This window comes from Streptococcus sp. Marseille-Q6488, from assembly GCF_946902925.1.
Lineage (GTDB): Bacteria > Bacillota > Bacilli > Lactobacillales > Streptococcaceae > Streptococcus.
Genome location: NZ_CAMPPZ010000001.1, coordinates 1 through 57,671, shown reverse-complemented (window position 1 = coordinate 57,671; position 57,671 = coordinate 1). Strand labels below are relative to the sequence as shown.

Here is a 57,671-nt window from a genome sequence, read left to right as displayed (position 1 = left end):
TTGCTGGATTATTTAGATAAACTGTAAAAAGTGGTTTAGAAAGCCACTTTTTGCTATAATAGAGGCAGTAAAAATGAAGGAGTCGGCTATGGGACACTCATCTTGGCATGCTTTGATTAAGGAGCAATTACCTGAGGGTTATTTCGGGAAAATCAATCAGTTTATGGAGCAGGTCTATTCTCAAGGGACTATTTATCCACCCAAGGAAAAGGTTTTTCAGGCTCTCTTGACCACACCCCTAGAAGACGTTAAGGTGGTGATTCTAGGGCAAGATCCCTATCACGGGCCAGGTCAAGCGCAGGGCTTGAGTTTTTCTGTACCTGACTCTATCCCAGCTCCGCCATCCTTGCAAAATATCTTGAAAGAATTGTCAGATGATATCGGGATCAAGAAATCTCATGATTTGACAGCTTGGGCTGAGCAAGGAGTACTCCTTTTAAATGCTTGCTTGACAGTTCCAGCTGGACAGGCCAATGGTCATGCTGGTCAGATATGGGAGCCTTTTACGGATGCTGTGATTCAGGTGGTCAATCATCTAGATAGACCAGTCGTTTTTGTACTCTGGGGAGCTTATGCACGTAAGAAGAAGGCCTTAGTTACCAATCCTCATCACTTGATTATCGAATCAGCCCATCCCAGTCCGTTATCTGTTTACAGAGGATTTTGGGGTTCCAAGCCTTTTTCCAAGGCCAATACATTCTTAAAAGAGACAGGACAAGAGCCAATCGATTGGCTTAGATAAGGAGAAAATATGCCTCAGTTAGCGACGATTTGCTACATTGATAACGGAAAAGAACTGCTCATGCTCCATCGTAATAAGAAGCCTAATGATGTCCATGAAGGAAAATGGATTGGTGTGGGTGGTAAGCTAGAGCGAGGAGAGACACCTCAGGAATGCGCGGCGCGGGAAATTTTTGAAGAAACAGGGCTCAAAGCTAAGCCAGTTCTAAAAGGTGTTATCACTTTTCCTGAATTTACACCTGATTTAGACTGGTACACCTATGTTTTTAAGGTGACAGAGTTCGAGGGGGACTTGATTGAATGCAACGAGGGAACACTAGAATGGGTTCCCTATGATGAGGTTTTGAGCAAGCCTACTTGGGAAGGTGACCATACCTTTGTTGAGTGGCTTTTAGAGGACAAACCCTTCTTTTCAGCCAAGTTTGTTTATAATGGGGATAAATTGTTGGATACCCAAGTTGATTTCTATGAATAAAGGAGAAAGCAGATGCTAGTAATCAAAAACGGTCGTGTAATGGATCCCAAGTCTGGTTTGGATCAAGTGTGTGATGTTCTAGTCCAAGATGGGGAAATTATCAAAATTGCACCTGAGATTAAAGAAGAAGGAGCAGAAATCTTAGATGCTACAGGTCTAGTCGTTGCTCCTGGTTTGGTCGATATTCATGTGCATTTCCGTGAACCTGGTCAAACGCACAAGGAGGATATCCATACTGGTGCCTTAGCAGCCGCTGCAGGTGGTTTTACAACGGTTGTCATGATGGCTAATACTAGTCCAACCATTTCGGACGTGGAGACTTTGCAAGAAGTTCTCCAGTCAGCTGCCAAAGAGAAGATTCATGTTAAGACGGTTGCGACCATTACTAAAAATTTTAATGGGCAAGATTTGACTGACTTTAAGGCACTTTTAGAAGCTGGAGCCGTTGGTTTTTCTGATGACGGTATTCCGCTTGAGAGCAGTAAGGTTGTCAAGGAAGCCATGGAGGAAGCCAAAAAGCTTAATACCTTTATCAGTCTCCATGAGGAAGAACCAGGTTTGAATGGGATTCTTGGTTTTAACGAAAATATTGCTAAAGAACATTTCCATATCTGCGGTGCGACTGGGGTGGCTGAGTATGCTATGATGGCGCGTGATGTCATGATTGCCTATGCGACCAAGGCTCATGTTCACATTCAGCATTTGTCGAAGGAAGAGAGTGTCAAAGTAGTTGAGTTTGCTCAGGGGCTGGGTGCGCAAGTAACAGCAGAAGTAGCGCCACAGCATTTCTCTAAGACAGAAGCTCTTCTTTTGACACAAGGTAGCAATGCTAAGATGAATCCGCCGCTTCGTTTGGAATCAGACCGTCGTGCTGTTATCGAAGGTCTTAAATCAGGTGTCATCACAGTTATCGCGACTGACCACGCGCCTCACCATGCGGATGAAAAAAATGTTGAGGATATTACCAAAGCACCATCTGGCATGACAGGTTTGGAAACCTCTCTTTCACTCGGTTTGACTTATTTGGTGGAAGCTGGAGAGTTGAGCTTGATGGAATTACTAGAAAAAATGACCTACAACCCAGCCAAGCTTTATAACTTTGAAGCAGGTTACTTGGCTGAGAATGGTCCAGCGGATATCACTATCTTTGACGCTAAGGTTGACCGCCTTGTGGACTCCCATTTTGCTTCGAAAGCAGCTAATTCACCATTCATCGGTGAAACCTTAAAAGGGCAGGTTAAATTTACCATTTGTAAGGGACAAATCGTCTATCAAGCTTGATAGGAGTTGGAATATGAATTATTTTCGAAAACGTAGGGAGAGACAAGCAAAATCTAATAGCGGAATTTACTGTCCCGCAGCCAATCGTTCTAAAATTCAATATGAAACTAAAGAAAAAGCCGATCATGCAGTTCAATATGATAATGGAGGTTTAGTTAGAAGCTATTATTGTCGTACATGTGCGTGTTGGCATACTACTTCAAAATCTAATAATCCTCCGCTAAGTTTGAAGAAATATGGTCTGAAACTCTTTGGTTTAGATAAATCAGAAGAATAGAAAGAGAAGTATGTATAAGACAAAGTGTTTACAAGAGAAGTTAGTATTATTTTTAAAAATTTTCTTCCCTATCCTGATTTATCAATTTGCCAATTATTCTGCCTCCTTTGTTGACACTGCAATGACAGGTCAATACAATACTATGGACTTGGCTGGTGTGTCTATGGCAACCAGTATCTGGAATCCTTTCTTTACCTTCCTGACAGGGATTGTGTCAGCCTTGGTGCCCATCATTGGTCACCATCTTGGTCGAGGCAAAAAGGAAGAAGTTGCGTCTGATTTTTACCAGTTCATCTATCTATCCCTGGGTCTATCTGTGTTCTTACTGGGGATGGTACTTTTCTTGGCACCACCTGTCTTGAATCATATTGGACTAGAAGCACCAGTGGCAGCAGTAGCGGTTCGTTATCTTTGGTTTTTATCTATCGGAATTATCCCCTTGTTACTTTTTAGCGTTATTCGTTCCTTGCTGGACTCGCTGGGGTTGACCAAACTGTCCATGTATCTTATGCTTTTATTACTGCCTCTCAATAGCGGATTTAACTATCTCTTGATTTACGGTGCCTTTGGTGTTCCAGAGCTGGGAGGTGCTGGGGCTGGTTTAGGTACTTCCTTGGCGTACTGGGTCTTGCTGGGAATTTCTGTTCTGGTTTTATTTAAACAGGAGAAGCTCAAAGCCCTACACCTTGAGAAACGAATTCCGCTTAATATGGATAAAATCAAGGAAGGAGTTCGTTTAGGTCTGCCTATTGGGGGGACTGTCTTCGCGGAAGTAGCCATCTTTTCCGTGGTTGGCTTGATTATGGCGAAGTTCTCGTCCTTGATTATCGCTAGTCACCAGTCAGCTATGAACTTTTCAAGTCTCATGTACGCCTTTCCTATGAGTATCTCATCGGCTATGGCCATTGTCGTGTCTTATGAAGTGGGAGCTAAGCGATTTGATGATGCGAAAACCTATATTGGTTTAGGAAGATGGACAGCCCTCATTTTTGCGGCCTTCACCTTAACCTTCCTTTACATTTTTAGGGGAAATGTGGCCAGTCTTTATGGTAACGACCCAAAATTTATCGATTTGACAGCGCGTTTTTTAACTTATAGTCTTTTCTTCCAGTTAGCAGATACCTTTGCGGCACCGCTTCAGGGAATTTTGCGGGGGTATAAGGATACAGTTATTCCTTTTTACCTTGGTTTGGTTGGTTATTGGGGCGTAGCAATCCCTGTGGCTACGCTATTTGATTCCCTAACAGATTTTGGAGCTTATTCTTACTGGATCGGCTTGATTATTAGTTTGATTGTGAGTGGGGCGCTCTACCGTTGGCGTCTAACTGTGATTATGAAGAGATTTGAATCCAGAAAAGCTTGATTTTTAGAATTCCTACAAGCAAAAATATCCTTCCTTATCTGCATTATTTTTGCTATAGTTACATTAGTAGTAGGTAGACGAGAACTTCAAAAATATAGAAACAATTGATATTCCACGCTACTTTGCTGGTATCAGACAGAAAGAAAAAGAAGTTGCTTATTTTTAGCAGCTTCTTTTTATGAGCTATATTTTACATAATTTATTTTATGTATTTTATAAACTATCCAGAGCATTCTTTTGTTCATCATTGACGATATGGGTATAGAGGTCAGTGACTTGTGTACTGGCATGTCCTAGCTGATGGCTAACCAAAACTTGCGATTTGGTTGCATCATAGAGCCTAGTTGCTAGGGTATGGCGCAGTTTATGGGGTGTTACACGGACTTTGAAGTCCTCTGAGTATTTAGCAACCATTTTTTCAACGCTGGAAGCATCGATACGATTTGGTACACCTCGGTATAAGGTCAGAAAGAGCGCTGTGTCTGTCTTTTCCGTCTTATAGCGTTGATTTCGAATGGCTAGATAATTCTCTAAATAAGGCTTAGCAAAAGCAGCGACATTGACCGAGTCACGTTTGCCACCTTTTCGAGTGACATCAATAACCATCATCTTGAGATTGAGATCTCTTAGATCCAGATTAACAGCTTCAGATAAGCGAACACCAGACGCCAAGAGAAGGGCAATAATGGCCAAATCACGTTCTTTATTTTTGTTGAATGATGAGAGAGCGCGATTTGAAAGTTGTTGTGGATACTCTTGGTCAATATAAGTTAGAAAACCTTCTGTTTCATCACCTAAAAAGAGTTTTTGCTTGATGTTTTCAGCTCTGGCAGCAAGCGTTTCTTTCTTTTTTTTGGTTGAAACTTTCTTCATTACATTACGATAAAAATAAGGTTCCCCCTGATCGTTTTCAACCTCCTCGGTCAGATACTTGTAAAGACTAGAAAGTGCTGACAAAGTCCGATTGATGGTTGTCTGAGAAACTCCTTGCTTGGTTGTATTAGCATTCAGCAAAGGACGTTCTCGAAGATAAAGGATAAAAGCCTCCATATCTTTCTTTGACATGTTTTCCAAGACAGATAAAGGAATATTAGACATTTTATCAGCGTTTGAGATACCAGACTCTAAAACCCAGCTGAAAAATCGATCATATTCCTTGAGATATTCGTACAAGGTTGTAAAACTGTAAGGAACAGCAAGCTTAGATTGGTAGTATTCCAGAACATACCAGGGCATGATTTGTTTTAGTTTGTCGATTCGTTCTAGTAAAATCTCACGTTTCATGTATTTTCTCCATAAATAAGTCTACTAGTAGTATAGCATAGACCTATATATTTTTCAAGAAAATTATAGTTTTTCGGAAAGATGTTGTAGAGATTTTTAAAAAAGACTTAGATCTTTTTTACTCAGGTCTAAATCTTTGGAGTTATTATTGTGAATAATTATCTAGTGCTTTTTCTAGCTTCCAAATACTAAACCAGAATGAAATAGTCAACAGAATAAGGAAAATAAAAAAGAGATTATCAGTAACGATACTTCTGTTCATTCTACATAACTGAAGAGCTATATAAGGAGCTATGAGATACAAAATACATTGTATAATCGCTATCGTTTTCTTTTTCATGATTTTAATCTTACTGTACAGATTTGATACAGTAAACTCCTTTCTAGCTTTATGCTTTATCGTTCAATTATTTGTATGAGAAATATCTGTAAAAAATAACCGATCTCATTGCTGAGAATCGGTTATTTAAATAAATTAAGTTGATATTTACATAACATAAATTATGTAACAATTATACTATAACAACAAATCTTTGACTTTCCCAATTTCGCTTTTTGGAATAACTAGATGAATCATATCACCCAGATACATTCTGGTTGAGCCGTTAACTGTTTGGCTCTTGCCATTATGGACTTGGGTAGTGATGAGGACGTTGTGTGGTAAGTTGAGTTCATGAACTTGTTTCCCAGCAATTTTATCAGAAACTGGTATTTCGATAAGTGTAACTTCTCCTTCGCTGGATACTTCTTCTGGAAGCATTTTTTCCAGCATGGCTTCATAGACTGGTGCACCCTTGAGCAAATCCATGATAATATAAGAGACAAGAGTGACAAGACCAAGTGGCATGAGGTTGCGAATATCTCCTACCATCTCAGTTACGAGTATCATAGCAGTTAAGGGAGCCTTGGATATTGCTCCAAAATAACCACTCATTCCTAGAATAACAAATATAGGGAATTGATCTTGACTGACAAGTCCAAGATTGACACAAATGACACCAACTAGGGCACCAAGTAAGGAACCGAGAGCCAAAATAGGTAGGAAAATTCCTCCTGGAAGACCACTTCCATAACTAATCATGCTCCAGATAAAGCGAATTAAAAAGTAAGCTAATAGAACTTGAAAACTAAAATCTTGCTCAGTTAAGGAAAGAACCAGCTGATTTCCACCACCAAGGATTTGGGGTAAGAAGATTCCGACTGGTATGATGAGAATGAAGGCCAGAATTGGATAATAAGCTCTATCCAAATGGATTTTTTGACCAATCAAGTCGTAAACTCTTCCGACGTTTAATACAGCTTTCTCATAGAGAAAACCTGAAAATCCAAGGAAAATTCCCATGACGAGATATATCCAATACTGATCTAGGGTCATGAGTGGGATATTGTCTGGCATATCCAGTACGGGTGTTAGGCCAAATATGAGCAGAGAGACAAAGTTTGCTACGAGACTAGCTGCTAGAGTAGATACCCAGAAAAAGCGAGAAAAGTGATGATAGACTTCTTCTACGACAAAGAGAAGACCCGCTATTGGAGCATTAAAGGCAGCAGCTAATCCTGCTGCTGCCCCACTTGCAATCAGGGAACGTTCCTCTACTGGACTGGATTTGAGCCACTTGGCGATACCTTTACCACCAACAGCTCCCAGTTGGATACTTGGCCCTTCTCGACCTAACATAAGTCCACTAGCAATAGCAAGAATTCCTAGAATATATTTTTTCCAAAGAACTCCCCACCAATTGAGGGTCATGAGACCTTTCAGTTCGGCTTCGACTTGCGGAATTCCTGAGCCTTTAATATCTTTTTCAGAGCGTGTCAGTTTGGCACTGAGCCAGCAGATGATTAGATAAAACAGGGCGATAATAAATAAATTAACAAATAAGTACCCTTGATCTTGATAAAGTCCTTGTATCAGGTGGAAGCCCTTTTCAATTAAGAAACGAAAGGATCCGACGATAATTCCAACGACGAGGCCGACAATGATTCCTCGACCAACTTGGGATAGTATAGTGCTGGATGCAAAGGCGAATTCTTTCTTAGAACGGACTATTTCCGACTGTTCCTCCATGGTATCTCCTTTCAATTAACTTTCTTTTTTATCTAAAACCAGTGATTTAATTGGTTCAAAGCTGGTTCGGTGAATTGGGGCAACTCCTAATTTTTCGAGTCCTTCTAGGTGTTTAGCAGTTCCATATCCTGCATTTGCAGCGAAATCATAGCCAGGGAACTGCTGATCGTAGTCTTTCATCAATTCATCACGGGTCACCTTGGCTACTATGGAAGCTGCTGCAATCGAGAGGGAATTAGCATCACCTTTGATGATGGAGGTTTGTGAAATGGGCAACTCCAGTTTCATGGCATCTATCAAAAGGTGCTCAGGTTGAGGACTGAGCTGAGAGATTGCTTCCTTCATAGCTAGTTTGGTCGCTTCATAGATATTGACTTGGTCGATGACTTGATTATTCATGATACCAATTCCGATTGACAGGGCTTGGTTTTGAACGGCTTTGAAAATCTCCAGATGTTTCTTTTTAGGAATTTTCTTGCTATCGTTGAGACCTCTAATTTTACAATTTTTAGGTAAAATAACGGCAGCAGCGACTACTGGCCCAGCCAGAGGACCTCGGCCGACCTCATCGATACCAGCAATTAAGGTCAGTCCTTGCTTGTAAAGTTCTTTTTCATAGGAAAGCATGGATTCCAAACGAAGATCCTCATCCAATTCTGCCTGAATAGCTTTTTTACGCTTGCTGATTTCCTTTTGAACTCCAGAGCGATTATCCTTTTCAAAATCTAAAAAAATAGGGCTTTCTAATTCCTTGACCGTAGCAAGGAGTTCTTTGATTTCTTTAATCGTCGCCATCGAGGTCTTCCAATGTATCTAAGGTATAGTTACCGAGTTTGCCATCACGGACTTCCTTCACGAAGAGACTGTAAAAACGGTCATAGTCGTCACGGAAACCGAGGGCGCGGGTCATGTCCATGATGATGGCCGGTGCTTCTTCTTCAATTTTCATTTGTTTGAAGCGTTCGGCTAGCTTTTCTGGATAATGTTCTTTGAAATAATTGAGGCCAAAAATAGTTACCTCATCCATAGGAAGCAACTGGTCTTTAATAGCTCCAGTCAAGGCCAACTTAAGCGCAACAGTTTCATCCTCAAACTTAGGCCAGAGAATCCCTGGTGTGTCTAGGATTTCAAGGTCCTTATTAGTTTTGAGCCATTGTTGTCCCTTGGTAACCCCTGGTTTATTGCCGACAACTGCAATCTTTTTACCAGCCAAACGGTTCATGAGAGTTGATTTCCCAGCGTTTGGAATCCCGATAATCATGGTACGCAAGGTTTCAATCTTGATACCACGTTCTCTCTGGCGAGCAATCTTATCAGCCATGAGTTTCTTAGCAGCATCCGTCACAACTTTTACGGTTACTTGCTCTTTAGAGTTGATAGCTAGCGTCTGGATTCCTTGTGATTCAAAATATTGACGCCATTCCTTGGTTATTGCTGGATCAGCCAAGTCTGCCTTGTTTAAAATCAAAAGTTTTGGTTTGTCACCAACAATTTTGGTCAACATAGGATTTTGACTAGATAAAGGTAAGCGTGCATCCACCAAAATCGTCACAAAATCAACAAATTTTAAATTTTCCTGCACCTGTCGACGCGCTTTAGACATGTGACCAGGAAACCATTGAATAGTAGCCATTGAGTTTTTTTCCTTTCGTAGCAAGGGGTTAGAGCCCTTATTTTATTTTACTATCGCTTGAACATAGAGAGTTTTCAAATGAATGATGTCCAAACAGTTCTTGTTTTATGATATAGAAATCTACTTTATATTATATCATGACTTCTTTCTTTTGTCCGATGATAGCCTTTCAAGCACTCTATATAGAAAAAAGCCATCAAATGATGACTTTTCAGAGGGAGCAAAAAACTGCCCTCTTTATATTTTAAACATTTAAATGTCTTCTTTAAACAGTTGGTTAAAGAAACCGTCTGTATTTTTAAGAAGGGCTTTGAAGACCTTAGATTTCAAGTCCACTGTATTTTTGAAATGATCTTTAATTTTCGGATCTGACATACCATCAAGATCTTTTTGAACAGCTTCATCAAATAAAGTTTTCAACTGAGCATAATTTGTAATTTGACGACCATCAATTTCAATAGTTTCAAATCCTTTTTCTGCTTTTGACTTAACATCTTTGAAGTATTGTTTCTTCCACTCTTCAAGAGTATTAAATACACCTTTAGATACCTTCTTAATAATGAAATCATCACCTAATAGCTTGTTGTTCTCTCTATTAGCTTCACCTTGGTATTTACTAGATACATATCCGATAAATCCATTTTCATAGCCAAAGTAACCCCACATACGGAAGGCATTATGCTTGAATGATAATGAACCTGGGGCACCTTTACTTGTATTACCACCATAAATACCAGCCATCATATTGACATTGACATAAGCCGTACCAAAATCTTCTGGGTGGAAGACCTTATTGCCTGGATTTCCGTGAATGGTCATGAAATTATTATTTACCAAATCATCAATGGTTTCAAGCTTGGTCATTTTCTCAGCGTCTGTCAAGTCACGCACTTTGTCCCATTGGTGAGGACCACTTAGTTTATTTCTATCCATTGGTCGACGTATTTCACGGTCAATTTTCTTGAACCACTTACCATTATCGCCTTTAACCTTAGGAAGAACAGCTTCAGCTTCAGCATAATCAAGCATCATCATAGCTTCATTGTAGTTCTTCATGTAATGGTCGATTTGGTTACGTGTTTGAAGTTTGTCAGGGTCGGGATTATACCATTGATTTCCATCATTTGGACGATGATAGGCCATGTTAAGACCTAACGCACCATATTCACCATTTGTTGTTGACTTATCAGGAGTTTGCAACATACCTTGAGCAAAGGCTTCTAAATCTGTACCTTGACGATGGTTATGTCCTCCAAAGTAAGCTACACGGTCATTAATGTGTGTGGTTTCATGTGTGAAGGCAGAGATACCAAACGGGTCAAGCATATTGGTTACCATGAAGAATACTTGCTCATCTTTCCACGGTTTATCGTAGATTTTCGCCATCGCTCCCATAGCTCCATTAACTTGATGCCAACGGTTAGTCGGGCCGAATAGTTCACGAATAGGAGATACCACGGTTCCACCTTTTCCATAACCTTGACGATTTGCATCCTTAATTCCTTCATAAGTTTGATTATCCCAAACAGGTGTTGGTACCATATACTCGCTCTTCAAGAGTTTATTACGAACACTTGGAAGAGCTAAACGAGACCAGAAATCAAGATAAGTTTGTTGTGCTTTAGCGACTTCATCAATACGTTTCTTCAATTCCTTACGTTCTTCTTCAGTGTTTTTACCATATCTCTCAAATGAACTATAAGCTAAAGTGTTATAGGTTGAAATCATAAAGATATGAGCTTTCTTTAAGTTGAGCAATGGTAAAATCATACGACCGTGAATATCATTGTTTAAACCATCAAATACACGGTGACGCTTATCTTTAAAGGCTTCTGTACTTGTTTCAGGTTCTACTACATAAACGTTTTTCGCAGAATGAATAAACCAGTCATTCAAATCTTTATCTTCTGTAAATAAACGCATATTATAGTCTAAGAAGCTACGTAAATCACCTTTACCAGTTGCACCAGCAATCACTTCTTTGTAGGCATCTTGTGTACGGTCACCTTTCAAGAAATGTTCTCTTGAACCAATTTGAATCAAACGGTCTAGTACACTTGGTGTCTTACCATAGAAGTCCGGTTTGAACATCATGATATCCTTGATACTCAAATCACCATATTTGATATCATAGTAACGATTAAGATAAGTCAGTCCCATTATAATCTTAGCTTTATTATCTTCTACTTTCTTGAGTAGCGATTTCATCGCGGCAGCATCAACGTTTAATTGATGGTCTTCATTTTCGACCAAGGCTTTGACGAACTTATCTAGATTTTGCTTCACTTCGGCAAAACTTTCTTCTAAGTATAGATTACGAATATATCCATCTTTACGAGCATTTGTATTTTCTTCTGACTTCTTACGTATATCCATTAATGCGCGTACTTCAGCTGAAATTAGGTCAACACTTGAAAGTCTTTCTTTAACATCAGCAATCAATTTATCACGATTTTTAACAACCATATTTGGTGTGTAAACCACATCATCTAAACCATCAATACTATACTCACGAACTTGTTTCACCTTAGAATCAGCAACTGCTGTCACGTTCATTTCTTCTTTGGTGCCATCCGCATAGTGAAGCATAATCTTATCAATATCTGATAAGTCCGTCACAAACTGACCATTCTTCATACCTGTAACAGATAACACTTCTTTAGTCATTAGGTTTGAACTTGTAGCCAATCTGTTACCTTGGTTTACAATCCATTCCTTATTGTAGAAGGGTTGTAGTTTCTCGATGTTGTGGTATGCCTGCTCACGCGTTGCGTCATAATCTTGAGTTGTTTTATACTCATTATCACGAGTTGTTAGGTTGTTAAGTGTATTCACAAGTGGGTCTGTGATTTCATACTTATCAGCAGTGATATTGAAGGTGGCAATACGTTTATCAGCTTCAGCTTGGTCTACACTCTGAATTTGTTTTGAACGTTTATATGAAACATTGCCTGACGCAATATCTCTCACATATACATTGTTCTTGAAGTAATAGAATCCAAAGTCTGGGTCGCCCGAATCCACTAAACCAGAACCGTACATGATTTCACCATTGTTTACTTTCATCATGCTGACGTTGTTTTCAACCCATCCCCAATTGTAGTTGTCGTGAATGAGCCCACCACTTTGGTTATTTGTTTTGAGAGTCATGGATCCTTTAACAACGGATTTAGTCAAGTGACCTTTTTGTTTTACATCCATAGGGTTTACACCGTGGTCGATTTTCGCAATCAGTCCACCGAATTTAGCGTTGTTTGCCTTAATATTCGCATCTACATAAGAGCTATCAACATTACTTCGCCAACTTTCGCTGACAAGTCCACCAGCCCACCAACCTTTGTTACCCACACTTTCGATTTTACCAATGAAAGCAACATTGCGCATGCTGGATTCATCAAGTTTGTTTACCATACCCGTCACGTCATTGTTACCAACAACTTGGCCAGTCACTTTGATATTTTCAATTGTTGAATTCTTAAAGTTTTCACCGAGTGGTGCGGTTCGGTCTGCCCAAGGCATGTTTATGTTTACATTCCCCAGATTAATGTCATGAATGTGAGCATTTTCAGCTCTTGCAAATAATGGCCGTGCCAGATTATGGATAGTGAAGTGATTGCTTCCATCACTCAATAATTTTCCTTTGAAAACATTCGTCACATATGATTTGTTCGGGGTTGGTGTATTAGTTGCATTTAAGTCAGCCCCAAGTTTAAACTCACCATCAGGTTTTTTCTGCATATCTTCAATGAGTTCTTTGAAGTTGTAATATACATTTCCAACCTTTGGTCGTGGTTTTTCCATGTAATAAACGTACTCATTACGTATCTTGCTTGGGTCAGTATGCTGAATAAGGTCAACAGCTCTTGCGGTTACTTTGTAGAGAATTTGACCAACCTGATTAATCTCTTCGATTTGATCAACTGCTAAACGAGTCACTTTGTTATCCCGAGACGTCACTTTGAGATAGTATTTTTCAGTCTCTGTTGGTGTCTCAGTCAGGAAGTCCTTCAATGTTTCTGTTCCATCTTCTTCGACTTTTACAAGATTTGTTGAGGTAATATTTTTCAACTCAATTTTTTTCAAATCCAAGCGAAGTGGTTTCTCTTCTAATGTTGCAGTTTCTTCTCCCTTACCACGGTCATAGGTCATAGTGGTTTCTATCTTATAGTCCTTGTAGAATTTTAAATCTTCTACCTGCTTATCTAATTGCTCTGAAGTTAAATCTACTGTTTTGACAATTTCATTTCCATCTTTAATTGTCGCAGTAATTTTATTGATCTTGACTCCATCTGTATTAACCAAATGATAAAAAAGATTTGCGGAGCGGTCTAATACATTTGTATCTGTTCGCTCCAAAGTCAAAACAGGAGCCGTTTTTTCTTTAGGCTTTTCTTTTGTACCTTTTACAAGAATTTCAGGCTTCATTTCTTTCAAGATAGTTACTGTTTCAACTGGTTCACTAATTTTTTTGCCATGTAACTCTTCATAGCTAGTAACAATTTGACGTTCGCCATCCTCACCAACTTGTTTAACAGAATCATCGCCTATAAATTTGCTAGGATCAGATTCTTCTGTGATAGTTTTAGGAATAGTCTCTTTACGAATATCGGTATGTAAAGAAGGCAACTCTTCTCTTTCTGATGCAACTTCTGAAACTGTAGATACTGGTTCAGTGTATTCTGTCTTCTTGCTAATAGGTGGTTCAAGTAAGTTTCCTTTTTCATCCACTCCTATTGTACCTACTGGTTCCGTGTATGCTGGTTTTTCGCTAACAGGTGGTTCAATCAAGTTTCCTTTTTCATCCACTCCTGTTGTACCTACTGGCTCAGTATATTCTGGCTTTTCGCTAACAGGTGGCTCAAGTAAGTTTCCTTTTTCATCCACTCCTGTTGCACCTACAGGTTCAGTATATTCTGGTTGCTCAGTTTTAGGCACTTCATCTGGACCTGTACCTACAGGAGCTGTGTACTCAGTTTTCTCTACTTTAGGAGCCTCGTCTGGAACAGTACCTATAGGTTTAGTGTATGCTGGTTTTTCATGAACTTTTGGTTCAACTAAATTACCGCCAATTGGAGCTGCATATTCTGGTTGCTCATGAACTTCAGATTCTACCAGATTACCACTAGCTGGTGCTGTATGTTCTGGCTTCTCAGCTTTAGGCGCCTCGTCAGGGACTGTGCCTACCGGTGCAGTGTACTCTGGCTTCTCTGATTTAGTTGTCTCGTTTGGAACGGTGCTTACAGACTCTGGATTTTTAGGTTTTTCTGCTTTAGGCGCTTCATTATGAACACTTTGAATTTCAGACTTTTCTGACTGAGTAAATGATGTGTTTATTTCGCTTTGAATAGAACGAATCATCGTTTTATCTGGCGCTAGAATATCCTTTGTCCCCTCATCCTTATGTTGAATTTCTGAAATTGCATCATCATTAAGGGGTAGGTATCCAATATAACGATATCCAGCAATTTGAACTACTCCTTCATTACTTGGAGCTTTCAAAGGATTGCTTATATCGAGTGCTTGTATGCTAGAAAGACCGATTAGTCCAATCGTAGTAACTAAGAACAGACTAGCAACTTTTTTCTTTTTATGAACTAAAAGAACTAAACTACCAATAGCTAATAGACCTAAAGCTGTAAGCACAGAAGTCGATGAACCTGTTGCAGGAAGAGTTTCCTGCTGATAAATAAGAGCATAAATTTTCTCATTATCAGTAGGAATTCCTGCCTGAATCTTTGTTTGTTCTTCTTGTGTAAGAGAGCTTTTTTCAATGTAATGATAGGTAGAAGCATGAATGATTGACGGTGCAACCAAGATACTTCCGAGTAATACCGAACCAACAATCCCACAGATTTTTCGGATCGAAAATCGTTCTTTTTTAAATAATGACAAGCGTAATCACCTTCTTTAATTTTATTTCCTAATAGTAAACACTATTTTTTATTCTCAAAAATTGAACTTCTAAAATCACCGGTTTGGTCAAGATAAGCTTTAAAGATCGCTTTTTTCAGTTTAAGAACTCTACTATATTCAGGATAAATATTTACACGTTCATCCTCTGCATCAGCTTTGACAGCAGCAGTTATCATACTTTGAAGCTCTTCTATATTTTTTATTGTCACTCTATCTTTTCTGAACCAATTTCCATTTGGGTTATCGAAGCTAATGCTCATTAATTTATTAAATTTAGCTTTTCGCTCTTCATACATTGCTTTTTTAAAGTCTACCCAAGATGAGTAACTATTATTAAATATTTTTTGAAGTACTAACTCATCAGTTACATTACCAACTTCCTTACCATATGACTTAATCACTTTACCTTTAGCTTTCGCTTCTTCTGCGTATTGATTAGAAATATATGGTACCATTCCATCTTTAAATCCTTTTGCAGCTAACAATTCAAACGCCATACGACGTCCCATTAAATCACCCGGCGTTCCTTCATTATTACTTAAAGCTGAATATATTGGTGAAAATAGTTTAATTGTATAATAGCCATTTCGTTTAAAGGTATTATCATTGTCATTTTCATATCCTCTTCTTGTAATAACATCATTTTCAATTAGACTATTAAATGTCGTTAATTTGCTAAGTTCACTTTCATTTAAGTAACGAATAGTATTAGTTGCATATACTTTACTTCCGTCTGGATCCGGTTCAAATTTATTTTCTATTTTTCTCAACAACTCATTTTTCTTAGAAATATCTAAGTTAACAACAGCATTACCTTCTAGATATTCTAGCATATAAATTACATCAAACATATTATGCATATATTTTTGCAAATCTTCTGCATTATTAAATCGTTTTGTAGGATCTTTCACCTGAAGTCTAGTTGGATCTTCTGATTCTTCATACTTCAATATAGAGTTAATCGTAATAGTAGGATCATTTGGATGATCCGGAGCTTGTAATAATCCTTTTGCATAAAATTCTGGTCCAAGTCCATTTCTTCTTCCATAGCCTCCAAGATAAATTTCTCTATCTGAGTTATGTGTCATTTCATGTGTATAAGTTACCGCACCATCTTTATCAAGCATACGATAAGCCATATAATAGAATGCATCCCCTGTAGCGTATGCTCCATTAGAATTATGAACAACATTATTTCCTGCCGGACCGAAGAAATGTTTTATTGCTGGATGATTAGTTTCAAAAGTTGCTTGGTATGTATCTTTTTCGCCTTTATCATCTGTACCAAATCTAAATGCATCATAAACTAGAACACTTCTATATAATTTTTCTTTATTTTCATTATCTAGAATTTTATACCAATAATCATAGTGATCTCTAAATCTAGCAGCCGCTTCTCTTGCTTTTGTTTCAACATAGTCATTTAAATTAGTTCCTGCTGGATGTTCTTTACTTCTATATCTATCATAAGCACCGAAACCTATAGTCGAAATGTTCGCTATGATAAACACAGATTTTTCAGGTAATGTTAATAGCGGCAATACCATACTTGGATATTTCCATGATGGGCTAGTTAATCTGTCATATACTCCAATTGAATATGGACTACCAGCTATTGATTGCTTATCACTTACCTCTTTAATTGCAGATTTTTCTTCTACTATATAAGCTTTAGTTTGTTCTTTAAACCACTCATTATTTGTTTTATCTGGTACAAAAGCTTTTCTATATTTTTCTAATGCATCAAATAAATTATTAGTTTTATAATTTTTCGCTAATAAAACGTTATAAGTTATAACATTATTTTTCGCTAGTAAATTATTATATCCAGATTTACCTAATTCGATAACATTATCTAACGCTGAACTATTTGATTTACCGAAGAAATCCAAGTGGTACATGACTAAATCTTTCGCTTTTGTTTCACCATATTTGAAATTATACCAACGCTCTAAGTATGTTAATCCTAGAAGTAGAGCTTCTTTATTATTTTTAATTTTTTCGATTACATAATTATCTATTATCTTATTATTATTTTCAGCTATTGCAGCATCTGAAGTAAGAAGTTTTGTCAAACTATCTTTCAAATTAGTTTTTGTGGTATTGAATTGTTCTTCTAAATATAACTCCGTTAAACTAACATCCTTAGAAACATCTAATACTTTTCTAATTGCCTCTGATTTATATTCTACACTATTTAATGCTGGTAAAACTTCTCCTAAAATATTATTATAATTGCGAAGTAATGTATTCGGTGTGTAAATTAAATTTGTACCGCCTATTCTATACTCTGCTACACTTGAAAAATCACTTTGATATTCTATATTTTTTGTCTCTGATGTATTGTCCGCGTAATATAGTAACAGTTTATTTATACTTTCTTTGTTTTTGTTAATATCACTAAGTACTTCATTATCTTTCATAGGAACTACTGACAATAATTCCTTATTATAAAGGTTACTACTTGCCTCTACTAAATTTCCGTACTTAACTATTGTTTCTCTATTATAGAATGGTAATAGTTTTTCTATATTTTTATATACTTTTTCTTTTGATGAATCAGCATTCTCAAGACTTCTATAGTCAGTTACATATCTAGAAGAGAAGTTAAAATCTTCTGTTTTAGTAGTATTTTTAGATACAAAAGCAGCTTTTTTCTCTCTAATTTGTGCGTCTTCTAATACTTCTCCTCTTTGAACATCAGAATCCTTAGTTAAGATTTCATCATCTTCTTGTACTACGTTTACAACCTTATTATTTTTGTTGCTATACACATGATTTGCTTTCATGTTAGTGAAATCTTTTCCAGTTATAGCATTACCGTTTGTAACATTAACGTCGCTTAGTACATTAGAAAGTCGACCAGATTTTTCTAATCCTCCAGCTGGATCCCAAAGATTACCAACTACTCCACCAACGTTTGCAAAACGTTGCACATTATTAAGATTTCCTTCAGCATAACTATTACTAATTAGTGCACTATCTTCTACTGCACCAACAATTCCACCAATAGATTGATCCCCTTTAGTTGCGTTTGATGCTAAATCAATTGATGCGAACGACTTATCTATTAATCCCCTCGAACCAGAAAGTTTACCTACTAAACCTCCGATTTGATAACTAGCAACTGTTTTATATGTATTAGTTATTCTACCTGTATAGCTACTGTTAGAAATAGTAGAATTATTAACTTGTGATACTAATCCTCCAATTCCATGTTCCCCAGCTATTGCTCCATCAGCATGAACATTATCAATATGGGTATTGCTATTCGCTTCTTTTGCAAGTGTTGCAGCATCTTCTTTTGCTGAAATATTGACATCTTTTAGTGAAAGTTTTTCTACTGTAGCACCATTTAATCCTCCAAATAATGGTTTTTTCAAATTATAAATAGCGTAATATTTCTCATTATTTGTTCCTACTAATGTTCCATGGAATACATTATTCACATAACTTTCTTGACCATCTGGAAGTTCAACTTCACGAGCATCCATAGTTGCACCTAAACGGAATGTGCCATTAGGATTGCTATTCATTGCATCTACTAAATTTTTAAATGATGTATAGACACCAGTTTCACTTTGCTGAGTTTTTGGTAAATAGTAAGTATAATTTTCTAGTACATTATTATTTTCATGATGTATCAGATTATTTGCACTCGCTACTATCTTATAAACATCTCTATTATCTTTAGTATCATTAGTAATGCTTGTAACTGGTAGCATCACATCTTTAAAGTTCTCTGATTTAACTTTCATAAAGTAATTTTCTGCATTACTTGGTAAAGAAGCAAGTGAAGTTACATGTCGATACTTATTACCATCTTTTGAATATAGTTCTACAGAAGATATATTTCTAAGTTCTAATTTCTTAATAACTTCTTTTTCATCTTTAGCGTCATCTTTTTTCTCATCTTTATGACGATAAAGTTTATCGTATACTGGGGTAATTTCATTACCTGCTATAATGCTCTTAATCCAAGCTAATTGTGTAGGAGATAAAATCAATCCGCCTGAGCGATTTTGTGCTCCATTTTGGTGGACACCAATGACTTCACCATTAGCATTAAATATTCCTCCACCACTCATACCAGGATTTCCACCTTGATATTGAACACCGTAGGTGTTATTCGCGTATTCTTGTTCCATTTCTACCGTAGCATCTTTTAAGTGCGTATATTTCCCAGCTGGATATCCATGAACATTTAGTTTGTCATTAAGATTTACTTTAGTATAATTTTTAACTAATTCTACATGTTCTCTGCCAGTTGTTTCAGGTAGCTTAATCACTGCTAAATCATAGATAAATCCTTTTGGATAATCTTTTTTATTATAAAAATGAATATTGTTAGCAGTAAATGTTCCTTTTTGTCCATCAGGAGTCACCCACTCATATACGTTTTTAGATTTATCACCTCTAAATTCGCCCGTAGTATTATCAGTAGAATTATTAATGAAATTATGTGCTACTGTTAAAAGTACATTTGGTGCAATAAAAGTAGCTGATCCTACTCCAGTAACCTTCGACGAATCTGTAATAAAGTTCATATTAATTAATGCACTAGATTTTTTCTGAATACTCATTTCTTCTGGTGTATTAGTATTTTCATTATTTGGTTTAGTATCTTCTGCACTAGGTTGTTCGATTTTACCAGTATATTCTTTCGGTGCTTCTACTTTCTCTGGCTCGACTATCGCTCCAGACTGTGGACCTGTGTATTCTGGTAGTGGTGCTACCTGCTCTGGTTCAACAATAGCTCCGGCTTGTGGTTCTTTATATTCTGGAAGCGGTGCCACCCGTTCAGGTTCTCCTTTATCACTTACCACAGTATCTGGCAACTCTGGTTGGACTTCTGGTACGCCTTTATCACTTACTACAGCTTCTGGCAATTCTGGTTGGACTTCCGGTTCTCCTTTTTCAGCCACAACAGCTTCGGGTAACTCTGGTTGAACTGCTGAGTCACCTTTGGCGCTTACAACTGCTTCTGGCAACTCTGGTTGGACTTCGGGCTCACCTTTGTCGGCTACAACAGCTTCTGGTAACGCTGGCTGGATTGCAGGTTCACCTTTGTCGGTTACTACAGCTGCTGGTAGTTCAGGCTGAATTGCGGGTTCAACAATAGCTCCAGACTGTACGTCCTTATGTTCTACACCAGTCTCAGGTTGTTCCGTTATAACTTGAGTTTTTTTAGTACCTTTTTCGACTATTCTTGAAACAGGCGCAGTCGTTGAAGTTGAAACAATTTCTCGCGAAACTTCTTCCTTGTTTACAGAGAATATTCTGATGACTTCAACTTTTTTACCTAATGTACCTTCTTGTTTTACTCTTACAGTTCCTTCAGCTAAATCAGGATTCTCCTGAACTTCTTCTTGAAAATCTATTTTTTTCTCTATAGTTTCATCACGATATAAGAGTTCAGGTTTGTTCAATTGACCTGATAAAACTTCATCCTGTGGATTTAATGTATTTACCCCAGTCTTTTCTTTTGGAGAATTCTTCTCCTCTTTCTTCGTTTCTAGATTCTTATGTTCTGCTAATTGTGCTTGAGAATCTGAAGATTGTTTCTCTTCTTTTCTTGGATTCGTTAATTCTGTAGAAAGAGGTTTTTCAACTACTTGAACTTCTGTCGGCTTAGTTGAAGAAGCTGTTTTTTCTTCCTGAATATCTTGTACTTTGGGATGGTCTACAAAATTCGGTGTAACACTATAATCCACCTTTTGTTGTTTTGTAGGAGTGGCTGCTGATTTTTCTTGATTATTTACTTTAGACTCAGAAGTTATGTTTCCCTCTTTGATATATCCAACATATCTGTAACCTGAAATATCTTTAGGAAGAGGTAATTTTTCTCCAGAGGTCAATTCATAGTCCGTATTGTAATTCAGTAAAAGATTATTTTCTAAAGCATGAGCTGAAATTAGGACACCATTTCCTATCCCTGCAACCAATACTAAATGTAGTACCGTTTTGTTCTTAACTTTTTTCTTGGAAACAGCAAAAATTAAAATCCCCAGAGCTGCTAAGCTAGTACCAGCAACTAAGGCTTGCATCTCATTCTTACTTCCGGTATTTGGCAATTCCGCCAGTTGATTTTGGGAATTTAACTTATAAACAAGATAATAAGTCTCATCATCATTCTCCACGTATGTCGGAATATCATAAACGAGCTGATTCTTTTCTTCTGATGATAGCTCTGACTCTGTCACATATTTATAGTGAACTCCCGCAGTTTCCTGAGCATCCACAGATGAACTAGCTAATACAGACATAAAAAATAAACTTGAAATCGTTGCAGATACAAGTCCTACTGATAATTTTCTAAATGAAAAACGTTCTTGTTTTTCACCAAAATACTTTTCCATGATTCCTCCTTGAAATACAATTTATAAATGTTACAGAGACCTTTATTATATTAGTGTATTATCTATAAAAAAGGCAATATACCTTAATTATACTCTTTATTTACCGAAATGTCTTAAAATTGCGTAGCGTTTTCATACTTTGTTTTATATTATTTTGGGGATACAATAACACCTACCATGGCATTTCCACGGCAGGTGTTACTCATATCACTAATCGTTCTAAAAATGGTTTGAGGCAGTTGAGGAGAATACCTTCTATCCAGCTTTCTTGTGCTGAGGATAGATGTTCTGTCTGGAGGCTTTCTTTTAAAAAGTCTCGGACTTGTTCTGGTGCGATTTCAAACTCAAAGGCTTTCATTTTATAGAAAAAGTCTAGCAGATGGTCTGATAAGTATTCAGTTGAAAAAGGCACTTCTCCACTTTTTCGATATTCTAATAAGAGCCGAGCAAATCGGGCTTTTTCTTCAGGAAGCTCACGAAAATAGGAATTGAGGAGCCAGGTCTGCTTCTGCTTTCTTTCAATTGGATCCTGACTAGCAATTCGTTGGTCTTTTTCCAGCTCTTTTTGGTATTGTTTGGCCTTGATAGCCCGTTCTGTCCGATTTTTACCAAAAAGAATTTTCTCCCACTTGCGTTCTTCTTGAGTCAGTGTCTCTGTAAAGCCAAAGTAATCTTGATAGGCACGCTCTGCTGGACCCATGGCTAGAACCAGATTGTCTGCATATTGCTTGGCGATTTTATCCCTCTTCTTGCGCTCTTTCTCTGCCTGAATACGGAGTTCTTGTTCGTAGTCAATTTTCTCCTTACCTAGTTTGACAAGGTAGAGTTGGTCATCCGATTTCCCAAGTAAAAAGGGTTTGATACACTTTTCAAGGACTTCTTCCATCCGAGCCTTTTTCTTGGGCTCTGCCTTGGTCCAACTTCCTCCCTGAAAGACTTCTAGGAAGAGCTGGTAGTCTCTCTCAGGTGCAAATTGATTGCCACGATTGGGTTTGAAAACACCTTTTTCCCAGAGCCATTTTAGAAGTCGCTCGTCAAAGTCACTTTTATTGACCTTGATTTTCTCCTTTTTATGGGCTTTTCTGGTCAGATTTTCAACCTTTCTGAGCAGTTTTTCTTCCTCTTCCAGTTGCTGGTCAAGGGACAATCGATGAAAATGACGAACACAGTCGCTACCAATTGGAAAGAGGCGTTGACCTGTGACACCGTTAAAGAGTTCGTAGGCGTACTTGATGGCATTTCCACAGACACAATTGCTACGGCCAATACCGTTAAAAATCAAGGAAACTTCATTCCACTCCTTGGTAGCTTGTTCCCAAGTATCAGCTTTTGAAGCCTGTAAAACTGCATCATGCAGGGATTTTCTAACTGGAAGTGTCATGAGGTCTCCTTTCTAGATTATACTTTTACAACTTGAACCTCGTCTTTACCCAGTAAAATCAAGTATTTCTCAATATTTTCAATCGAATAGGCTCGAGATAAAGCCTCTCCGTATAGGGCTAACTGACCACGATAGCGGTCTATGAGTTGACTTGGATCATCATAGCGATCTGTCTTATAGTCGAACAGAATAATCCTGTCTTCATAAAGTAGATAGCCATCAAGGATACCACGGACAACAAAGTCTTCCTGACTCTTTTGGTCTCGTTTGAGCATGGAGAAAGGTTGCTCACGGTAGAGATGGTTGGTATGAGCGAGAATTTCCTGACCAAGTGCTGTATCAAAGAATGAAAGAATTTTAGCAAGATTGATCTTGTCTCTGACAGCTTGGCTAGTTTGAACTTGTTTGAGAGTTTCTGTCAGGCTAGCAAGTGTTGGTCGCTGACTGAGGTCCATTCTCTGCATCAGTTCGTGGGTAGCACTACCAATCTCAGCTCCTGTTACCTTTTCTTTGGTTGAAAAATCTGGTAAATCAAAGCTGATTTTCTTGCCTACTGACTGACCTTGACCTGCAATCTCAACACCCTCCATATCCATAACAGGTTCATAGAATTTCTTGATTTGACTTGGGGTTTGAACACTAGGAAGTTCAATGGCTGCACGGTGAAGAGTATTATAAACTTCCACCTCCTTCAGCATTTCAAGAGCTTCTTTAATGGTTTCTGACTGACGATTGTCTGTTTGGGAGCTAGCTTGGAGATTACTCTTGGTTTCCAACTGACCAATAGCTTCTTTAGTCAGCTGATCTTCGCCAATAAAATGATAACTAAAGTTGAGATGATCCTTGGCAAATACCTTGCTGATAGCCCAAATCCAATCTTGGAAATTCCGTGCTTGCAGTCTAGTATTGCTATTTAGTTTCCCATTTTTGGCTGCTGGGTATTCCTTGGATTCCAACTTTTCACGAGAACCTTTACCGACAAGATAGAGCTTTTTCTCAGCCCGTGTCATAGCAACATACAGTAGACGCATTTGCTCAGAATAGCTTGCCAGCTGTAATTCTTCTTCGTTCTGTCTATAGGTCAGACTAGGAATGGAGAGTTTGATGGTTTTAGGATAGTGATCTTCCACTGCTCCTGTCTCCATTTTGGCAATATATTTGACACCAATCCCATTTTTACGGCTGAGAATGACCTCTGACATAGAGTCTTGCTTGTTGAAATCTTGATCCATATTGAGGATGAAGACGTAAGGAAACTCCAGCCCTTTACTCTTGTGGATGGTCATAAGCTCTACTGCATCTTTTGGCGGTGCGACGGCCACGCTTGCAAGATCGTGCTGGGCTTCTAAAACTTGGTTAATCATACGAATAAAACGCGACAAACCTTTGAAATTGCTCTTTTCAAACTGGTCAGCTCGCAGTGCTAGGGCATAGAGATTGGCTTGTCTAGCAGGACCATTGGGCAAAGCCCCAACATAGTCATAATAAAAACGGTCGTTGTAAATCCTCCAAATCAAGTCATAGAGGGAGTGGGTTTTGGCATACAAGCGCCAAGAAGCTAGTATATCCATGAATTGCTCTAGTTTTTCAGCTAGAGCTGTGTGAATCAAGCCTTTTTGACTACTTGCCAGTTTTTGAGTATTGACCAGTTTCTCATAGAGATTCTCTTGAATTTTATCATCTGCTTTCTGAAGGGACAAACGTGCTAACTCGTCTTCGTCAAATCCAAACATTGAAGACTTCATAAGGGCAACCAAGGCGTAATCTTGCAGGGGATTGTGAATGACACGAAGGGTGTCTAGCATGACTTGCACTTCTAGGGATTGGAGATAATTGTTTTGCTCTCCGTCAGTTTTGACAGGGATCCCATACTCAGACAGGGCGAGGAGAATCTGGTCATTACGACTGCGACTGGAGGTTAGAAGGGCAATTTCCTTAAAGGTAACACCTTTTTCCTGATGAAGTTTAAGGATTTCCTTGATAACTAAGCGCATTTCACCTGTTAGTTTCGTTTCTGCCTGCCCCTCTTCTTCCTCACTTGTGTCGTCCTTATCGTAGATGAGAAATTCTGCCTTGTTGTCTGGATTAGGAGTCAGTTTGGTATTGGCAAAAACAAGCTGGTGCATGTTATCATAGTTGATTTCGCCGACCTCTTGGTCCATAAGGCGTTCAAAAACATCATTGGTTGCTGATAGCACTTCGGAACTACTACGGAAATTTTCCTTGAGGAGAATGAGCTTGCCCTCTTTTGGATTTTGCGCATAGCGTTGGAACTTTTCATTGAAAATCTGCGGGTCTGCCTGACGGAAACGATAGATAGATTGCTTGATATCTCCCACCATAAAACGGTTGTGGCCATTAGAAAGTAATTCCAGCATCCGTTCTTGAATATGGTTGGTATCTTGATACTCGTCTACCATGACTTCATGGAAGCGCTCCTGATAAGCCTCACGGACTTGCGGAAAATTCTCCAAAATCTCAATGGTATAATGGCTAATATCAGCGAATTCAAAGGCGTTTTCCTGGCGCTTACGCTGACGATAAGCTTCCACAAAATCACTCATGAAAGTTTGGAAAGTCTTAGCTAGTTCCCAGGTCTCTCCATGATAACGTTCTTGATAGTCGAGAATGGTTATCTGGTCTGACAGTTGTCCTAGTTTAGCAAACTGGGACTTTCTCTCTTCGTTGTAGGCATCAGCCAGGGGCTTCAAATCAGCCTTACGACTGGCATTGGTCAGAGCTCGACCGTTTTTCTCTTTCGAAATCGCGACAACACGCGCAAGCACTGCTTGGTAAGCCGGACTATCGGATTCCTGATTTAGGGAGCCAATTTCATCCAGAATCAACTGGACATTTTCTAAATAGGGAGCCTTAGGAAACTCCTTGGCATCATTATCCAGATGATAACGGAAAAAGCTTTCCAAATCCCAAAGGGCTTGCTGGATTTGCTCAGTCAGTCTTTCTTTTTCACTGCTAAAATCAGCGTTTTCAAAGCCTTTGAGGAAAGATTCACTCAGCCATTTTTGAGGGTTGCTGGTGGATTGGAGGAAGTCATAGATTTTATAGACCTGCTGGCGCAGACCACGTTCATCCTTGCCGCGCCCTGCAAAATTTTTCAGCAAATGGCTAAACTTCTTTTTCTGCTTACCTTGGTAATGGGCTTCAAAGACCTCATGGAAGACTTCATTTTTTAGAAGGAGTTGCTCGCTCTGGTTTTGTAAAATCCGGAAATTAGGCGCAATATCAAGCAGATAGCCATGTTTGCCAAGGAATTTTTGTGTGAAAGAGTCCATGGTACCAATGGCTGCGTTGGGTAGGTCTGCCAACTGGTGTCCTAAGTGTTGTTTGAGCTCGACATCACTACTTTCTTGGATTTGTTGGCTGATTTTTTTCTCCAAACGTTCCTTAAGCTCTGTGGCAGCCTTGACGGTAAAGGTTGAGATAAAGAGTTGAGAAATTTCGACACCACGCGCTAACTGATCCAGAATACGCTCGGCCATAACAAAGGTTTTACCAGAACCAGCCGACGCTGAAACCAGGATATTTTGACCAGAAGTGTAGATGGCTTCAATTTGCTCGGCAGTTTTCTTTTGTTCCTTGCTCGAATTTGCTTCAGTTTCTTGCAGTTTTTGAATCTCCTCCTCAGTTAAAAAGGGAATAGACTTCATCGATTCAACTCCTCTCTTATTTTTTCAAACCAAGCTTGCTTGAGTTTCTCTCCGACCAGACGTTTGCCGTCAGCCAAGTTCAACTTTTCTAGGAAACGGGCTTGGCCCAAGTGGTAATTGGCTTCAAATCCTGTGATGGCTTGATGTTGCTGAACATACGGTGCAATACTTCTGCCATTTTCAGTATAAGGGTTAATGGCGAACTGACCTGCTAAAATCTTCTCAGCTGCTTTCTTGTAAAGATGGGCATTGTAGTCCAGTAGGAGCTGGAATTCCTCCTCCGTCAGCTGATTGGCCTTGTTTTTATTGTAAAATTCGCCCAAATGATTGCTTTCTTTTTCTAAAAAGAGCCCTTGGTATTTCATTGACTTGCTAGCTTCTACTACTGCACCTGCCAGACTTTTAACGGCCATCAGAGATTGGACGGGCTCAGCCATTTCCAAGTACATGGCACCGAAAAAGTTCTGTTCCCCCTCTCTTTTTAGGGCAGCTAGATAGGTTGGCAGTTGGGAATTGAGCCCATTAAAGAAATGAGGAAACTGGAACTGGGTCAGACTGGATTTGTAGTCTACCACTCCAATCGCTCCATCAGCTTTCAAACGATCAATCCGGTCAACCTTACCTCGTACAAAGACACTGCGTCCATTGTCCAATTGAATAAAGGCTTGCTCTTTCCCACCGAAATTCTCTTCCTCTTTGATGGTTTCGATGGCTGGATTGTGTCGGAGAATATGTCCAGTTGTCCGTGCAACATCAAGCAAAACTTCCTTGGTAAACTGGGCTTCCAAACTTTCCTGATAAATAGCCTCAAATTCCCGCTCTTGACTGGTTTCTTGAATAGCCTGTTCCAGACGTTGGTCAAAGGAATCTTCATCAGGCAACTGCAAGGCACGTTCAAAAATGCGGTGCAAGAAATTCCCATGACTACGGGCATCAGGACGCAAACGTAATTCCTCCTGCAAGCCTAAAACGTAGCGGAGGAAATAACTGTATTCATTGCGATAAAACTCCGTCAAACCAGATGTAGAGAGGTAAAATTCCTGTTCAGCAGGATAGAGAGCCTGTAAGGTGTCCTTTGCTAAAGGTTTACTGCTTGGGCTGGTTGGGATGGCAGGATTTTCCAGACCTTGCTGGTCTAGTTTTTTACCCATGACACGCGCCAGAACCTTGACAAAGGTCAAATCTTGACCAGCATCTCTCATCTCGCCCTGCTGGTGATAGGCAACCAGACTAGACAAAAGACTGTGATAGGACCCCATATCCTCCTTAGATAGCCCTTTGTGATTCATCCTTTTCTCTTTCCGCCTAAATCCAAAATGGACCAACTCTTGAAGATAGGCAGATTCCTTACTTTCACTTTCATTAAAAAGGCTTGGAGATGACAAGACCAACTGCTTACGGGCAGAATTGACCAAGGAAAGCATAGTATAGCGATTTTTCTTAAGATTTTCACTGCTGGCAATTAGCAATTGCGCCCCATCTTCTGTCGCTTGGTTTAGGCTCTGTCTTTCTTCGTCTGTCAAAAGACTGGTATTTTGCGCGATTTTTGGTAAATTGTCCTGAGTCAGTCCAATAGCATAGACAAAGTCAGCAGTCAGTGGTGCAATCAAATCGTAACTCTGCACCAGAACAGTATCCACTGTCGCTGGAATAGTGTGATACTGAGACAAACTCATTCCAGAATGGAGCAAGGCTAGGAAGTCTTCTAGACTAACTAGTGAACCAGCAAAAACAGTCGCAAATTGTTCTAAAACGTGACAGAATGCCTTCCAAACTTCGGCTTGTCTTTCCTGTTCTAGGACTTCCATGGTGGCTGTCAAATCTTGTAACTGCTTAGTTACTGCTCCTTCTTTTAGAAAGACATTCCACTTTTGCAAGAGATTTTCAGACTTTTGTTTTCGGCTAGCAAAAAGAGTCTCAAGAGGTGTTAAAACACGCAGACGAAGAGCATTTAAACGTTCCAGATTAAATTTTCCATGATGGGATTTGGTAAAGGTTCGCTGAAAGGCTGGCAAGCCATTGATACCAAGATAACGGATATATTGCTCAAAAGCATCAATATCCGCTTGGCTAAGATCAGTATACAAACCTGTTCTGAGAAGATTTATCAAATCTTCTTGACGGAAACGATAGCGTTTTAAAGCTAAAATAGACTCAACAAACTGTGTCAAAGGGTGGTGCGCCATGGATTCGCTTTTGCCTAGATAGAAAGGAATCTGATACTGGTCAAAAATCGTTTTTAGAGATAACTGATAAGAAGCTACATCCCCCAAGAGAATACGAAAATGCTTGTAGCTCAGGTCTGAGTTCTCATGCAATTTCTGACGAATGCTACGGGCTACTAGCTCCAACTCTTCCTTTTGCGTCAAGCAAGACCAGATTTGTAAGTTTTCACGGTCCTTATCATCAATTTCCAAGGAAAGTTCTGAAAAGTCATAGGACGATTCCAATAAACGAGAGACCTTGTCAAAACTATCCATCTTCTCATGAGTCTGAGAACGGTCTTGAGCAGGCGTTTGGTATTTAGAAGCTAGATGATGGAGAAACTCCACACTGGCTTGGTAGAGATTGCCTTCAGCGAATGGGCTAGTATAGGCTTTCTTACTAGCATAAGCCCCAATAACAATCTCAACACCCTTAGCATAAACTAAGTCCACAATCCGCTCCTCCTCAGCAGAAAAACGGGTAAATCCATCAATGACTAAGGCGATTTGAGTAAAATCACTACTAACTTTGTTATTCTCAATAGCATCAATCAATTGAGACAACTGACTTCCTTGAGCCAACTGGCCTTGATTGAGATAGGCCGTTACCTTCTCAAAAATCAAGAGTAAATCAGATCGCTTGTCCTCATCCGTCAAACTCTCCAAGTCTAAAAAGTTCATCTGAGCCTTGGTCATCTCGTGGTAAAACTCAATCAACTGCTGGATAAATTGAGGATCTTGCTTGATAGCGCCATAAACACGTAAATCCTTAGGATCAAGTTCGGCAAGGCATTTGTAAAAGGCCATCCCAAGACCAATATCATCAAGACTGATCTTGGCAGGCAAATCATTCAAAATCAGGTAACGAGCCATTTGAGTAAAGCGCGTGACGGTAATCGCAAAAGAAGCCTGCTGGGACAAGCATTCCAGCACGGCGCGTTCCTTTTCAAAAGAAAGAGAGTTAGGAGCGATATAGAAGACTCGCTTGCCAGCAGCAACTAGCTCTTCTGCTTCTCTAGTTAGAACCTCGGTCAAAGAAGTCCGAATATCAGTATAAAGTAATTTCATCTCTGCCTCGTTGGAATTTTTCATTACCCTATATTATACCATGATTAGTCTCGTAAATCTGTTAAAATATTTAGGCCATCCTTTCTTTTATTCATCATCTGCTAAATCTGCTAGATCTTAAATACTTAATTTTACTTGTATTATAGATAGAATAAATCTGCCTACTGAAAATCACATAATGAAAAAAGCCTCGGTAACAAGGCTTTGAGTTTTATGATTGTTTCTTAGGTACGGAATACACTTCAATGTGTTGTCCTAGTACCTTGATGTCGACTGGTAGATTATCTGATTTATCGCCATCAACATCCGACTCTAATTCGATATCAGAAGAAATTTTAATAGTACGTGCCTTTATATATTCAATATTTTCATTCTCTACAAGATCTCCTTTTAACAAATCCGGAATCAAAGATAATTTAGAGAATATAGAAGCATCTTTCAAAATTAGAATATTTGCATATCCATCCTTGTTTTCTTCAAAGATTTTTTTATCTGCAAAATAATTTGTTAGAAGTACTAAAACATGACTTGCTTCCCCAAGGTAATTTCCATTTTCGGTTTCAACTTTAATGTTAAAGACTTGATCTGTCATGACAGACTTCATGGTATTAACTGCATAAGCCAAGATACCAAATTTCGTTTTATCTTCAATTTCAACATTATGAATGGCTTCAGGGAGAGACCCGATACTAAAGATATATCCAAAATAGTGACCATTTGCTTTTCCGATATCAATCTTATCAGTTAAATTGAAATCTAGTTCTTCAATAGCTCCGTCAATATCTTGATTGATTTCTAAAAGTTTTGTAATCAGGTTACCAGTACCACCTGGTATAATTCCCAGTTTAGGAATATAGTCCCTTTCAGCAATCCCTGAAATAACTTCATTGACTGTACCATCTCCACCAAAAACTAGAATTGATTCATATCTTTCTCTAGCAGCTTCTTCTGCGAAATTTGTAGCATCTTTGGCTTTTTGAGTAATTTTAGTTTCCACATCATCAAAATACTCTCTTGCTTTATTCTCCAGCTTCTCTTTGTAATCTAAAGCTTTTTCTCCTCCAGAAGTTGGATTGATAATTAGCATTATTTTTTTCACTCTGTATTTTCTCCTTAAAATTGAAATAGAAAGGTTATTCTCGATGAAAATCAAGGCGTAAACTAGGGAACTAGCTGTAGACTACTCACGACACTGTTTTGAGTCTGTATATTAGCCTGACGTGGTTTAAAAAGATTTTCTAAGAGTATTAACCTGATGACACATGATATTTGCGTATATTGCTATTATACAATGAAATGTTAAAAAATAGAAATAAATTGCTTTTAATATCGGTTTTTATCTCATATTAAAAAATGATCTATTTTTTACTAGTAGGTTGTTCTTAATCATCCAAATTAGTCTCTCTCCTCCACACGATGGAATATAGTTTGTAGATATTATTGCTATTTTCTAGTTCCGGATAAAGATAAAACTCACTTGAAAGAATATTTTCCCCATATATAAGTCAGTCTTTGTCTGACTAGCTACTAGCAGATAGACGAGTTAATGTTTAGTGTCTATTTATGAAAATAAAAATACTTCAAAAGTCAGTTCAGCTAAGGATGAAAAAACTCAATTTTTAAGAGAATATGAAATGATACTCAATCAAAATCAAATAGCAAACTAAAAAGCTAGCCACAGCTTGCTTAAAGCAGGACTTTGAGGTTACAGATCAAACTAACGCGGTCAGCTCAAGACACTGTTTTGAATGTGTAGATTAGACTGACATGGTTTGAAGAAATTTTCGAAGAGGATGAATATCTCTATAATAAAAGGCATATTATCAAGTGTTTTTGATACCTGATAACATGCACTTTTCTGATTTTAAAGATTTTGCCAGTTTTATTATCATTTAAGATAAGACGCTTCCATCATGTTTTGCATCATCATCAACAAACTGTTCTTTTACCAAATCCTTGATATCACTTTTGATACTTTTAGTATCTATAATAGAATCTTCACCGAGTTGGTGAAATGTCGCTTTATCTCTAATAGTATATTCTTGTTCATCGTCATATTTTTTAGTTATCAATCGAATCATCTTTCGTCTTAAAGATTTTTCCCCTTTGATGTTTCCTCTTTCTTTTATCCATGCCACTGCTAAAATGACCAGCATTAGACAACCGACATAACCTAAAAGAGGATACATAATGGAGACTAATTCTTTAAATCCCATAAAAGATAAACCATATCCTATAGCGACCGTAGCAATTAGAATAGGGTAAAAGCGCTTAGGTTTGTTTGAAGAGAAACGTTTTGCCAAGGCATAAAATAAACTGAAAGCTGTATTAAAAATAAGTCCAAAAATAATTAGAGCATACAACAAAGAAAATAGAGGATGAATTTGCTCCGCAATGGTTAACATAGGAATATCAACAGTTGAAACAAGTTTTATATTGGCGTATAAAATACCAGTTGCTACGGTAATAATCAAACTAACTACAAGTCCACCTAAGAGACCACTTTTTTCCGCAACACCAATTCTCATGACAGAACCTCCTAAGACAAATGCCATGGATACACCAGTCATAACAGTTAGTGCGAAATAATTTAGTAAAGAAACCCATACATTGGGCATCGGAGAAGAAAGTGTAGCTGTGATTGCTTCTAATTCTTCAAAATCAAAACTTTTCCCTACGAAAGTATGGACTGCCATAATGATAATCATGACAAAGACCAAAGGAGTAAATATCCCAAGAACGCTGGTAATCTTTTCAAAATTAAGAAAACTGACAATAATGACCAAGATAGCACAAATCAATCCTCCCAACCAAAATGGCAAACCAAATTGTTGGTTAAGGTTTGAACCAGCCCCAGCAATCATAACAAAACCAATTACAAAGCAGGAAACAATTAAAGCAAAATCAAGAATCTTATTAGTAATAGGCCCGGCAATTTGGGAAAGAACTTCAAAATGATCATTTGAACGGAAATAACTTCCTAAGGTAATGATAATTTTACCAAAAATAACACTTATGATTCCAAGAACAATCGTTCCAATGATACCCCATTTACCAAAACTAACAAAGTATTGCATTAAATCTTGGCCTGAAGATAGTCCAGCACCAATAACAACGCCTACATAAGCCAATGCTATATTTAAAATACGTTTTAACACTATTTTCTCCTAACCGTTATCACTACAATCAATGATTGTCTATTTAGTATACTATTTTCTTATATTATTGTCAAAAATATAGGTATTAGAACCATGTACATAGAAATATTTCTGTACGATATAGCAAGATAACACAAGGACTAGTCAGCTACTAATCAAACTTCTATCCTCCTAAATTGTTTGGAGATATTAGCTGCTCTTACGTCAGACAAATATCACAAAGATAGCAAGACATTAGACATCCACACAACATTCAACCGATACATTCCAGATGATGACGGTACTAAGACTTTTGCAAGATTTCGAACTACCCACTTAACTAAAAGAGAAATTGAGATACTAGACAAAATGATTGAACTGAACCAGCTCAGTGAAAATACTGACCTAAATTGGTACAAAAGCACTCGTATATTCGTCACAAACATTGGTAGGCCAATCCATAGTTCTATTCTAAGTAAATCTCTCCATCAAACAAACGAACGCCTTAAAAAACCAATCCCCAAACATCTGTCCCCTCACATCTTCAGACATACAACTATTAGCATTTTAGCTGAAAATAAAATTCCTCTAAAAACAATCATGGACAGGGTTGGCCATTCTGATTCTGAGGTCACCACTTCCATCTATACCCACGTCACAAAGAACATGAAAGATGAAGCAATCAATGTACTGGATAAAGTTATGAAAAAGATTTTTTAAAAAGTTTTGCCCCTTTTTTGCCCCCTAAATACAAAAATAGCCCTTCGGATAAAATCCGAGGGGCTATAAACGTTGTTAAATCAACGATTATTTCTTAAGGTTGTAGAATGATTTCAATCCACGGTATTCAGCTACTTCACCAAGTTGGTCTTCGATGCGAAGCAATTGGTTGTATTTAGCGATACGGTCTGTACGTGAAAGTGAACCAGTCTTGATTTGTCCTGCGTTAGTTGCAACTGCGATGTCAGCGATTGTTGAATCTTCAGTTTCACCTGAACGGTGTGATACAACGGCAGTGTAACCAGCTTCTTTCGCCATTTCGATAGCGTCGAATGTTTCAGTAAGAGTACCGATTTGGTTAACTTTGATAAGGATTGAGTTAGCAGCACCTTCTGCAATACCTTTTTCAAGGTAAGAAGTGTTTGTTACGAAAAAGTCGTCACCAACCAATTGAACTTTACCACCAAGACGTTCAGTAAGAGCTTTCCAACCGTCCCAGTCATTTTCATCCATACCATCTTCGATAGTGATGATTGGGTATTTGTTTACCAATTCTTCAAGGTAGTCGATTTGTTCTGTAGCAGTACGTACAGCTGCTCCTTCACCTTCGAATTTAGTGTAGTCGTAAACTTTACGTTCTTTATCGTAAAATTCTGATGAAGCACAGTCAAATCCGATAAATACGTCTTTACCAGGAACATATCCAGCAGCTTCGATAGCAGCAAGGATAGTTTCAACACCGTCTTCAGTTCCTTCAAAACGAGGAGCAAATCCACCTTCGTCACCTACGGCTGTTTCCAAACCACGAGATTTAAGGATTTTCTTAAGAGCATGGAAGATTTCAGCACCCCAACGAAGAGCTTCTTTGAATGATGGCGCACCAGCAGGTACAATCATGAATTCTTGGAAAGCGATTGGAGCGTCAGAGTGAGAACCACCGTTGATGATGTTCATCATTGGAGTTGGAAGAACTTTAGTGTTGAATCCACCAAGGTAGCTGTAAAGTGGGATTTCAAGGTAGTCAGCGGCAGCACGAGCTACAGCGATAGACACACCAAGGATTGCATTCGCACCCAATTTACCTTTGTTAGGAGTACCGTCAAGAGCGATCATAGCACGGTCGATAGCTTGTTGATCACGTACATCGTAGCCAATAATAGCTTCAGCAATGATGTTGTTTACGTTGTCAACAGCTTTTTGTGTACCAAGACCACCGTAACGAGATTTGTCACCGTCGCGAAGTTCAACTGCTTCGTGTTCACCAGTAGAAGCTCCTGATGGAACCATACCACGTCCGAAAGCACCTGATTCAGTGTAAACTTCTACTTCAAGTGTTGGGTTACCGCGTGAGTCTAGGACTTCGCGAGCGTAAACATCAGTAATAATTGACATTTTTTACTCTCCTTATGAGTTAAATTTTTTACACCTCTATAATACCTTAAAACACCTCCTTTTTCAAGAAAAAACGTTATCTTTGTGCAAATTTTCCTTAACTTTATAAAGTAATCGCTTTCTTTTGTCTGTTTTATTCTATCTTTTATGATATACTGTTTTCATGACAGATTTATCAAAACAATTACTTGAAAAAGCTCATGGTGGGCCAAAATTAAATCCGGATGAGCAAAGACGCTATCTTGGTACCTTTGAGGAAAGAGTTCTTGGATATGCAGATATTGACACAGCAAATAGCCCTCAGTTAGAAAAAGGTTTTTTATCTATTTTAGAAAATCTTCAGGAAAAAGCAGAGCCACTATTTGTAAAGATTTCACCAAATATCGAATTTGACAAGCAAGTTTTCTACTTAAAAGAAGCTAAAGAAACTGATAGTCAAGCTACCATCGTATCTGAAGAGCATACTTCTTCTCCTTTTGGCCTGATTATCCATAGCAATGCACCAGTACAAGTAGAAGAAAAGGACCTTCGACTTGCTTTTGCAAAACTTTGGGAAGTTAAAAAGGAAGAACCTGCCAAAACATCCTTATGGAAGAAATGGTTCGGCTAAATCTTACTCAGACTTAATAAACGCCCAATATTGGCAGCCGTGTGCTCCAGATAGAGACTGGCATTTTTCAAACTATCTTCTAAAGGTTCACATTTCTCCAAAATAGAAAAGGCAGCTTGGATATTTTCAAATGGTAAAGGAGGTAAATCGTCAGCAAGACTACCACAAATAGCAATGACAGGAACTCCGACAGGGGTTCTTTTTGCAACACCTATAGGCGCTTTACCTGCTAAACTTTGACGATCTAGCCTTCCTTCTCCTACAACTACCAAGTCAGCATGTGAAACTTTCTTATCAAAGTTAATTAAGTTCAAGCAGGTATCAATCCCAGATACGATTCTTGCTTGAGCAAAGGCACACAAACCGCCAGCAATGCCTCCACCAGCTCCTACTCCTTTAATTTCCAATGTTACAGGTGAGGCTTTTTCATAAAAATCTTGGATTGCCTGATCTACGACTGCAAACATAGTAGAATCTAGGCCTTTTTGTTTTCCAAAAATATAGGTCGCACCTTGATGACCACATAAGGGACTCACGACATCTGCTAAAATACGAATTTGCACATCTTCAGGAATTTCACAGCGATTTTCTGTTGACATAGAAGCTAAGTTTAATAAGGACTGACCGCAAGTGGGCAAGACATTTCCATCCCTATCATAAAATCGATAACCTAAACCAGCAGCGATCCCAATTCCTCCATCATTACTGGCCGTACCACCAACACCGATATAGATTTCTTTAATCCCTTGAGCAATGAGATGACGAATCAACTCTCCAATACCACAAGTCTGGATTTGAAGTGGATTTCGTTTCTCTATCGGAATTTTTCCAAGGCCAACTAAATCAGCAACTTCAAATAGTGCCAGTTGTTCTTTTTGAAAATAGCGCATGGTTTCTTTTTGACCAAAAGGTCCTGTCACTCGGATCCATTTTTCTTCAAGGTCAAGAGAATGTCGAATGGAATCTACTGTACCTTCTCCCCCATCACCAACAGGGCAGAGGAGACATTCTACATCTGCTATCGATTGTTGGAAGCCTCTTTTTATTGCTTCAGCTACCTCTTCAGCGGTCAAGCTTTCCTTAAATGAATCTGGTGCAATTACAATCTTCATATTTTCCCTCATTCTAAACAGTCAATCAAAGGTAGAACTTCTAAAAAATCTCTCTTGTCAACATGATGTGGTATTTCTTTTCTGAGTACTTCTTTGGCACAAAAAGCAATTCCCAATCCTGCTGATTTCAACATCAATAAATCATTGGCCCCGTCACCGATTGCAATCGTTCTTTCTTTAGGAAGTTTTAGTTTCTCTCTCCATTTTGCCAGAGTCTCTTTTTTGACCTCAGGACTTATAATTTGTCCAACTAATTTTCCTGTTAGAAGATCATCTTTGACTTCAAGTTGATTGGCAGAGAAATAGGCAATACCAAGAGATTTTGCTAATCTCTCAACTATTGGTGTAAATCCACCAGACACCAGACCAACTAGGATGCCATTCTTTTGGAGAATAGAGATAAATTTCTGGGCATTTGGCGATAGATGAATTGAGTTGAAAACTTTATCAAAGACCGAAATAGGAAGACCTTCCAAGAAGGACACTCTTTTTCGTAAACTGCTTTCAAAGTCCAACTCTCCTTGCATTGCCCGACTTGTAATCAGCGAAATTTCCTCTTCACGACCTACCTCTCTTCCCAAAAGATCAATCACTTCTTCTAAGATTAAGGTTCCATCAACATCCATGACACACAAGCCTTTTACTTGAGACATCAGTTCTCCTCTCTAAACAGCCTAAAAATCGTATGAAGTCATCATACGATTTTATCTATTAGTTAACTAAACTATGGTACAAGTCAAGATATGACTTGCAGGCTGTATCCCATGAGAAATCACACTCCATAGCTTGTTTTTGTAGGTTTCTCCAAATGTCTGGATGGTTTCTATACAAGTCCAAAGCTGTTTGGAAAGTCCAATTTAACCAGTAAGGAGATAGATTGTCAAAGCTAAAGCCAGTACCGCTTCCTTCGATTGGATTGAAAGCGCGAACTGTATCTCGCAAGCCACCAACTTCATGGACCAATGGCAAGGTTCCGTAACGCATCGCCATCATTTGAGACAAGCCACACGGTTCAAAACGACTTGGCATGAGGAAGAGGTCACAAGCAGCGTAGATTTCTTGAGCTAGTTTGACATCAAAAGTGATATTTGCTGATAGCTTGTCTGGGTAAATCTGAGCAAACCATGAGAAAGCTCCTTCAAATGCTGGATCGCCAGTTCCCAAAAGAACAATCTGAACATCATTTTGCAAGATATGGTGAAGACTTTCGACCACCACATCAAAACCTTTTTGACGTGTCAAACGAGAAACAATTCCCACCAGTGGAACGTCAGATCTAACTGGCAAGCCAACTCTTTCTTGCAATTTTGCCTTATTTTTGGCTTTCCCAGACAAATCTTCCTGATTGAAATGATAGTCTAAAAGAGCATCCGTCTGAGGATTATACAGGTCAGCATCAATCCCATTCACGATACCAGACACCTTGCCAGACTCCATTCGAAGAATCTGATCCAAGTTACATCCGAACTGACTGGTCATGATTTCATGAGCATAGCTAGGTGAAACGGTTGAAACACGATCCGCATAGAGAATACCTGCCTTCATCCAGTTTAAACAGTTGTTCCAGCGAAGGGTACCATCAGCATAACGTTCAAAGCCAACTCCAAACAAATCCCATAACATTCCTTCTGAAAATTGTCCTTGAAATTCCAAATTATGAATGGTTAAAACAGTTTTTATTCCTTGATAGGCTCGAATCCAACGGTATTTTCCCTTTAACAAGAAAGGAATCATAGCTGTATGGTAGTCATGAGCATGGAGAAGATCAGGAATAAAGTCAATCCTTTCCATAGCCTCAATGGCAGCCAGTTGGAAGAAAGCAAAGCGCTCTCCGTCATCAAAATCACCATAAACATGACCACGGAAGAAATAATATTGGCTGTCAATAAAGTAGAAGGTTACACCGTTTAAGACGGTTTTCTTAATTCCACAGTACTGTCTGCGCCAACCAACACTCACCTCAAAATGAAGCACATCTTCAATCTGATTTCCAAATTTAGCCTCTACCATGTCATAGTAGGGTAAAATAACTGCAACTTCGTGCCCAGCTTTTACCAGTGATTTTGGAAGAGCGCCAATGACGTCTCCCAGACCACCTGTTTTTGAAAAGGGTGCACCCTCTGCTGCTACAAATAAAATTTTCATGAATGAATATCCTCTGTTACTTTGCTACCTTTCTTAACAACAACTGGATGTTCTGCAGTTCCTCGAATCACAACACCAGGCTCAACTTCAACACCCTTGTCCAAGATAGCATATTCAACCTGAGCTCCTTCTCCAATAACAACACGAGGGAAGAGCAGGCTATCTTTAACCAGGCTATCCTTATGTACATGAATATTACGTGATAGAACAGAATTTGCCACTTGACCTTCAATGATACTACCAGACGCAAACTGAGAAGTGCTTACTTTAGATGTATTAGCATAGTAAGTTGGCTCTTCGTTTTTGACCTTTGTATAAATCTTTTGGTTTGGTGAGAAAAGAGAATAGAATTTCTGTGATTCAAGCATATCTTTATTAGCTTGGTAATAAGACTCTACAGAATGAATATTTGCAAGGTAGCCTGTATACTCGTAGGCAAAAGCTCCTTCTTTGGCAGCTAAATCACGTAAAACATAGCGCAACTTCTCTGGATGTTCTTTTTTAGCTTCTTCTTCCAAGCGTTCAATCAACCAAGGTGTATCAACGACAAAGATATCTGTAGACATATTGAACATTTCAGCTGTTGACTTGCTATCAAAGAGTTTATGAGAAAGAACATGGTCTGTTTCATCCACTTCCAAGATTGCATTTACTTCTGAAATATCTTTCTTAGCTAGTTTTTTATAAACTACAGTGATAGGCCCTTTTGTTGTACTATGTAGGTGGAAAACTTGGTTCAAATCAATGTTAATCAGGACATCGCAGTTGAGGGAAACCGTTTGGTTTGACCCAGAACGTTTCAAATAAGTAAGAAGCTGTTGGTAGTATTCTTTTCCAACTGTGCTACTTTCTACACGGGTATTGTAAATCCCTAGATAGTAATGGCTAAGAAGGGTTGATAAGCCCCACTCGCGTCCTGAACGAATATGGTCAAAGACTGAGCTGATATTATCCTGCTGGAAAATACCAAAGACACTACGAACACCTGCATTAGCAAGGCTTGAAAGTGGGAAGTCGATCAAACGATATTTCCCACCAAATGGCAAACTTGCTACTGGACGGTGGTCCGTCAATGTCGACATATCATGAAAACCAACTGTATTTCCTAAAATGGCAGAATATTTATCAATCTTCATCTGTTGCTACCCCCACTACTTCATCATATCCTACAACTTGTACTTCTTCTGTTCCATCAATTTCGACACCGTCAGAAATAATCGCACCTTCACCAATAATGGCACGTTTAATCTTAGCTCCTTGACCAATGATAGCTCCACTCATGATAACTGAATCAACAACTTCCGCTCCTTCGCGAACTTGCGCGCCTGTTGAAAGGATAGAATGTTTAACAGTTCCATCAACGAAACATCCGTCTACAACTAATGAGTCTTCCACATCAGCATTTGCCCCAAGGAAGTTTGGTGGTGAAATCAAGTTTCTTGAGTAAATCTTCCATTGACGGTTACGACTATCCAAGGCATTTTCTGGAGAAATGTACTCCATATTCGCTTCCCAAAGTGACTCAATCGTACCAACATCTTTCCAGTAACCGCTAAATTCGTAAGCATAAACACTTTCACCTGACTCAAGGTAATTTGGAATGACATTTTTACCAAAGTCTGACATATCTACATTGCTCTTTTCAGCAGCGACTAACATATTACGAAGGCGTTGCCAATCAAAAATGTAGATTCCCATAGAAGCTTTTGTAGATTTAGGTTGAGCTGGTTTTTCTTCAAATTCAACAATACGATTGTTGGCATCAGTATTCATGATACCAAAACGGCTTGCTTCTTTAAGAGGGACGTCTAAAACTGCTACTGTCAAGCTGGCATTATTATCCTTATGAGACTGGAGCATATCATCATAGTCCATTTTGTAGATGTGATCCCCAGACAAAATCAAGACATACTCAGGATTGACACTGTCGATATAGTCGATATTTTGGTAAATAGCGTGACTAGTCCCCTCAAACCAACGATTTCCTTCACTGGCAGAATAAGGTTGGAGAATAGAAACACCAGAATTGATACCATCTAGTCCCCAGCTTGAACCATTCCCAATATGATTGTTGAGAGCAAGTGGCTGGTACTGTGTAATGACTCCAACATTGTGAATCCCTGAGTTGGCACAGTTTGAAAGGGCAAAGTCAATGATACGGTAGCGCCCACCAAATTGCACAGCTGGTTTTGCGATGCTTTGAGTGAGTTTACCGAGACGAGTTCCTTGCCCACCAGCAAGAATCAAAGCTAACATTTCATTCTTCATTTTCTACTCCTTTTTGGTTTTTACTTGTGACGGTTTTAGTGGACTTCAAGCGACGTTTGATTTTCCATACACTAGCTCCCATAGCCGGTAGGGTAAAGGTTAAGGTCTGCTCATAATCTTTCCATAGTCCTTCTTGCGTTTGAACAGTTTGATTATGTTCTTTCCAAACGCCTCCCCACTCTTCTAACTCAGTATTCCAGACTTCTTCGTAAATTCCTGCAACGGGTAGTCCGATTGTAAAATCTTTCCGTTCAACAGGTGCCATGTTAAAGATACAGACTAACATTTCTCCCTTTTTACCCTTACGAATAAAGGAAAGAACACTCTGGTCTCGATTATCCGCATCAATGATTTCAATACCATCATAGCTGGTATCAATTTCCCACAGACAGCGGTTGTCTTTGTAAAACTGATTTAGCTGAGAAGTGAAATACTTCATCTTAGCATTCATTGGGTCTTCTAGGTTAGACCATTCCAACTGCTCTTCAGATTTCCATTCTAGGAATTGGCCGTATTCGCTACCCATGAAGAGCAATTTCTTACCAGGGTGACAAATTTGGTAAGTGTAGAGATTGCGCAAGCCTGCGAATTGATTGTAACGATCTCCCCACATCTTATGCATCATACTCTTCTTGCCATGAACCACTTCATCGTGCGAGAATGGCAAGAGATAGTTTTCATTGAAAACATACATAAAGCTGAACGTCACCAAATTAAAATCATACTTACGGTAAATTGGGTCTTCTTCGTAGAAACGGAGGATATCATTCATCCAGCCCATGTTCCATTTGTAGTCAAATCCTAGACCACCAAGCTCTTTCATTCCCGTAATCTTGGTTGCAGACGAACTTTCTTCTGCAATCATCATCACATCTGGATATTCTAACTTAATAATGTCATTCAAGCGTTGAAGGAAATAATAACCTTCATAGTTGAGATTTCCCCCATCTTTGTTAGGTGTCCATGGAGCATCATCATAGTCCAAATAGAGCATGTTGCTAACAGCATCCACACGAATACCATCCAAATGATAGACATCAATCCAATGCTTAATACAAGAAATCAAGAAGGACTGGACTTCATTTTTTCCAAGGTCAAAGTTAAGGGCACCCCAACCATAGTTATGAGCCTTATTATGGTCTTGGTATTCAAAAGTCGGTGTCCCATCATAATAGGCTAAGGCATCATCATTGATGGTAAAGTGACCAGGTACCCAGTCCACAATAACCCCAATATTATGGATATGACACTCCTCGACAAAATCTTGAAACTCCTCTGGTCGACCATAAGCATGCTCTAAAGCGAAGTACCCCATGAGCTGATAACCCCAACTCAAACCGAGAGGGTGGGACATCAAAGGCATAAACTCAATATGAGTATAGTTCATCTCAACTAGGTAAGGGATAAGTTCATCCTTGAGCTGGGCAAAACTATAGGGACTACCATCAGGATTTCTTTTCCATGAGCCAGCGTGAACTTCATAGATATTGACAGGACGTTCAGCAAAGCCCCAACGTTTTCTTCGTGCCAGCCAAAGTCCATCCCTCCATTTCTTCTCAGGAAGCTCTGTTACGATTGCCCCTGTTCCTGGACGAGCCTCATATCTGACAGCAAAAGGGTCAATCTTCATCAGTTGATGACCATTTTGACGTGTGACATGATATTTGTAAATATGCCCTTCTTGAGCCATATTGGTAAAGACTTCCCAGACCCCAAAGTCATTTCTTACCATTGGAATCTGACCCTCAATCCAGTTGGTAAAATCCCCCACCAAGTGGACAGCCTGAGCATTAGGTGCCCAAACACGGAAAGTATAGCCATACTCTCCATTCACTTGCTCTTTATGTGCTCCTAGATAATGCTGAAGGTGAAAATTCTCTCCTGTCATAAAGGTGCGCAAAGCTTCTCTTTTATCCATAATACCCCCTCTTTTCTGTAAGCGTTTTCTATGTTTTTATTATACTACCTTTTTAGAGAAGATTCAAGTAAATTACTATACTTATTTAAAATTATTTTGAAAATCTACAAAAAGTTCACTTTCTCGTTCAATTGTAAAGCAATATTTTTTCAAAAAAATGTGAAAACGCCTTTCTTTTCTCTACTATAATACCAAAAAGTTCGGATTTTTTCTATGATTATTATTGTTTTATAGCAAAAAAATAAAACCAGGAAAACAATTTCCTGATTTTACACATTTGATGAAAATATTTATCAACTTTTCTATACAAGTGAGTTGTTAGCTAAGCTCTTTCTATTCGTTCACTTCCAATAATGTGTTAGAATAGCGAGATAGATGGTCTTTATAAAACACTCAAGACGGCTAGACTAATATCATCTAAAACATTATCTTCTTTTGAACGACTATTGGTTACCAACATGGCTAAATTTCCTGCATTCTCAAACTGATAGGGTTCGGATTTAGCATTCACAACAACCAAGAGGTGTTCTTTCCCATGAACTTCATAGATAAGGCAGCCGCTATGTTCAATCGCAGAATGCACAAAGACATGATGGTAAATTTCATCATAGCTAGAGTAAGAAAAGGCACCAGTTTTTGTCTTCAATCGGATGACTTGACGGATAAACTCAATACTATCTTGACGCTCATTGATCAAATCCCAGTTGACTTGGTTCACACTGTCAGGAGCATTATAGCTATTCATCGCACGCTCTCTATCATCATGGGTCAACTCACCATTCTCACCAGTCGCAACCAGTTTGGTACGACCAAATTCTTGACCGATTTCCATAAAGGCCATTCCTTGCATGAGCAGATTCATGGCTGTGGCTGTCTCAACCTTGCGCATGATTTGTTCTGAACTTTGGTCTGGATGAAGAGTTGCCAATAAATCGTGAAGATTGTAATTGTCATGGGCTTCTACATAGTTAAGCACCTGATTTGGATGTGTATAGGTTCCTAATTCACGACTTCCTAGGATTGCTTTAGCTAGAATTGGCTCTGTCGCAGCACCACTGACAAAACCTGATTTAATTGCACCGTAAACTTCTCCACCTTTGACAGCATCACGCTGATTGTCATTAAAGAAACCAATGTTTGGCATTTCGTAGGCGTTGTCTTTCTTAGCCTTATCATAAGGGGCAAGACCTGTTCCCATATCCCAACCTTCTCCATAGAGGATAATGTTAGGGTCAATTTCATCCAAACTCTGACGAATCATCTGCATGGTCTTGACATCATGAATCCCCATCAAGTCAAAACGGAATCCGTCAATATTGTATTCCTGCACCCAGTATAGAAGAGAATCAATCATATACTTGCGAAACATTTCGTGTTCACTGGCTGTTTCATTTCCAACACCCGTTCCATTCTGGAAGGTACCGTCTGGATTCATACGATAATAGTAATCAGGGACAGTTGTTTGGAAAGGTGCATCAACAACTGAAAAGGTATGGTTATAGACCACATCCATAATGACACCAATACCCGCATCGTGGTAAGCTTGAACCATGGTCTTCAAATCACGAATGACCTGAGCTGGATCATCTGGATTAGTTGAAAAACTAGTTTCTGGTGCGTTATAGTTTTGTGGATCATAACCCCAGTTGTAGGTTACATTCCCGTCCTCATCGTATTCTTTGTGACGGTCTGCAATTGGTTGCAACTGAACATAATTGTAGCCCAACTTCTTGATATGATCAAAAGCAGTTGACTGACCGTACTGGTTAACCGTTCCAGTCTGAGCAGCACCCAAGAACGTTCCTCGAAGATGTTCATCCACACCTGAGGTCGGTGATTGGGTCAAATCACGAATATGCATTTCACAAATAACTGCCTTACATGGATTTTCCAAACGCCAAGCAGCATCAGAACCATGCTTGACCTCGAAATTTTCGACTTGTTTTTCTGCATGGCTCAGAATAGCAGAACGTTTGCCATCAGGGCTGGTCGCTATTGTATAAGGATCACGTGTCAGTGTTTCGTGATGAGGGAATTGGACTTGATACTGATAAGCCTTACCAGTCAAATCTTCCTCAACATCCAAACTCCAGACACCAATAGTATTGTCCTTATGGTTATAAGAGTAGCGATTGCCTCTCTCCATATCAAAAGTCTTCCAAACAGGTGCATCATTAGTAGCTGATTCATAAACCACAACCTGTACTGCTGTCGCTGTTGGTGACCAGAGGGAAAAATGAGCCTGATTGTCCTCTACATGGCAACCCAATTCCCCTTGGTAACCCCAATGATGGTCAAAACTAGCGCTGTTAATGGCCTTATCAAAGGCAAAAGGATTTTGATTTTTATAGAAAGGACTGGCAATAGCAGGATTTTCAGAGTAATAAATCCGATCATCGCCTTCCAAAATCCAGACCTCTGTTAAGAGGGGATAGTGATTAAAACGGATAGCATATTCTTTACTGATTTGGCCGGTATGAACCACAAAATTCAAGCTTTCTAAGGGATGAACACTTGGGTGTTCAAAGCTAAATAAGGCACCAAAATAATCTTCTTGGTAAGTTAGTAAATCAATTCGTTGATCCTGGCTTTTTACAAAAGAGCAAGTGTCATATTCACCATTCTTGCGATGGTAATGAATGCGCATAGGGTAGGTATACATTTTTATTTTTCCTTTTTATTTTATTTCTGTTTCACTAATAAATTCTTGACCGATTTTGTCCCGATTAACAAATATTGTCATTCTATCTAAACTCTATTTTTAAAAGATCATTACAAACTTTCTAGCCATGCCTCGTCTCTAACCTCAATACCAAGTTCTTGTGCCTTTTGAAGTTTACTTCCAGCATCTGCTCCTGCCACGACGAGGTCGGTCTTTTTAGACACACTGCCTGTTACCTTGGCACCCAAACTTTCAAGTTTGCTTTTGGCTTCTGAGCGCTTGAGACGTTCCAATTTTCCAGTCAATACCACGGTCAAACCTGACAAGGCCGCATTCGCAACTACTGTCTGACCTTTATAGTCCAGATTGACCCCAGCTTCTCTCAATTCTCTGAGGAGAATTTCAGAGCCTTCTGTAGCAAAGTAAGTCTGAAGACTCTTGGCAATCACACCACCCAGACTTTCAATACTAGCCACTTCCTCTGGATCTGCCTGAGCCAGATTTTCAATTGAATGGAAATGTTGGAGTAAGAGCTGACTGGCCTTGCTTCCGACATGGCGAATTCCCAAACCAAACAAGAGTTTTTCAGCAGAGTTTTCCTTTGATGCTTGAATAGCATGATAGAGTTTACCAGCAGACTTTTCCTTAACCCCCTCTAAAAGGAGGAAATCTTCTTCTTGCAAACGGTAAATATCCGCTACATCCTTGACTAGATTGGCAGCAAAGAGCTTCTCAACAATAGATGGACCAAGACCTGTAATATTCATGGTGTCTCGAGAAGCAAAGTGAATCAAACCTTCCATGATTTGAGCAGGACAACGCGGATTGATACAACGGAGAGCCACTTCATCTTCAAAGTGCAACAAGTCAGAGTCACAACTCGGGCAGTTTGTAGGAATATCTAGTTTCTCTTCAGAAACCCGTTTGGACTCTACCACACGCAAGACAGCAGGAATGATATCTCCTGCCTTATAGACGATAACCGTATCGTCCTTGCGGATATCTTTTTCAGCAATATAATCCACGTTGTGAAGGGTCGCACGGCTAACAGTTGTCCCAGCTAGTTGTACTGGTGTGAGATTTGCAGTTGGCGTGACAACTCCAGTACGGCCTACTGTCCAGTCAACTGAGAGTAATTGGGCTTCTTTTTCTTCAGCTGGGAACTTGTAGGCTACTGCCCACTTTGGAGCCTTAACGGTAAAGCCAAGTTCTTCTTGACCTGCTAGGTCGTTTACCTTGATCACTACCCCATCGATATCATAGGGAAGACTGTCTCGTTCTTCTCCTACTTCTTGGATAAAATGCCAGATTTCATCTATGTTTTCAGCCAAAATCCGCTTAGGATTGACTACAAAACCGAGCTGTTCTAGGTGCTTCAAAACCTTTTCTTGGCTGTCACGAGTTGAAGGACTGGCTTCTTGATAGAGAAACGTTGCAAGATTGCGCTTGGCAACTACTGCTGTATCCAACTGACGCAAGGTTCCTGCCGCCGCATTACGAGGATTGGCAAATTCAGGCTCTCCATTTTCTTGGCGAGCTTGGTTGACCTGGTCAAAAGAAGCGCGTGGCATGTAACATTCCCCACGAACTGTGATATCTAGTTCTTCTGGCAAAGTCAAAGGAATGTCCTTAACACGCTTGAGGTTTTCCGTGATATTCTCCCCAACAGAACCATCTCCACGCGTTGCCCCAGCAACTAAAATCCCCTTTTCATAAGTCAGCGAGATAGATAAGCCATCGATTTTCAGCTCACAAATATAGGTCGGATGAGCCACCTCCTTACGAACACGCGCATCAAAAGCTTCAAGCTCCTCACGTGAAAAAGCATCCTGCAAACTATAAAGAGGATACTGATGACTGTATTTTTCAAAACCATCTAAAACCTTGCCACCAACACGATGGGTAGGACTGTCTGCTAGCACTTGATCTGGATAGGCAGTTTCTAACTCAACCAACTCTCGGTAAAGGCGATCATACTCACTGTCTGAAACCGAGGGATTATCGCTAGTATAGTACTCAGACGCATAGCGATTGAGCAAGGCGACTAACTCATTCATTCTTTTATTCATAAGACCATTTTACCATAAACTAAGCCCTCCTCACAAACGAGAAGGGCGGAAAAAATACTTAGATTGGAATTATTTTTAAAACTCAAACAGACTCATGTCTCTTTTTTAAAATGAGTTCGAACATATCCGAGAGCTAAGAAAGATAAGGCTACAACTCCAAGTCCAATAATCAAGAAAGAATAAAGATGAACACTTGGAAGCCAGGTCATTAAACCTGTTGCAATAGGCATAAATAGAATGGCTAAGGTAAAAATTGTGCTTAATACTCTCCCCAAATATTCCCCCTCAACCTTGGTTTGCACCTGAGTAAAAAAGTGAATATTAAAAATTGTCATAAACAATTCACAAACTAAATTTCCAGAAAAGGAAAGCAAATTTGGAAGTGATAATCCCATCATAAGAACTCCGACACCTGTCAAAGCCAGTAAAATCAAAAGATTATAAACATTAGCTTTAATTTTACTAGCTAGAAGAGCCCCAATGATGGAACCAATAGCCCCCATAGTCAAAATACTTGCGTAAGCTCCTTCTACTCCGTAAAGCCTATTTGAAAAGGGGAGGAGAAATTCAAAAGCGGCAAAAAAGAAATTAACACTGGAAGCTACTAACAAAAGGAAAAAGATTTCTTTCTGGCGCCAAATATAGCCAAGTCCATCTTTCATATCAGCAAAAATGGCTTTCCAGCTGAAAGTCTTTTTCTCTTGTTCCTGAGTCTCTTTTTTAGGGAGAAAAGCTACCAAGGTAAATGCGATGAAAAAACTAATGGCATCTAAAACAAGCGTCGTATGGAGACTGGCAAATTGTAAAACAAGGAAGGAAAGTACAGGAGAACTTACAGCTACAACCTGCAAAACCAGCTCTAAACGAGCATTGTAGGTCACAATCTCGTCTTTCTCAACAACCTCAGTTATAATGGCTTTATTGGCTGTACGAGAAAATGCAAATGCAACCGCCTGAACAATATTGGCAAAAATCAAAGCCCCAATCATCCAGCTGTCATTCCTTATGAAAGAAATAGTCAGACAAAGAATCCCACAAACAAGGTCTGTCGTCATTAAAATCTTACGACGAGAAAAACGGTCTGATATAACTCCACCAAAAGGATTGACTAGAATAGATGTGACGAGTTCTGAAATCTGATACATTCCCAAAACTGTCTGTCCGATAGTTCCCATGGAAGCCAACCAGACACTATTTCCATAATCATAGAGCATATTCCCTATCTTGTTAACAGCTCCACGGCTAATCAACTGTACTGCATAGCGGTTCATATAAAAACTCCTCTCAAATTTTGAAACTATTGTATCAAAACCGAAAGGAGCTTTTTTCTTTTTCCCTTATTTGGGAAAATTAATTTTTGATAAATTTTTCGTAGTGTTCCTGATAGTAGGCTACTTGCTCTGGGAGACCTAGCACATCAAAAATATGCATGGCCTCTTGCATCTGCTTACAGCCTTCTTTACACTGTCCTTTTTGATATAAGGCAAAACCTTTTAAATAATGGAAAACATTACGCTCATAAAGCTTAATACCTTTACCAATAATCTTCTCTGTATAAGCATCAAAATAACTTGCATTGTCAAAAGAAAGATTCTCTAAACAATGCTGGTAACAATTGAGCGCCAAAATCAACACCAATCTCTTATGGCGACCAATTTCTTGATAAAATCCCTCCCTCTCCATCACTTCTCTACCAATTCGAGTGACATAATCCACATCGTAGAAACTATAGAGGTTACCAAACAGAATCAACTCATACATGGTCCATTCTTCTGTTTTGAAGAGATAATCTGCTACCTTATCCAAATCATCTTGCTTCATATCATAACTCGAATCTCTTTGACAAATCAGACCTTGTAGCAAAATCCAGTTCAGCTCAAAATAAAGGGGATTTGTCGAACTCTTAGCCTTTTCAAGTTGTTCTCTTTGAAGCTTTTGAAAACCTGCAATATCATTTGAATAGTAAAGAGGCACAATTTGTCCCATCATGGCAACATGTTCATGATTATGAAAATCCCTAGCCTTATCCATGAAATTTTCGATTGTGACATGAATGTTATCCAAAATCTCAAAGAAACGTGAGACCGCTAGGTCAGACTCCCCAAGCTCAAAGCGAGATAACTGAGAGGTCGAACAGGACTCACCTGCCGCCTCCTTTAAAGAATAATTTCCACTTGTCCGAAATTCACGAAATACTTTTCCAAGATGTTCCATCTTTACACCTGCTCTGATAATTCTTCCCATTCAAGCATGGCTTCTTCCTGACGGTGGCTAATTTTGTCCAGTTCAGCCTGCAATTCCATCAGTTTGTCGGCATCGTTTGTTTCCAACATTTGTTCAGAAATGGCTTGACTTTGACTTTCTAACTCTTCGATTTCAACTTCTAGACTTTCAATTTGTCGCATGAGTTTGCGAACTTCTTTTTGACTTTCTTTCTGAGCCTGGTAGTCATTGAGTGTACTTACTTCTTTTGCTTGATTGCTGGTTGAAGCTTCCTCGGTTTGAATCATTTCTACTTCTGATTTCTTCTCAACATAGTAATCGTAATCTCCAAGATAGAGAGTTGAACCATTTTCAGACAATTCCAGTACATGAGTTGCCACACGATTGATAAAGTAACGGTCATGGCTGACGAATAGAAGAGTTCCATCGAAGTCAATCAAGGCATTTTCTAGCACTTCCTTGCTATCAATATCCAAGTGGTTGGTCGGCTCATCCAGAATCAAAAAGTTGTTGTTTTCCATAGACAATTTAGCCAAAAGCAAACGTGCTTTCTCGCCACCAGACAGCATGCCGACTGATTTTTTAACATCATCTCCTGAGAAAAGGAAGGCCCCAAGACGGTTGCGGATTTCAACTTCTGGTGTCAGTTTAAAATCATTCCAGAGTTCATCAAGCACCGTATTACTTGGTGTCAGCTTGCTTTGGGTTTGGTCATAGTAACCAACCTCAACATTAGCTCCAAATCGCTTTTCACCCTTGATAAAGGGAATTTGGTCCACGATTGATTTAATAAAAGTTGACTTGCCAATACCATTGGGACCAACGATGGCGACAGCATTCATCTTACGAAGGTCTAGGTTGATAGGTTCTGACAATATTTCCCCATCATAGCCAATAGCCGCATTTTCAACAGTCAGGACAACATTACCAGAGCTTTTTTCAGACTGGAAGGTCATATTGGCTGATTTCTTACCAGCTTCAGGCTTGTCCAAACGCTCCATTTTTTCCAGTTGTTTGCGTCGAGATTGGGCACGTTTGGTCGTTGAAGCACGGACTAGATTGCGATTGACAAAATCTTCCAGAGCAGCTATTTCCTTTTGTTGCTTTTCATAGTGCTTTGCCTCAGTAGCTAGTTTTTGTTCCTTCAACTCAACAAAACGAGAGTAATTACCCACATAACGATCCAAGGAATGCTTGGTCAAATCCAGTGTAATCGTCGCAACCTTATCCAAGAAATAACGGTCGTGACTAACAATAATGAGGGCACCACTATAGTTTACCAAGTAATTCTCTAGCCAGGCAATGGTTTCGATATCCAAGTGGTTGGTTGGCTCGTCCAAGACCAAGAGATTGGGCTTTTCAAGAAGCATTTTGGCCAGAGCTAAGCGAGTATTTTGACCACCCGAAAGCTCAGCAATTTTCATCTGCCACATAGATTCATCAAACTTGAATCCATTTAAAATCGCTCGAATATCGGCTTCATAGGTAAAGCCACCTGCTTGGCGAAAATTCTCAGATAAGCGGTCGTAATCTGACATCAGCTTATTCAAGCCCTCACCAGACTTTTCACCCATCTCCAGCTCCATCTGACGAAGTTGTTTCTCAGTCCGACGCAAGTCATCAAAGACATAAAGCATTTCATCGTAGATGGTATTTTCAGACTCAAAACGGCTATCTTGGGCTAGGTAAGACAGAGAAATATCTTTTTTCTTATTGATTTCTCCACTAGTTGGTTCCTCTTCTCCAACCAAAATCTTCAAAAGAGTAGACTTACCTGCTCCATTTTTCCCAACAAGAGCAATCCTGTCTCGTTCATCAACCTGCAGGTTGATATTATCAAAAAGAACCTCTCCTGCAAAAGATCGTTCAATTTTATTAGCTTGTAAAATAATCATACAAGTAGTATAGCATGTTTCCCAAAGGCATTCAAGATAATGGTAAGTATTTTAGCGAAGGGTTTATAACATAAAATAAATTATGTATATTTTATGTTAGATTCCTTCGCTATCTTGTTGGATTTTCTAACCAGCCAATCTTGCTTCAAATAGTTATCGCACAAGTCTATTATTTAATTCTTTTCATTATATACGTACGTATAGCAGATTGAAATAAGATGAGAACAAATCGATTGAGGAAGTAAAATTAATTTCTATAAATGTTTTAGAAATTGTTTCGTACTATTTTAGATTCAACTACTATATATACAATATTTTCGGAGCATTCAACTTTTTAACTCTATTTATTACTAGATTTCATAATTAAAAAGCCTACTGACCAAGCTAGAAAGCTTGATACAATAGGCTTTTTGAACACCAATTATTTAACAGCGTCTTTAAGAGCTTTACCAGCTTTGAATGCTGGAACTTTAGAAGCTGCAATTGTCATTTCTTTACCAGTTTGTGGGTTGCGACCTTTACGTTCTGCACGCTCACGAACTTCAAAGTTACCAAAACCGATCAATTGAACTTTTTCACCAGCTGCAAGATAGTCAGCTACTGCTGCAAATACAGCTTCAACTGCTGCTGCTGAGTCTTTCTTAGTCAATTCTGTAGCTTCTGCTACTTTAGCGATCAAATCTTGTTTGTTTGCCATGTTAACGATTCCTCCAAATAATTTCTAATTAACAAATATAATCATATCCTAAAATCCCTTTTAGGTCAAGTTAAAAACGCTATTTCTTCCCATTTTCTTTATTTTTTTAGGAGTGGTAACGTACCAAAATAGCCCAAGCGTTCTCACCCGTGTGAGTTTGAATAATGGAACCCGTTTCCAAAACAGAAATTGGCTGTTCAACATAAGCTTGTAAGCTTTCTTTCATCTCTTTTGCCCAATCAGCACTACCAGAATATGAAATTCCAATCTCTGCTACAGAACGTTCAGAAAGCGATGTTATCAACTCATCTAACCATTTTTTAAAAGTTTTAGCTCCACGACCTTTAACCATTGGCTGCAATTCATGGTCTTTCATTTGCATGACAACACGGATATTGAGAAGGGAGCTTAACAATCCAGTTACACGGCCAATTCGTCCACCTTTTACTAGATTTTCTAGAGTAGAAACGCCAATATAGAGCTCCGTATGGTTTTTAACCTCTTCTACATGAGCTAAAATTGTCTCCATGTCTTTGCCTTCTTGAGCTAATCTCGCAGCCTCAACAACTTGGAATTTCAAGGCTTGGTCAGTGAAGGAACTATCAACAACAGTCACATCTGCAGTAGATAAACTAGCACCTTGGCGTGCTGCTTCTACAGTCCCCGAAAGAGCATGAGACATATGAATAGCAAGAATCTGGCTACCATCCTTGCACAGGTCTTCAAAAACTTCAGCAAAGACACCTACAGGCGGCTGACTTGTTTTCGGAAGATTCTTAGCTTCTTGCATCAAGTGAAGAAATTTACCTTCTTCTTTCAAATCAGCATCAGAATAAACAACATTATCAATCATTACAGATAGTGGCACTACCGTAATATCTAATTGCTTTACTAGTTCTGGTTCAATAGTAACAGATGAATCGGTTACAATCTTAATTTTTGTCATAGTATCAATCTTTCTATTTTAGGATTCAGATTGGTTTTCTTACTTTTAATTATATCAAAAAAAGATTAAAAATCCTAATGGAGTCACTCAAATTTTCCGTAAAAATTTGATATAATCAACTTATAAGAAAAGAGGTGTCCTATGATTAAAAAAATTTACCCCATTTTAACCATTTTACTAGGTGCTGCTATTTATGCTTTTGGTCTAACTTATTTTGTAGTTCCTCATCATCTCTTTGAAGGAGGGGCAACAGGTATTACCCTTATCACCTTTTATCTTTTTAAAATCCCTGTTTCGCTCATGAACTTGCTGATTAACATTCCCCTTTTCATCCTAGCTTGGAAAATATTTGGAGCAAAATCCCTCTATTCTAGTTTGCTAGGAACCTTAGCCTTATCCGCCTGGTTAGCCTTTTTTGAGCGTATTCCACTTCATATTGATCTTCAAGGTGATTTACTAATCACTGCTCTTATAGCTGGGATTCTATTGGGAATTGGTCTTGGAATTATCTTTAATGCTGGAGGTACAACTGGCGGAACTGATATTCTAGCTCGTATTCTCAATAAATACACTCATATATCAATGGGAAAACTGCTCTTTATCTTAGATTTTTGTATTCTCATGCTCATTCTCCTTATCTTCAAGGATTTGAGATTGGTTTCCTACACACTCTTATTTGATTTTATCGTTTCTCGTGTCATTGATTTGATTGGCGAAGGAGGCTATGCTGGTAAAGGCTTTATGATTATCACAAAACGTCCTGACCAACTTGCTAAAGCGATTAATGATGACCTAGGAAGAGGCGTTACTTTCATCTCAGGTCAAGGCTACTATAGTCAAAAAGATTTGAAGATTATCTACTGTATTGTCGGTAGAAATGAGATTGTGAAAATGAAGGAAATGATTCATCGAATCGATCCGCAAGCCTTTATAACCATTACAGAAGCCCATGAAATCCTTGGAGAAGGATTTACCTTTGAAAAAGAATAAAAAGAGGTAATGTCGTGACATCAAAAGTTAGACTACATCATCTATCTTTTGGGTTACAGACAACCTCTTTTCTTTACTCAAACTCTTAAGACCAATTCCTAGCGACTTCTTCATCAGCCTTTAACTGATCCACTAATTGGTCAACTGAGTCAAATTTGGTCATATCTCGAATGCGATCAAGCCAATAAACCATGACGGTTTCCCCATAAATATCTTGATTAAAATCAAAAATATTGACTTCAAAACGTGCTTCTTCTCCATCAAAGGTCACATTTTTCCCGACACTAGCCATAGCACGATACTTCTGTCTTTGAATCTCAACATCAACAACATAAACGCCATCTGCTGGCATATAAGTACGGTCTAAAAGCACTAAATTAGCTGTTGGATAACCAATCGTACGACCACGAGCATTACCATGAACCACCATACCTCTGGATGGAAGCGGTGCCCCCAAAAGTTCTCCTGCTTCTTTCACATTTCCATCTAAAATAGCTTGACGGATACGAGTTGAACTAATCTTTCCTTTCTCATCTTCTACAGGTGGAACAATGATAACTTCTCCATCAAAGTAATCCTTTAAATTTTCTGCTGTTTTTTTGTCAGAACCAAATGTATAATCAAAACCTGCAACAATAATTTTGGCATTCATAGCCTTGATATAGGTTGCAAAAAATTCTTCTGCCGTGAGACTAGCGAATTGACTACTAAAATCAAGGAGATATAATTCTTCTACGCCTTCACGCTTTAATTTCCTCTCACGTTCAGCAGGGTTCAAAATATGTAAAAACAGATCAGGATGATAAGGCTCTAAAGCGATCTTTGGAGATTCATTAAAGGTCATAACGACGATAGGTAATAAATCTTTTCTCGCAGCCTTATTGGCAACACGAAATAATTCTTGATGCCCCTTGTGTATACCATCAAAATAGCCGAGAACAACGACTGAATCAGATGGTGTGCCAATATCTTTTTGGTTTTTTATAGGAATAGTAATAATCATAAAATAATTATATCATAGCGATAGCTATTTCTGGAACAGAAAATCTGAAATATCGTTTTTTTCACCTGAAGTGTACCTGTTTTCAAAAAGCACTTCACTCTATCGTTGCTTAACTATGAACTTTGCAATATTCTTCTCAAAAACTTGTAGGACATCTTCAAAAGTTTGAAAGGAGTGATTAGACTTGTTAGGTAACCATAAAGTGTCATACTATGCTTATGTATGAAAAAGCAATGCAACTAACTCCTGAGAACTTTAAATTACTAATTGGTGTCGAAAAGGTAGAATTTAGAATCGAGGTACACCTATGGCTGTAAAATTTACAAAACGAGACAACTTGGTCAAGATATTTGAAGAGTTTCCTAAACTCCCTGATTTGAAGCAAGTCACTTTCCCTGATGACAAAGAAAAAAAGCCAAAGTAGAAAAGAAAAACTAGATGACTGCTTTTCAACAACTCCCATCCAGTGTGCTTCAGATTGGAGCTATTTTTCTCTCCGTCTGTTAGCTTGGATTCTCAGACAGTTTCAGCTAAAGAATATCTTTTCCCTTATCAGAAGGAACGGCTCAAGCCATTCAGACAAGTTAAGGGACGACAAGCCAATATTTGAAACCGGATACCAGTTCTTATAGTCAATTGAAATAAAATCTGAAGAAATCGAGTAGGAAACTCAAATCAATTTTTAGCAGTGTTCTATTCCAGATTCAATCCACTATACATATTAAAAAGTATGGGTACCAAAACAAAAAAACAGGCTCTCCGAAAACTCGGAAAGCCTTATTTAATGCTACTTCGAGCTTCCTCACCTTTACAATTCAAGGCTCTGGATAAAAAGGTTCACTGGAACTTTTTATTTAGCGATTGGGTAAACAGAAACTTGTTTTTTATCGCGTCCTTTACGTTCAAAGCGTACTACGCCCTCAACTTTAGCGAACAAAGTATCGTCTCCACCACGTCCAACGTTTACACCTGGGTAGATATGTGTACCACGTTGACGGTAAAGGATTGATCCACCTGTTACAGTTTGTCCGTCAGCTGCTTTAGCTCCAAGACGTTTTGCTTGTGAATCACGTCCGTTTGATGTAGAACCTCCACCTTTTTTGTGGGCGAAAAGTTGCAAGTTGTTAAGAGTCATTTTTAACATAATGTTTTCCTCCGTGTTAGTTTTCTGTGATAACTCTGGTTTGGACGAACTCAGAAGAGTTCTCCGATAAGTTTGCCATACCTAAGAAAAATGATTCAAAGAATAACTGGGTCATTTCTCTCTGGTGTGAAGGCAGGTCTTTTGGAATCTCAACCATCAGATAGCCACCTTCATCTTCGTTTAATTCTAGGATTGGTTCATAGCCTGCAAATTTCTCAATGGAATTGATAAAGTTAATGGCAAGCGTAGAAACCGATGCACACACGACATCTAAGCCGTATTCGCCACTCTCGGCGTGTCCAGTAATTTCCGCACTCCTCAGCTCGCCATCTTCGGCTCTCTCAAAGACTGCCTGTATCATGTGTTCTCCTTAAAATTAAGCGTTAATTGCGTTGATGACAACTTTTGTATATGGTTGACGGTGACCTTGTTTACGGTGGCTACCTTTTTTAGGTTTGTACTTGTAAGTAACAACTTTCTTTTGTTTTCCTTGTTTTTCAACAGTTCCAACTACAGTAGCTCCAGCAACAAGTGGAGTTCCGACAACAGTGTTTTCACCACCAACAAGAACAACTTCGTTAAAAGTAACTTCTTGACCAGCTTCAACGTTCAATTTTTCAACGTAAACTGCTTGACCAACTTCAACTTTAACTTGTTTTCCGCCAGTTTTGATAATTGCGTATGTGCTCATTATGCACCTCCTATGATTTTTATGGGTTTCCCCGATTTTTTGTGAAGACTCGCCTAGCATCGTGGGACGAACCACTTAAACTTGAATAATCAAGCAACGATGTTCGTGCGGTTGCACAGGAACGTGCATAGTCAACTCTCTAAGTATAGCATATCTCCTATTTTCTTACAAGTAATAACACCTAAAATGAAGCTTTTTCTTTTACTTGCTAACTTCTCAAAGTAACTTCCACTTGCCTGACCAAAGTGGAAATTAGTCTAAAACGGATTTTTATGGTGGAATTAAGTGTGAGACGTTTGAGTTAGAAACGAGGTCTACTATGACAAAACATAAA

Annotated in this window: 39 protein-coding genes and 1 other annotated feature (1 of these 40 running past the window's edge); of the genes, 10 read left to right on the top strand and 29 right to left on the bottom strand. The window is 38.8% G+C overall.

Going from position 1 to position 57,671, the window contains the following annotated elements:
* The 6 genes from OVN23_RS00195 to pdrM form a co-directional block, all read left to right on the top strand.
* Nucleotides 1–27: the end of a YjjG family noncanonical pyrimidine nucleotidase gene (locus OVN23_RS00195; protein ID WP_112443710.1), read on the top strand. The gene continues 666 nt to the left of window position 1, outside the view; 27 of the gene's 693 nt are visible here — the last part of the coding sequence; the start codon falls outside the window, past its left edge; its stop codon occupies nt 25–27.
* Between the two features lie 61 nt (nt 28–88).
* On the top strand, nt 89–742 hold the full coding sequence (locus OVN23_RS00190) for a uracil-DNA glycosylase (protein ID WP_267240029.1): 654 nt from the start codon (nt 89–91) through the stop codon (nt 740–742).
* 9 nt (nt 743–751) lie between these two features.
* Nucleotides 752–1,216 carry an NUDIX hydrolase gene (locus OVN23_RS00185; RefSeq protein ID WP_267240028.1) on the top strand — a complete coding sequence of 155 codons (465 nt, stop codon included), beginning with the start codon at nt 752–754 and terminating at the stop codon, nt 1,214–1,216.
* Nucleotides 1,217–1,228: 12 nt separating this feature from the next.
* Nucleotides 1,229–2,497, top strand: a complete 1,269-nt coding sequence (locus OVN23_RS00180) for a dihydroorotase (RefSeq protein ID WP_267240027.1) — start codon at nt 1,229–1,231, stop codon at nt 2,495–2,497.
* 13 nt (nt 2,498–2,510) lie between these two features.
* On the top strand, nt 2,511–2,774 hold the full coding sequence (locus OVN23_RS00175) for a hypothetical protein (protein ID WP_267240026.1): 264 nt from the start codon (nt 2,511–2,513) through the stop codon (nt 2,772–2,774).
* 10 nt (nt 2,775–2,784) lie between these two features.
* Complete coding sequence (pdrM, locus tag OVN23_RS00170; RefSeq protein WP_267240025.1) at nt 2,785–4,137, top strand: sodium-coupled multidrug efflux MATE transporter PdrM; 1,353 nt, start codon at nt 2,785–2,787, stop codon at nt 4,135–4,137.
* Nucleotides 4,138–4,350: 213 nt separating this feature from the next.
* Here pdrM and xerS read toward each other — a convergent pair whose 3' ends face one another.
* From xerS to OVN23_RS00115, 11 genes are all read right to left on the bottom strand, one after another.
* Nucleotides 4,351–5,421: a tyrosine recombinase XerS gene (xerS, locus tag OVN23_RS00165; RefSeq protein WP_172930548.1), complete on the bottom strand. Its 1,071-nt coding sequence runs from the start codon at nt 5,419–5,421 to the stop codon at nt 4,351–4,353.
* A 517-nt stretch (nt 5,422–5,938) separates the two neighbouring features.
* Nucleotides 5,939–7,489, bottom strand: a complete 1,551-nt coding sequence (locus OVN23_RS00160; RefSeq protein WP_267240024.1) for a ClC family H(+)/Cl(-) exchange transporter — start codon at nt 7,487–7,489, stop codon at nt 5,939–5,941.
* Between the two features lie 15 nt (nt 7,490–7,504).
* Nucleotides 7,505–8,284: a ribonuclease HII gene (locus OVN23_RS00155; protein WP_218764508.1), complete on the bottom strand. Its 780-nt coding sequence runs from the start codon at nt 8,282–8,284 to the stop codon at nt 7,505–7,507.
* Nucleotides 8,271–9,122 carry a ribosome biogenesis GTPase YlqF gene (gene ylqF, locus OVN23_RS00150; protein WP_218764507.1) on the bottom strand — a complete coding sequence of 284 codons (852 nt, stop codon included), beginning with the start codon at nt 9,120–9,122 and terminating at the stop codon, nt 8,271–8,273. Before ylqF ends, OVN23_RS00155 begins: the two co-directional genes overlap by 14 nt.
* 252 nt (nt 9,123–9,374) lie before the next feature.
* A complete protein-coding gene (locus tag OVN23_RS00145) occupies nt 9,375–15,014 on the bottom strand; it encodes an SIALI-17 repeat-containing surface protein (protein WP_267240023.1) in 5,640 nt (1,879 codons plus the stop codon).
* Between the two features lie 41 nt (nt 15,015–15,055).
* A complete protein-coding gene (locus OVN23_RS00140) occupies nt 15,056–21,394 on the bottom strand; it encodes a ZmpA/ZmpB/ZmpC family metallo-endopeptidase (protein ID WP_267240022.1) in 6,339 nt (2,112 codons plus the stop codon).
* A 202-nt stretch (nt 21,395–21,596) separates the two neighbouring features.
* Nucleotides 21,597–22,775, bottom strand: coding sequence for a hypothetical protein (locus OVN23_RS00135; RefSeq protein WP_267240021.1), 1,179 nt, complete (start codon nt 22,773–22,775; stop codon nt 21,597–21,599).
* Between the two features lie 17 nt (nt 22,776–22,792).
* Nucleotides 22,793–26,443, bottom strand: coding sequence for a helicase-exonuclease AddAB subunit AddA (gene addA, locus OVN23_RS00130; RefSeq protein WP_267240020.1), 3,651 nt, complete (start codon nt 26,441–26,443; stop codon nt 22,793–22,795).
* Nucleotides 26,440–29,715 carry an ATP-dependent nuclease subunit B gene (gene rexB / locus OVN23_RS00125; protein WP_267240019.1) on the bottom strand — a complete coding sequence of 1,092 codons (3,276 nt, stop codon included), beginning with the start codon at nt 29,713–29,715 and terminating at the stop codon, nt 26,440–26,442. The genes addA and rexB overlap by 4 nt, the downstream gene beginning before the upstream one ends.
* A gap of 211 nt (nt 29,716–29,926) precedes the next feature.
* The gene (locus OVN23_RS00120; RefSeq protein ID WP_050253051.1) at nt 29,927–30,814 is read right to left on the bottom strand and encodes a diacylglycerol/lipid kinase family protein; all 888 of its coding nucleotides are present in this window, start codon (nt 30,812–30,814) and stop codon (nt 29,927–29,929) included.
* Between the two features lie 793 nt (nt 30,815–31,607).
* Complete coding sequence (locus OVN23_RS00115) at nt 31,608–32,873, bottom strand: hypothetical protein (protein ID WP_164226178.1); 1,266 nt, start codon at nt 32,871–32,873, stop codon at nt 31,608–31,610.
* 348 nt (nt 32,874–33,221) lie between these two features.
* Between OVN23_RS00115 and OVN23_RS00110 the strand changes: the two genes are divergently transcribed.
* Complete coding sequence (locus OVN23_RS00110) at nt 33,222–33,572, top strand: tyrosine-type recombinase/integrase (protein ID WP_267240018.1); 351 nt, start codon at nt 33,222–33,224, stop codon at nt 33,570–33,572.
* A gap of 87 nt (nt 33,573–33,659) precedes the next feature.
* On the opposite strand, the gene eno is transcribed toward OVN23_RS00110, so the two are convergent.
* Entirely contained in the window at nt 33,660–34,964 is a 1,305-nt protein-coding gene (eno, locus tag OVN23_RS00105; RefSeq protein ID WP_112443688.1) for a surface-displayed alpha-enolase, read from the bottom strand.
* 163 nt (nt 34,965–35,127) lie between these two features.
* Here eno and OVN23_RS00100 point away from each other — a divergent pair, with 163 nt between their 5' ends.
* Nucleotides 35,128–35,574 carry a YueI family protein gene (locus OVN23_RS00100; RefSeq protein ID WP_061439426.1) on the top strand — a complete coding sequence of 149 codons (447 nt, stop codon included), beginning with the start codon at nt 35,128–35,130 and terminating at the stop codon, nt 35,572–35,574.
* Here the strand turns inward: OVN23_RS00100 and OVN23_RS00095 are convergent.
* The 13 genes from OVN23_RS00095 to OVN23_RS00035 form a co-directional block, all read right to left on the bottom strand.
* Entirely contained in the window at nt 35,571–36,686 is a 1,116-nt protein-coding gene (locus OVN23_RS00095) for a glycerate kinase (RefSeq protein WP_267240017.1), read from the bottom strand. The genes OVN23_RS00100 and OVN23_RS00095 overlap by 4 nt on opposite strands.
* A gap of 8 nt (nt 36,687–36,694) precedes the next feature.
* Nucleotides 36,695–37,339: a phosphoserine phosphatase SerB gene (gene serB, locus OVN23_RS00090; protein ID WP_267240016.1), complete on the bottom strand. Its 645-nt coding sequence runs from the start codon at nt 37,337–37,339 to the stop codon at nt 36,695–36,697.
* A 58-nt stretch (nt 37,340–37,397) separates the two neighbouring features.
* Nucleotides 37,398–38,831 (bottom strand): glycogen synthase GlgA, encoded by a 1,434-nt coding sequence (glgA, locus tag OVN23_RS00085; RefSeq protein WP_267240015.1) that lies wholly within the window; start codon nt 38,829–38,831, stop codon nt 37,398–37,400.
* On the bottom strand, nt 38,828–39,967 hold the full coding sequence (gene glgD / locus OVN23_RS00080; RefSeq protein ID WP_267240014.1) for a glucose-1-phosphate adenylyltransferase subunit GlgD: 1,140 nt from the start codon (nt 39,965–39,967) through the stop codon (nt 38,828–38,830). The genes glgA and glgD overlap by 4 nt, the downstream gene beginning before the upstream one ends.
* A complete protein-coding gene (locus OVN23_RS00075; protein ID WP_023936814.1) occupies nt 39,957–41,099 on the bottom strand; it encodes a glucose-1-phosphate adenylyltransferase in 1,143 nt (380 codons plus the stop codon). Before OVN23_RS00075 ends, glgD begins: the two co-directional genes overlap by 11 nt.
* On the bottom strand, nt 41,089–43,017 hold the full coding sequence (gene glgB / locus OVN23_RS00070) for a 1,4-alpha-glucan branching protein GlgB (RefSeq protein ID WP_267240013.1): 1,929 nt from the start codon (nt 43,015–43,017) through the stop codon (nt 41,089–41,091). Before glgB ends, OVN23_RS00075 begins: the two co-directional genes overlap by 11 nt.
* 382 nt (nt 43,018–43,399) lie before the next feature.
* Complete coding sequence (pulA, locus tag OVN23_RS00065) at nt 43,400–45,679, bottom strand: type I pullulanase (protein ID WP_050971579.1); 2,280 nt, start codon at nt 45,677–45,679, stop codon at nt 43,400–43,402.
* Between the two features lie 110 nt (nt 45,680–45,789).
* Nucleotides 45,790–47,748 carry an NAD-dependent DNA ligase LigA gene (ligA, locus tag OVN23_RS00060; protein ID WP_267240012.1) on the bottom strand — a complete coding sequence of 653 codons (1,959 nt, stop codon included), beginning with the start codon at nt 47,746–47,748 and terminating at the stop codon, nt 45,790–45,792.
* 92 nt (nt 47,749–47,840) lie between these two features.
* Nucleotides 47,841–49,019 (bottom strand): MFS transporter, encoded by a 1,179-nt coding sequence (locus tag OVN23_RS00055; RefSeq protein ID WP_267240011.1) that lies wholly within the window; start codon nt 49,017–49,019, stop codon nt 47,841–47,843.
* Nucleotides 49,020–49,098: 79 nt separating this feature from the next.
* The gene (locus OVN23_RS00050) at nt 49,099–49,962 is read right to left on the bottom strand and encodes a MutR family transcriptional regulator (RefSeq protein WP_267240137.1); all 864 of its coding nucleotides are present in this window, start codon (nt 49,960–49,962) and stop codon (nt 49,099–49,101) included.
* Between the two features lie 2 nt (nt 49,963–49,964).
* Nucleotides 49,965–51,866, bottom strand: coding sequence for a ribosomal protection-like ABC-F family protein (gene abc-f / locus OVN23_RS00045; RefSeq protein ID WP_267240010.1), 1,902 nt, complete (start codon nt 51,864–51,866; stop codon nt 49,965–49,967).
* A gap of 421 nt (nt 51,867–52,287) precedes the next feature.
* Nucleotides 52,288–52,563 (bottom strand): HU family DNA-binding protein, encoded by a 276-nt coding sequence (locus OVN23_RS00040; RefSeq protein ID WP_001284639.1) that lies wholly within the window; start codon nt 52,561–52,563, stop codon nt 52,288–52,290.
* Nucleotides 52,564–52,669: 106 nt separating this feature from the next.
* A complete protein-coding gene (locus OVN23_RS00035; protein WP_173234047.1) occupies nt 52,670–53,509 on the bottom strand; it encodes a DegV family protein in 840 nt (279 codons plus the stop codon).
* Nucleotides 53,510–53,650: 141 nt separating this feature from the next.
* Here OVN23_RS00035 and OVN23_RS00030 point away from each other — a divergent pair, with 141 nt between their 5' ends.
* Nucleotides 53,651–54,499, top strand: a complete 849-nt coding sequence (locus OVN23_RS00030) for a YitT family protein (RefSeq protein WP_050243034.1) — start codon at nt 53,651–53,653, stop codon at nt 54,497–54,499.
* 85 nt (nt 54,500–54,584) lie between these two features.
* Here the strand turns inward: OVN23_RS00030 and OVN23_RS00025 are convergent, their stop codons facing one another.
* Complete coding sequence (locus OVN23_RS00025; RefSeq protein ID WP_173217838.1) at nt 54,585–55,502, bottom strand: bifunctional riboflavin kinase/FAD synthetase; 918 nt, start codon at nt 55,500–55,502, stop codon at nt 54,585–54,587.
* Nucleotides 55,503–55,809: 307 nt separating this feature from the next.
* Here OVN23_RS00025 and OVN23_RS00020 point away from each other — a divergent pair, with 307 nt between their 5' ends.
* On the top strand, nt 55,810–55,926 hold the full coding sequence (locus OVN23_RS00020; RefSeq protein WP_267240009.1) for an SPJ_0845 family protein: 117 nt from the start codon (nt 55,810–55,812) through the stop codon (nt 55,924–55,926).
* Between the two features lie 426 nt (nt 55,927–56,352).
* Here OVN23_RS00020 and rpmA read toward each other — a convergent pair whose 3' ends face one another.
* From rpmA to rplU, 3 genes are read right to left on the bottom strand one after another with little or no spacing between them, the layout of a single operon-like run.
* Nucleotides 56,353–56,646, bottom strand: a complete 294-nt coding sequence (gene rpmA, locus OVN23_RS00015) for a 50S ribosomal protein L27 (RefSeq protein ID WP_000916509.1) — start codon at nt 56,644–56,646, stop codon at nt 56,353–56,355.
* Between the two features lie 16 nt (nt 56,647–56,662).
* Complete coding sequence (locus OVN23_RS00010) at nt 56,663–57,007, bottom strand: ribosomal-processing cysteine protease Prp (protein WP_000613699.1); 345 nt, start codon at nt 57,005–57,007, stop codon at nt 56,663–56,665.
* 15 nt (nt 57,008–57,022) lie between these two features.
* Nucleotides 57,023–57,337: a 50S ribosomal protein L21 gene (gene rplU / locus OVN23_RS00005; protein ID WP_000109141.1), complete on the bottom strand. Its 315-nt coding sequence runs from the start codon at nt 57,335–57,337 to the stop codon at nt 57,023–57,025.
* A gap of 35 nt (nt 57,338–57,372) precedes the next feature.
* Nucleotides 57,373–57,460: a sequence feature (ribosomal protein L21 leader region), on the bottom strand.
* Nucleotides 57,461–57,671 lie beyond the last annotated feature (211 nt).

Bases quoted from the DNA above. Each gene is read 5' to 3' on its own strand.
- OVN23_RS00190 (WP_267240029.1), top strand. From the start codon at position 89: ATGGGACACTCATCTTGGCATGCTTTGATTAAGGAGCAATTACCTGAG.
- OVN23_RS00030 (WP_050243034.1), top strand. From the start codon at position 53,651: ATGATTAAAAAAATTTACCCCATTTTAACCATTTTACTAGGTGCTGCT.
- OVN23_RS00110 (WP_267240018.1), top strand. From the start codon at position 33,222: ATGATTGAACTGAACCAGCTCAGTGAAAATACTGACCTAAATTGGTAC.
- OVN23_RS00025 (WP_173217838.1), bottom strand. From the start codon at position 55,502: ATGATTATTACTATTCCTATAAAAAACCAAAAAGATATTGGCACACCA.
- OVN23_RS00075 (WP_023936814.1), bottom strand. From the start codon at position 41,099: ATGAAGAATGAAATGTTAGCTTTGATTCTTGCTGGTGGGCAAGGAACT.
- OVN23_RS00035 (WP_173234047.1), bottom strand. From the start codon at position 53,509: ATGACAAAAATTAAGATTGTAACCGATTCATCTGTTACTATTGAACCA.
- OVN23_RS00095 (WP_267240017.1), bottom strand. From the start codon at position 36,686: ATGAAGATTGTAATTGCACCAGATTCATTTAAGGAAAGCTTGACCGCT.
- OVN23_RS00010 (WP_000613699.1), bottom strand. From the start codon at position 57,007: ATGATACAGGCAGTCTTTGAGAGAGCCGAAGATGGCGAGCTGAGGAGT.
- addA (WP_267240020.1), bottom strand. From the start codon at position 26,443: ATGAAGTCTATTCCCTTTTTAACTGAGGAGGAGATTCAAAAACTGCAA.
- glgA (WP_267240015.1), bottom strand. From the start codon at position 38,831: ATGAAAATTTTATTTGTAGCAGCAGAGGGTGCACCCTTTTCAAAAACA.
- OVN23_RS00100 (WP_061439426.1), top strand. From the start codon at position 35,128: ATGACAGATTTATCAAAACAATTACTTGAAAAAGCTCATGGTGGGCCA.
- OVN23_RS00055 (WP_267240011.1), bottom strand. From the start codon at position 49,019: ATGAACCGCTATGCAGTACAGTTGATTAGCCGTGGAGCTGTTAACAAG.
- rexB (WP_267240019.1), bottom strand. From the start codon at position 29,715: ATGAAATTACTTTATACTGATATTCGGACTTCTTTGACCGAGGTTCTA.
- eno (WP_112443688.1), bottom strand. From the start codon at position 34,964: ATGTCAATTATTACTGATGTTTACGCTCGCGAAGTCCTAGACTCACGC.
- ligA (WP_267240012.1), bottom strand. From the start codon at position 47,748: ATGAATAAAAGAATGAATGAGTTAGTCGCCTTGCTCAATCGCTATGCG.
- glgD (WP_267240014.1), bottom strand. From the start codon at position 39,967: ATGAAGATTGATAAATATTCTGCCATTTTAGGAAATACAGTTGGTTTT.
- OVN23_RS00050 (WP_267240137.1), bottom strand. From the start codon at position 49,962: ATGGAACATCTTGGAAAAGTATTTCGTGAATTTCGGACAAGTGGAAAT.
- OVN23_RS00185 (WP_267240028.1), top strand. From the start codon at position 752: ATGCCTCAGTTAGCGACGATTTGCTACATTGATAACGGAAAAGAACTG.
- pdrM (WP_267240025.1), top strand. From the start codon at position 2,785: ATGTATAAGACAAAGTGTTTACAAGAGAAGTTAGTATTATTTTTAAAA.
- glgB (WP_267240013.1), bottom strand. From the start codon at position 43,017: ATGGATAAAAGAGAAGCTTTGCGCACCTTTATGACAGGAGAGAATTTT.
- OVN23_RS00175 (WP_267240026.1), top strand. From the start codon at position 2,511: ATGAATTATTTTCGAAAACGTAGGGAGAGACAAGCAAAATCTAATAGC.
- abc-f (WP_267240010.1), bottom strand. From the start codon at position 51,866: ATGATTATTTTACAAGCTAATAAAATTGAACGATCTTTTGCAGGAGAG.
- OVN23_RS00040 (WP_001284639.1), bottom strand. From the start codon at position 52,563: ATGGCAAACAAACAAGATTTGATCGCTAAAGTAGCAGAAGCTACAGAA.
- OVN23_RS00140 (WP_267240022.1), bottom strand. From the start codon at position 21,394: ATGGAAAAGTATTTTGGTGAAAAACAAGAACGTTTTTCATTTAGAAAA.
- OVN23_RS00020 (WP_267240009.1), top strand. From the start codon at position 55,810: ATGGCTGTAAAATTTACAAAACGAGACAACTTGGTCAAGATATTTGAA.
- rpmA (WP_000916509.1), bottom strand. From the start codon at position 56,646: ATGTTAAAAATGACTCTTAACAACTTGCAACTTTTCGCCCACAAAAAA.
- ylqF (WP_218764507.1), bottom strand. From the start codon at position 9,122: ATGGCTACTATTCAATGGTTTCCTGGTCACATGTCTAAAGCGCGTCGA.
- serB (WP_267240016.1), bottom strand. From the start codon at position 37,339: ATGTCTCAAGTAAAAGGCTTGTGTGTCATGGATGTTGATGGAACCTTA.
- OVN23_RS00180 (WP_267240027.1), top strand. From the start codon at position 1,229: ATGCTAGTAATCAAAAACGGTCGTGTAATGGATCCCAAGTCTGGTTTG.
- OVN23_RS00160 (WP_267240024.1), bottom strand. From the start codon at position 7,489: ATGGAGGAACAGTCGGAAATAGTCCGTTCTAAGAAAGAATTCGCCTTT.
- pulA (WP_050971579.1), bottom strand. From the start codon at position 45,679: ATGTATACCTACCCTATGCGCATTCATTACCATCGCAAGAATGGTGAA.
- xerS (WP_172930548.1), bottom strand. From the start codon at position 5,421: ATGAAACGTGAGATTTTACTAGAACGAATCGACAAACTAAAACAAATC.
- rplU (WP_000109141.1), bottom strand. From the start codon at position 57,337: ATGAGCACATACGCAATTATCAAAACTGGCGGAAAACAAGTTAAAGTT.
- OVN23_RS00135 (WP_267240021.1), bottom strand. From the start codon at position 22,775: ATGACACTTCCAGTTAGAAAATCCCTGCATGATGCAGTTTTACAGGCT.
- OVN23_RS00155 (WP_218764508.1), bottom strand. From the start codon at position 8,284: ATGGCGACGATTAAAGAAATCAAAGAACTCCTTGCTACGGTCAAGGAA.